This window comes from Rhizobium sp. ZPR4 (assembly GCF_040215725.1).
Classification (GTDB): Bacteria; Pseudomonadota; Alphaproteobacteria; order Rhizobiales; family Rhizobiaceae; genus Rhizobium; species Rhizobium rhizogenes_D.
The window spans coordinates 57,672-115,210 of record NZ_CP157972.1 but is presented as its reverse complement, the minus strand read 5'-3'; the positions used below and the strand labels follow the sequence as shown (position 1 = coordinate 115,210).

Sequence of the window (57,539 nt, the reverse complement as noted above, 5' to 3'; positions counted from 1 at the left end):
AATCTGTGAATGGCTTGTAAACCCTGCGAGATTGGCCCGCCATAGTTCGACGATCGAGTTGGCAAGATCCGCGAAAATATTCTGCCGTTGCACAGGGGAGGGGACTTTGCCTGATGCGCATAGATCGACCATAGGGGCCGTCCGGCGCCCATTTGAAAACACTTCTGATGCCACGTGAGTCTCCGGAATGAGGGGCGCGAAAATCCGTGGCGCGAAAGCGCAAAAGTCTTGCAATAGCGAGAGAGTTAGCTATAGTCCGAGTAAGCGTTTCGGATTAAAGGAATTGGCGTTCCTTGGTCACTTAAAGCAACCTCACTTAAGCCAACTAGCCCATTTGAAGACCGGCATCCGCGCCGGTTTTTTATTTGTGCGTAATGAGAACCTCCGACGAATCGTATGATCGAACAAATAACTTAACTCATTGAGTGGAGCTTCGCTAGTTTAGCTTATATAGTTGAATCAGGAAGAGAGTGGTTGAGCTGTGCTATTTCCACCAGTCGGGGATAGTCCTCGTATGGATCGATCTGTGCTCGATCGAGTGCGAACTATTGCTGTGATAGGGAATGGGGCCGTCGATCGTCGCTACGCCGCGACGATCGAATCGCATGACCTGATCATCCGCTTTAACGACTGCAGGAATTTTGAAGAATGTGCCACGCGCACAGATGTAGTCGCCGTTTGCAACATCGGCCGCGCTGCGAAAAAACTGCTGTCCTCTCCGGATTGGCGTAACCGCCCATGCGTTTTGGAGGCCTCACAAATTTGGAGCACGCGAGATCCTCTAATTCTTCCAGCCATGAAGCGTAGGCTCGCGGAGTCGCATCCCGATCTGTACGATCTATGTGACGATCACACCAATGACTTCGGACTGTTTTGTGCTCAAACAAAAAAGCAGCACGTCGTCATTCCTCAATCTTCCTACGAAGCGGTATTCGAGGAATTGACTGCCTATTGGAGCGGGTCATACGTGACGCCAAGTAGCGGGGTCATCGCTATAAGTGGCGCGCTCGCGCGGTTTCCCAACGCCACAATTACATTAGCTGGTTTTGGGCACGAAGGATGGGAAGGGCATCCGTTTTCGGCCGAAAAATTGCTTGTCGATATCTGGTGCCAGACAACGCGTGTAAGGAGGCTGGAAAACCCTTGAACAATGGTGGAAGCCCAAAAGGAAATACCGATAAGCTGCTGAAGTCCCATTCCGATCGACACCAAAGCCTTCGTCGGGGAGCGCCCACCCTATAAACACTCTGGGAGAGCTTCCGGGGTATCCACCATGTCGGATTAACTTCAACCGCAATGCTTGTGCCACCGTCTCAGTTGGGGATTGGTGGCTGCGTCAATCTGCAACGTTGGAAACTCCCCATCTCTTGACACTATTGGGAGGTATCAGCGCGTAGACGTTTAATATGAGTCATGGGTTCGATCTAAGTCAGAAATAGTGCCGGCGGCCACAAAAACCACAACACGCAATAGTAAAAATTCGTCGCCACACCTATTCAGTGGACATTCATAAACGACGCGTTACGCTCATCTCTGCTTAGGAACACCCTCAAGGAGATCTCATGAGAAACCATGTCCTGTTGGCCACGACCTTCGCGGCCTCACTAGCTTTTGTCGCCCCAGCGCAAGCGGACTTCACCATCGGCATCATCGCGCCCCTGACTGGTCCGGGCGCTGGAGTCGGCAATAAGGTTAAGGGCGCCATGCAAGCGGCTGCGGATGAAATCAACAAGAACGGTGGCATCCTTAGCGACAAGCTTGTCTTGAAATTTGGTGACGATGCCAGCGACCCTCTGAAGAGTTCAGCCGTTGCCAAAGACTTTCTCGACGAGAAGATCAACTTCGTCATCGAGGCTGCGGTTTTCGATCCTCCGTCCCCTATTCAGATACGATCTGAATCACCGTCGGATATTCTCGCTCTCGCAGGGACCTACGTTGCCCGACTGGCGAAGACTTCTCCGCCGCCCGAACTCATCGACGGTGGCCGGACCAGCAATCTCTCCACCGCGTGCTACCGCGCAGATCCCCGACAAGGTGTGATAGCCGCGAATTACGTACTGAAAAACTACAAGGACAAAAAAATCGCCATTGTTGATGAAAGAACGAGTTACAGCACCCCCTTGGCTGATGCCTTCAAGACGACCCTCAACCAAGGCGGCGTGACCGAGGGACTTAAGTTCGCCGTCGACCCTGGCGCCTATGACCATACGCAGGAGGCGGAAAAGCTGAAACAGGCGCGGGTGGAAGTCATTTATTACGCAGGAAGTTATGAAGGCATTGGCAAGCTTGCGCGCGAGCTCGGGAAAAGCTCAATCAAGCCGCAGATCATCGGCAGCGATGCCTTATCCAACGTCAATTACCGGGCCCTTTATAAAACCGAAGCGGATGGTACCATCTTCACCGACGCGCCCCGCGAGACGGTGGCCACCGATCTACAGAGCGCCCGCGCAGCACTCAAGGAGCATGAGATTCCAGCCGAAGATTTGACGCTGGAATCCTACGCCGCCGTCCAACAGCTGGCTGCCGCCATTAAAGACGAATCGTGCTACGGCCATTACCAATTCAGCCTTATCACCGACATCAAGGATGGCAAACCGACGGTCTATCTCGATCCCAGGGCCGTTGCAGTCAGAATAAGCGCAGATGAGATTGTTCCAGCAGAGACTGACAAAGCGACGGGAAATCGAATACTGCCCGCCTATTCATTATACGTCTGGAAGGCCGGCAAGATTGTTCCGGTCAGTGAGACTCGCCAGGGAAACTAAAGTCGAGGTAAAGCTTCAACAGCTGCAGACAACGGTAGTTAATCTCAATAATCCATCGAATTTCGTTGGGCCAGGTATCTCGGCCCGACGGCCTTACTATGTTGTGGCTATCACCCTTACAATGCTAGGGTTTCTACCAAGGCTTTCCGTTGTGAAAATATGAAAGCATATATTTACCTAGAACGTCGGCGCTGCGAGACTCCATCGGAGTGAAGGTCGGACATTGACGCACAAGCATGCACAGCGCTTATCGCCAACCTCGATGTGCATGCAACCGTCGACACCATTTTGCAGGTAGCCCAACAAGTTGCCCACTCAGACATCTAACGCAATAGAACCACGAAGGTCGCCATGTTTAGACTCAAGAATGTATTAAGCGCCGATGAATTGGTCAGTATAGGAAACTTGCTCGATGGCGCAAGTTGGTCCGATGGGCGTCTCACTGCTGGCTGGCAAGCCAAGGATGTCAAAAACAACCTGCAGATTTCTGCGGAGGATGCGAAACTCTCGTCACTGACGGAAATAGTGTCCGCCGCTCTCAACCGCCACACCGTGTTTCAATTTGCGGCTCGCCCCAAGCTGTTCGTTCCGCCGCTCTTCAGCCGGTATGTCCCTGGGATGGCATATGGCGATCACGTCGACGACCCGATCATCAGGGGCATGAGGACGGACCTATCATTGACACTTTTCCTGTCCGAGCCCGAAAGCTACGATGGCGGTGAGTTGGTCATTGAAACACCAAGTGGTTCGGAAGCAATCAAACTACCGCCAGGCGAAGCCATTTTGTATCCATCGACAATGATCCATCGCGTGGAGGCCGTCACGAACGGTGAGCGGCTTGTGGCTGTGACATGGGTCCGAAGTCTGGTCAGGGATTGGCATAAGCGCGAAATTTTGCTTGATCTGGACATGGCTAGGCAAGAAATCATGCATCGGCACGGGAAAAGCCACGAACTGGATCTCATCGCCAAAGCGGCTGCGAACCTTATGCGGGAATGGGCAGACGACTAACGCGGAACAAAGAGAATGAGGCGATGCGCCGGTGCGTTCACCGCCTCAGCTTTCTTGAATATGGCTACCTTCTAGGAGTCGGAACAAGGATGACATTCGCCTTCGATTGACAACAAGTTGCCTAGCAAAACCTACGCAGAACGTAACGATGTGCGGGTCTTCGTTCGGTCATCGATGGACTCTTGAACAAGAGGGTATCGCTGGAGGTGGGAGGAGCCAAGATCGTCGAACTTGCTCACCTCCTTCAATAGAAAGAAGCGCTCACTGGTTGCTATTCTTGGGATACCGAACCGCAAATTCCAGAAAGCTTCAAGTCACTGCGGGTTCCCGGGAAAATCCCCGAGTTGCAAGACGTTCGGTCTTAGCCTTTCTGCGAGAGCCGTTCTTGCCCTGAGCCCTTCTACGAGTTTCCGCTACGAGGCTTTAAAGCTGCCTATCTCAATGCGGCGTCCGGCCATCGCAATCGTAGAAGGACGGTGTGCAACCATAACCCGGGTAATCTTAAGAGCTGAAACGGCCGCGTTGATCTTAGCTTCGTTGTTCTCATCCAAATCGCTGGTCGCTTCGTCTAGGAACAATATTTTCGGTCGTCTGTAAAGTGCTCGGGCAAGGAACAGCCGCTGGACCTGTCCGCTTGATAGCGCGCTGCCCATATCGCCGACCATCGACTCGTAGGCCATCGGCATTGCCTCAATCTCGTCGCCGATTGCGGCCAGTCGTGCACATTCACGTACCCACGAGACATCAGCTCCCGGATCGAAAGCTGCAATATTTTCGGCAATCGAGCCTGCGAACAGGCGGTCCTCCTGTAGCACAGTTCCCGTCAGGCTCCTGTAGTTGCCATAGCCTAGACGCCGGATCTCCATGTCACCGAAGACTACCGCTCCCTCACGCGGCTGGATGAGCCCCGACATGACTTTTAGAAGTGTCGTCTTACCGCTTCCAGAAGGACCAACGATTGCGACACTTTCACCTTCTCCAATTTCAAGGCTCACCGAGCGAAGAACCTCCGGCAAGCCTTCTCCATAGCTAAACGCAATGTTGCGCAACGTGAGACTACTGTCTCGAGAAAGCACCGCCGGATGGGTAAGCTGGGATAGATCCTCTTCAGGTTCAGTCAACGCAATATCTCCGATGCGTTCGGCGTGCAGACTAAGCATACGGAACCGGATGCCAGTGTCGATCAGAGCCCCAACCCGGCCAATGAATTGATCCTTATAGGCGAGGAAGGCCATAAGCATCCCAATTGTCATGTCGCCACGCATCACGGCTTGGGACCCGAGAACCAACATGATGATACCGTCTATTCCCGATAGCACCGCATTGCTGGTTCCAAACAGAAAATCGAGTTTTTGGATGTGAAGGCGGGCATTGACGGAATCAATCAGCAGATTAAGCCAAATACCTCGTCGACGCTGATGGATATCCAGAGACTTAACACTAGCAATCCCACGGATCGTTTCCATGAAGTGCGAATTTTCCTTCGCCCCATGAACAATCGACGCTTCATTGGCTCTGCGGTAGGGCAAGTAAGCAGCGATTCGTATAACAAGATGAAGGACCATGGTGACAAGCACGACAATCGCCAGCCACCCACCATACAGGATCAACATCGACAATGCTCCGATGGCCATGATGCCATCAAGGACAACGCCGACAAGATCACTCGTCAAAGCCTGCTGTACAGCTCCCAGAGACCCGAAACGTGATACAACGTCACCCATATGCCGCATCTCGAAGTAGGAGAGAGGCAGGCGTAAAAGGTGATCATACAGGGCCGTTGTCCACTGGACGCTGAGTCTTGTGCTCAAGATCAGTGACGCCCACGAGCGAGCAAGAGTAATGCTCGTCTGAAGAACAAGCAGGACAGCCAAACAGATAGCTACCAGTTTTAACAAATCGTAATCGGTCGAGACGAGGACTTGGTCCAGAATGACCTGCGTTCCGATCGGGAATAAAATCGCAAAGACCTCCAGACAGGCCGACATTGCGAATATTTGCAGCAGCGCCGGCTTGAGTCCGGTGATATTGTGAAAAAGATCCGCCATGCGGATCTTTTGAGTCTCAGCCTTCTGCGAAAAGCCATTGGTGGGCCAGAGCTCGAGCACTACTCCCGAGAAGGAGTCTGACAATTCCTTTTGGGAAACATGAACCGATCCCCGCGCGGGATCATGAATAATCGCTCCACTCTTCGTGACACGCTTCAGGACCACATAATGCTGCATTTTCCAATGCAAGATCGTGGGGAGCTTCAATAATGACAATTCGTCCAGTTCGACCCGAAGAGCCCGGCTTGCCATCGCGACTGTCGAGGCGATACGTGAAAGATCGATTAGGGAAGTACCGGCGAGCGAAACTGAAAACCGCCGCCGCAAGGTTCCGAGATCAATCAGGTGGCCGTGATAACTAGCAACCATCGCTAAACAAGCCAGGCCGCACTCGGTCACCTGACTCTGCAGGATAACGGGAAGGCGGGGATTGAATCCGAAATGAAGCTTTTTGGTTGTACTCACTGAAAATTACCGCCCTTATGTGTGTCAGGGAACCCGCGAAGACTATAGAGGGGTTCCAGAATCCATTGGTAAAGCGGGCGGGTGTCCAGCATCAATTCGGCTTCCACCGCCATACCTGCGCGCAGCGGCTCCCGCTTGCCGTATGCGATAACATTCTGGCTGTCAGGACGAACGGAAATTCGATAAGATGCTGTTCTCTGAGCCTGCGCGGCAGCATCGCCTTGTTCCGTTCCGTCTTGGGACTTTATCGTCACACGCGAAATTTTAGTAACGACACCAGTGTATTGGCCAAATTTCTGATAAGGGAACGCGGCATATCGCATTAGGACCTTGTTGCCTTCTTTAACAAAGCCGACGGCGCTGCTAGGCGCCCAGAGTTGTACTTCAAGTGTGCTGTCGGCCGGCAGAATGGAAACAAGAGGCGCCCCGGCTATGATCATCTGGCCCGGTTTGGCAATAACCGCCGTCAAAGTGCCGTCACGCGGTGCAACAATGTCTATGGAGTGGCGGGCCGCACCTTCAGCAAGTTGCTGTTCTATAACCGCAATCCTCTGCCGAAGCTCGCCTATTGCCAAGGCAGCGTTGGTATCGAAGCCCAATAGCTTTGTTTGAACTTCCGAGCGTTGTGCGAGCAGTTGCACTTCCTGGCGCCTCAGGCTCTGCAATTGTCGTTGGTTATCTTTGTACGTTTCCTCACGCGCTTCGAACTCACGTTCTGCCGTTACGCCTCGATCAGTAAGAGAGCGGTATTTTGAAGCGAGCCCTTTCAGTAGTTCAACATACTCGGAAGTTGTCGCTATCTGCTCGTGCAGTCTGTCAAGCTCCTGTCCAAGCTGGCTTTCCTGAGTACCCAATCCATCCTTGTCAATTGCGTCCAGTCGCGCGCGCTCGGTCAAAGCGGTGATGAGCGTCTCTCTTTGGATTCGGAGTTGCTTCTCCACCAACGATGCTGTTTCGCCCATCGAGCTAACGTCGTCCAGACTGACGGTGTAGAGAACGTCGCCCTGCTTTACGGTGGTCCCTTCTTCACCGATGCCGCTAATGATGTGACCTGGCTGGCGAGAAAAAACCTCTGTCACTCCCGCGCCCGGCACGATTGTGCCGCTGACCCTGACCCGGTTGGTGTATCGGCCGAATACAATCACGCCGACTACGAGAGCGACGATAATGATGCTGATAACGGCCACTACTGTTACGGATACCGGCTGCACCAATAGTGGCCGGCCCATCCATTGGTGGCGTCGCGCATCAATGGCTTCACGGCGGAAAAGCAAAAGTGAATCCATGCCGTTCTATCCGAATACGCGAACTTGTCGCATTTTCCGCTCAGCACCGCCGGATCGTGAACGAAAAGCGCTATGGAATTGAACCGACATTAAGAAAACTCAGCATTTTCCAGGGAAAACGAAACGGATACTTTTCATCGCTCAGCGCGCCAACAATGCATGTGGTTGATTTCCGACGCGCCAGCGGGCTTTCTTTGCACAAATCGCCTACGACAATCCCCCAGATGCTGCATTCTCAGGAAAGAGCATCTGAGGGACCAGTTCAACAATAGAGGTGGTTGTCGCCGCCGTTATCGGCCGCCGCTCGTTCCCCGGCCGCTGCCATTGCTCGAGGGCTGACCATCATGGTTCCATTCCGTGCTGAACACCGGATCTTTTGCAGCGATTGCTTGGGCTTGGGCATAGGTCAATCCCTTAAACACAGTCGACCAGGTGCTTTGCTGTATCTGGCCTGTTTGTGGATTGACAACGAGCGGTACACCGAGCGGAGTTGTGCCTGCATATTGCGTACCCCCGCTACCATTCCCGCCGCCGCTGCTACCATTGTTGCTGCCGCCGCCGCGATCGCTACCGCTTGAGCTGCCACCCCCACTACCACTCGCGGCGCCGCCACCTCCCATTTCGCCGCCAAAGATTGAACCCATTTCGCGCATTGAAAGCTCACGCATTGATATCTCCACATATTATCAAGCAACTAGGAAAATCTAACGTTGTAGGTTGAGGCGCCTACCAACCCACAACCAGCGCATTGGTACAAGCATTGCGTTCAAAGTCAACCCTTGACTTGACTACACTTTAGCGCATTTAGCTTATTAGAGCGGATATAGCGTGGATTGATTGCGGCCTTGCAGCCAAAACGATCGCTTAGTGCGAGAATAGAAGCGTTGTCATAAGAGGTGGAAATTGTCCGAAATTCGGGAACTGCTTAGCGCCAAACGGTCTCAAATCGTGGCAGATATCGGCTGCTTTGGCTGGAATCTCGCTAAACTTTGCCACGAGCATCAGCATAGCTATATCGGCATAGACCGAGTCGAGCCGCCAGGGCGTCCGACTGGGGCATCTTTTCACACAATGGACGGCCATAAAATTCATCTCGAAGACGATAGTGCTGACCTAACCATCGCCTCTCACGTGATCGAACATCTCCTCGACCCAGTGGGCTTCGCTGTCGAGCTCGCGCGCATTACTCGTCCAGGAGGCCGCATTTACATCGAGGCACCGAGTGAGCTTTCGGCTTTTAAGAAGTCTGATGACGATGTCGAAGCACATGGCTTCGACTCATTCTGGGACGATCCCACGCACATCCGTCCATTTCCGCCAGGGGCCTTGTACCGCCTCGCTATCTCCATTGGGGCTGTGCCTGAGATCCTTCGGCGCGATATCGCCGGGACCATTCCTGTCGTTTGTCTTCTAGCTCGAGTTCCATTCTCCGGAAGCATCGGTAGCCGATATGTCAGCTTCAAGGATGTCGCTCCAGGACTTGTAAATGCCTATAAGGCGATTTGGCCAGAACGGCCCCTATCGAAGGACGACACAGGGTATTTGCAAATCCAGCCAAGCTTGTCATAGTTTTTCGCACAGGAACAGGGGAGCTGAATGCTGAGCCGGCCGGTAATTCTCTTAGCAGCGATAATAGGCATACTCAGCGCCTCGAATGCGACAGCATCGTCTATCACCGGCGATGCTCAATGCAAGAAAGGCGGGTTTTTGACAATTGCTGGAAACATCAGCGTAACAAACACCTCGGATCATACATACGAAATGTCCGAGCAAGAGTTTCGGACATTGCCGGCTACGAGCATATTGACGAGAACACCTTGGACTATGAGTGCGCAGTTCGCAGGACCAACTTTGAAGAGTGTGCTGGAGAGGGTCGGAGCGCAGGGGGCGAGTTTGGAATTAAGCGCCCTAGACGAATTTACGATTGCAGTCGACCGCGGCTTTGCCGAAAAATACGGCATGATCTTAGCAACTAGCCGAAACGGACAAGATTTAACGCGACGAGACTTCGGACCGATCTTCTCTGTCTATCCAGTCGACTCGCACCCGGAAGTGCTCAGTGTGTCAACACCGGTGTCGCAGATGGTCTGGCAACTATGCAGGATCACCGTCGAGTGAAACTCTCGTACTTGGCCTGGGTCGGCATACCCGTGAGCATCATCGTTGTTGCGTGGGCAATGATAATGGCGTGGAGCGCCTTCGAACTTCGCTATCTGCCCGCGACGGGCATGGGCAACAACGACCCATTTTATTCATATTGGCCGCTGTCTCAAGCCCAACGCGGTGCACTTATTCTCGAAACCGATATGAGGTTAATCGCCGCGGGTGCGCAGGTCGATCGCGAGACGGTGTCCTTGGATATTGATGTTCTCATCTCGAGCTTGAATATTGTTGTGCAGCCTTCGGAACTGAACGGATTGTATATGCGCATTCCTGAGATCGCAGGTGTAATGCCGTCCTTGCGAGACCTTGCAAACGAGGTGCTGCCGCCACTAAACGGGAATCTGTCGCGCGAGACCGCTCAAAATTTGTCGGCAAGGTTGGCGGAAGCAAACGACACGCTGCTGAGACTGTCAAACATGATCCGAAGTCGGGATGGTTTACAGAAAGAGAAAGCAGCGAGAGAGATTGCAGGCGCAGCCAAGATCATCACTGTCGTCGTCGCACTGTTGGTTTGCGCGTTGGTTTCGCTGATCGTACTCGCACTGCGGTATCGCGCGCGTGCGTTAAGGGAAGCCCAGGCGGTCGCCGCCGAGGAAGCTGCGGTAAAGGAAAAAATCGAATTCCTGGCCATGATCAGCCACGAGCTTAGGACTCCGCTCCAATCGATTGTTTCGGCCCTGGAACTCTTGGAACACCCACAAGAGGTCGCAAGTAGAGGTCAACTGACTAACCGCATTCGGAGGGCAGCAAACAGCCTGACCGTACAATTGCGCGATATTCTCACGCTGGCCCGCAGTAAGAACGGCTATATCGAGACCCAACCGAAAATTTTTGACGCCGTTGAGCTCGTGAAAGAAGTCGTAACGGATTATCGGATGATGGGGGAATCAAAGGGGCTCACCCTCGATTTGATCGTCCAGGATGAAGCTATTTTCGTCTCGGCGGACGGTGAACGGCTCGCGCAAATCTTGCATAATCTAATTTCTAACGCGGTAAAATATACACAAGACGGAATGGTGTTGGTTGAACTCGGCCGGTACCGGCCGGAGAGTAAGCAAATCACTATCTTGATATCCGATACGGGACCGGGTTTGCCGCAGAGGACCCTCGAAGGCGACGGTCAGGTAAGAGGGCTTTATAGTCTCGGGAACGGACGTGGGATTGGCCTGTCAGTGGTTCAGACGTTGTTGGTGCAACTGGGCGCTCGGATGACGATCAGCCCGAACCAACCGAAGGGTAGCCTTTTCGAGCTGACGGTTCCGGTAGTTTCCGTTGACGATCTGCAGAGACAGAATCCCCGTATGACATCACGCCGCGTACTGCTAGTTGGTGGCCAATTGGGATCGCTTGAGACTTTTGCATCCGTCTTCAGGAGCGACGGATATTTACCGGATATAGCAGAATCCGGGATAATGGCGCTCAACTTTGCCGCAGCACATTCCTACGCGGCAATATTCATTGATCTCGACATACCCATAATAACTGCTTCCGGGCTCGCTGCACAGATCAGGAAATTGTATCCCGACAGAAGAATGAAAGTGATCGGCTTGTCGATGACAAGCGATCGAGGCGAAAACGGCGACGCAAACTTTGATAAGATACTGGCGAAGCCAACCAATCATCAACTTATGGCCGTCATGCGGCCTTGAAGCTGGAATTGAGTGCTGAAATCAAAATGGGTATGCTCAGAGGCTTCTGAAAGTATTTGAGATTATAGGTCGTCATCGCCGAGGCGATATGCTGTTCGTCGGCGCCTCCATTAGCGATCTGTCCGGTTAACACAAAGATCGGGCAGAACGCGTTTCTCGCCCTGATATTCTGGATGAGTTCAAACGCCGTTTGACGCCGGGAATCAGCTTCAATGATCCAATCGAGCACGTAGGCGTCATAGTCCGTATCCTCCAGGTTTTTTAGCCGGGAGAAGGTAACGGCCTCAAAGCCTGCGATCTGAATATGACGTGCAATAGATTGGGCAGTGTCGTCATGATCGTCCAGAACAGCAACCCGGCGGGAAGGCGTCACCGGCTCAGCCACCATTCGAGTGACCGCGAGAGCGTGGCTCACTGACTTTCCGTCTGCTGGAATCACTCGCCAAGCACCCTCGACTTCGATCGCTATAAGTGTGCCAACGGCAGCTTGAGCGACAGGGCCACCAAGTCGAATCTTGCAGGCAATGATATGATTGTTCATCACGGCGGTCGCATCCACCATCGAATCTGCTTTTGCAAGCGATACCAATTCGGGCAGGGTTTCGTTGAAGTGCTCGGCGACGCGCTTGAGCTCCTCTAAAGACCAGGAGGCGTTCATCGTGAGACGCCGATTACCGGCAGAGTAAGAGAGACCCAACACCTCCGATACAGTGACCGCGTGGCGATATTTGGGAATGCCGTGTCGCAAGAGAAGTGCCGCGATACATTGGGCTGCCAAAGTGCCTTCATCATCTGCTGGCTGATTGCGCGCCTCATGAGTGTTTGCCTGTTGATCAATGGTTTCCCGTGTAACCACGTTTAAGTTCCCTCGGCTGGACAAGTTCAGACATATGAGTTAAACCTTATCGCGCATCCCGAACATATTCGCGTGATATGCAATTTTCAGGACTAGGCGATAAGTCTTTATAAGCGTCGAACGAAAAGATAACAAGGAAAACTGAGCGCATCATGATGTATGACACATGATAGCGCTGAAGCTTTTAGAAACTAACCAAAATGAGAGGCTCATGTTGGGTAAGGTTATTGAGCGCGAATTGGAATATAGGGGCCGCAGCCAACTTAGCCACATAGGCTTCCTGCTGGACGAATTCGCTCGCGAGCTGGGTAGATACGCAACATTTGCAGAATATGCGGCTGAGTGCTTCATGGAAGGCAAGCAGATTACGGGCGTGATTGATGAAGTTGATGAGCTGAAGAGGCCAGGCGGATACGGCTGGGGCTATGCGATCAGAGTTGAGAAAACGTCGTTGGGAGACGACGATGGTCTCGAATTTCAGAATGAGAGCGGAACGGCAAAAAAGCTGTAGGCTACTCGGCCTCTTGCACCTCAACGGGAGAGTTGGTCTCCGCAATATGAACCTTCTTCAGATTTTCAGCAGCATCGGACCTGATGTACAGTACCTTTCCAAAGTGTACACCTGGTCGGATTGAAGGCGTATGAACACGATCGAGAACACCACGTTTTTCGAGCAGACGCGTCATCAAGTCGATCTGGGATGAGTGGGAGTCAACAATGCGCGCGATGCTTGATGCTGTCGGCTTTTTGCCGCGCTCCTGCTCACGAGCAATCGTTGTCAGCAGAGCAACCTGGCGGAAACGATGGGCGCCTGTTTCACCAGGGAAGCGCGACCATAGAATAAGGTCACAGAGTTCTGTAAGGCTGGTTGTCTCGAGCGCAGGCCTAAATGTGGGAGTTGGTAGCGTTATTTGGTTTTGGCCGTTTTCGACAGCATCAAAATAATCGGCAATGAGCTTTCCGAGCACTATGGGTATGCGCTCTTCCAAATCGGTCGCGATTCGGGCGATTCTTTGATACTGCTCGGTCGATATGAAAATACGAGTTTCGGTAAGATTGGCGTCATGTTCGCGCTCCCACCAGCGACTCGGTTCCTTTTTATCTTCTGACGTCATTTTCCCAGTACACCGACAGCTCTATTGCATTGACATTGCGACCGATGAAACTGGCACGATCCCGCGCTCGTTGTTGCAATGGCACGATGCATTAGTAGGCAAGATTCCTTCATTTTGCCAAGCTGAACATTTCAGAAACGCTCGTGGCAATCCGTTATAAAGCTAAATTTGACGATTAGTCCACCAACCAACAGAGTTCAACTCATGGTGGATCCCTTGAGCGCCAGTTAGTACAACTACCTTATGGCCGTCGAGGGCCGAAAACTATTCAGGCTCTCGAACGTCGATGGGAGCGCCCGCCGACAGAATATGGGCGTTGTTGAGCGCTTCAATGGCATCGGACTTGATGTACAGCACCTTTCCAAAAACACCTGGACGGATCGACGGCGTGTGAACACGGTCGATTACGCCTCGCCTTTCCAGGAGTCGCGCCATGAGATCAATCTGGGATGTGTGGAAGTCAACAATGCGCGCGATACCTGACGCCGTCGGCTTGCTGCCACGCTCACCCGCTCGAGCAAGCGTCGTCAGCAGAGCAATTTGGCGAAACCGGTGCGCGCCCGCTTCGCCTGGAACGCGTGATCACGACACGACCTCACATAGCCTCGCGAGCTCAGTCGGCTCCAGTGGCGGCCGAACCGGCGGTGTCGGCAGCCCGATTTCCATTAGGCCACTGTCAACGGCCTCGAAATAGTCAACCACTAGCCTCCCAAGCAGGATGGGGATGCGCTCCTCCAAGTCTTGCGCCATGCGCGATCTTTCGAAATTGCATCTTCGGAATAAAGACAGCTGGTTCGACCAAATCTTCTCCTGGCGCTTGTGCCCACCATTGATGAAGCTCATGGACTTCCATCTGGCTATCCACGATCTCGAAATAATCGGCGATGAGTAGACCTAGCAGGATTGGGAAGCGCTGCTCGTGATCCGCCGCAATCCGTATTACTCTCTCGTAATGTTCTTTGAAGAGAAAGACGCGAGAATCGGCCCCATTGTCGCTTGGGCTCTGTACACGTTTGCGCTGATGCTGGTTAGAATTTCTTGGGGTTGTCTTGGTTTTGAGCATATTTAAACGGGCTCAATATAGTGAGTCGTGACAGGGCACTACGACGCCTTTCCTCCTCCAATTAGCACCACGAGCGGTGCCTCGGCTCCCACGGCCATACGACGCGATCACGCGAGAGCATGTGGCCGAGATCCCATCTGTTGGCCGAGACAAATGCGATGGTTCCGGAGCGATCCGTATAAAGCCGCGCCATAGTGAAGGTCGCCTGATAAAGGTATTGGGCGAGCCGGTCGATCGCGAGCTGCGCGCTTGCCTGCTCACGGATACATTTTGCATTGATCAGAGGCGCGTCGATGTTGGCGATGCGAACCGGCTCGCGATGATCGCCCCATCGGTACATGATGAAGCTGTCGCCGGTTGGAATGCGCAAGGAGACGGGCTCGCAAGCGCTGTTCTCACAGAAGGTCGCGCTGACGCTTCGTGAGACGACGTCGATGTGGGACGTTGTCTGCTTGGGTCGAGGTTTCGCGCTGGCAGCGATGTCAGGCGTGATGCAGAGCAGGGCGACAAGGCCCAGACGGGCGGAGATTGCAACCATGTCGATCAATCCCAGGGGATGACGGCCATGAGGTCTTCGTCGTCCTGGCCAGGGTATCTACCAAGGTTGGCATTGAGCTTGCCGTAACCGGTGTTGACGGTGAGCGTATAGTAATCGGCGTTATCCCGGTTCTGCTTCTTCCAGATCCCACCGATCTCGACTTGCTTGCCCTTCGGACTTTTGGCGAACAGGCGATAGGCCGGCGCCTTGGGATTGGCGCTCGCAAAGGCTTCGCCCGAAACGTCGAAGTCATAGGCGACGGAAGCAATATTGCCTCTGAGACGGGCGCCGTCGTCGACGAACTGGATGAAGTTGGTCAGTTCAGATGTGCTCTTTGACACGTGGTCCTCCTTCGGTTTGATTGTGACATGGCGTCTATCTGGCGCCGACTGATCCGGTGAGAAGCGTCCGGTTGGGGTGTGGCGTGTCGGGAAACGCCCACAAGCCGACGCGCGCATTCTGCGCGATCGATTCCTCGGCCGCGTAGGCGGGATAGACCGGTGACCCTGAGCTGGTGAGCGCCGCGAAGGCAAATCCTTGCGTGATCAGAATGGTGCCGAGATCCAGGACATGGCCGCCGACATGGGCGGAGCAGATGACGAGGATCGTCGAATCTCCTGGTAATTCCTGAAGCGATCGTGATGACGAAGCGCGCGAGGATAGCTGGACGACCGGCGCGCATGTCGGTGCAGTATCGCGAATAATGGCGGCAAGTATCGCAAGCGAGACCGCCCCACAATCCTGCCTTTGACCGGCCTTATCGGTATAGGTGCTACCGCGCAGACAGGCCTGAACCCCATAGAGCCGCATGGTTTGCCCGGATTGCTGCCAGCTATCGCCGGTGAGGAAAGTCAGACCGGTTACCGGCACCGCAAACGTGCGGGAGGTCTGTTGCGTCGATTGCGCGAAGGAGGGGACCGCCAGCGTCAACATGCCGAAGACCGAGATAGCCGCGATGACGAACCCAGATATCGCCGCAGTCCGAGGTCCGGCGTTCATTGCGGCGCCTTGTCCGCAGCAACCGGGCTGCAATCGATGCCATCGTTGGAGTTGGTGATGCAACCGACATTATAGCCAGCACCGGAGATCAGATAGGAACACACACTGGTGCCAGCGCCATCACGCGTTCCGGCAGCGTTGCAATCGAGGCCAGCTTTGGCGAGATTGTCGAGTTTGCCACCGGCGCCACAGCCAAATTGGCAGGCCTTCAGGATAGACGACTGGGTGATGGTGGCGCATGTGCCCTGATAGCAGACCTGTTGGCCGATCATGTTTGTCAGCCCGTTTTTTTGAGCCGCGGCCCATTCACTCCGTTCATAGCCCTGCCAGGCGGTCACCTGTGCTGATGGGCTGGCCAGGAAATCAGCACGACTGCCGCTCCAATAGCGTTGAAGGGTTCCGCTGTCGCAGAACTGAAACGCGCCGTAACAGCGGGTGCCATTGACCGCTGGAGAAATGCTGTCGAAATTGCCTTCACTGTGGCTGACGTTGGACGCATATTCGGCGCAGTCGGCAGGCATTCCGGCATTCAACAGGCTGACAGCGCTTTCGCCGGCGAAGGCAAGCGTCGCCATCATCCCGATAGAAAGCCCGAGGTTGGCGAAGACATCCGCTCGGTTCGGGCGCCAGCGGGAGGGTGCATTGGACAGGGTCATGCAGCTCATTTCAGCGGCTCCACATCGTAGGAGCCGGCGAGCGGCTTGCCGTTCTCGCCGATCTCGGATGTCCTGATCTTTTTGAAGTCCGAGGAAAGCACCGCGGTTCCGCCGAGCGGCATTTGCGGATTGGCCATCAGTTGCGGGGCCTTGCCTGGCTCGATGAGGACCAGCTGAGCCGTACACATGCCCTGCATGTTGCAGTCGCCATTGGTCTGCGACAGTAGCCAGATGCCTTTGGACGTCGTGACCCGGGCGGTATAGATGTCCGGAGGCCCAAAGGTCTGGCGGATATTGTCCAGGTCCCGGTCGCTCCATACGCCATCCGGATCGTGCTTTGCGTCCTTGGCCGTCAGCTTCAGCGAGAGCGCGAGGCCGTCCAGCGCCAAAACGCCATGGCCGGACAGAGCAAGAACAAGCGCGCCTGCAGCAATTTTACCCAACAGTCTATTCATGGAACCCTCTTTCGGTGCATGTGAGTTGTTGCAGCGATCACACGGTAGCCGTTCATGACGAGCCCGACCGGCTGGTTAGCCAAGAAGACGCAAACGCGAAACACGAAGCGCAGCATGCGGAAGGCGACGGAGAGGATACCGATTACGACCGCACAGATGGCGCAAACGTTCAGCACCATCACGATCGCATAGAGGATCAGGATGAGTGCCGTATAACCAATGTTCTCGAAGGGGTGAGCAAGCACCGACTTGAGCTGCATGGAAAGCGCAAAGCCGAGCAAGACATCGACAAGGAGAAGGCCGACGACAACCGGGAGCACCAGCTTCATAGGGTCGAAGGCCACAATCAGCTTCGGATCGTCATGTTCCATTATCACATGTCTCCCCTTGAACACTCCATATCCCACGGATCAAAGCTGTAGATCGAACCAGAATCTCGACTTGTCCCCGCCCGAGCCGGTGATGTCGAAATAGTAGGGCTCTTTTTTCAAGGGGCGAGCAATACGATCGATCGCTTCTCCGTTGTTGCCATGGCCGCCGGCGCTTGCCGCTCGTTTGACACAGGACGATTGCGAACCTCCACCGTGGCCGGACATGTCCTCGGTCGGAGTGTAGCCGGCCGGGCAATCATCATACTGCTGATAACCGGGCGCCCCTGTGCCAGCACCAGGGCAGATGGGCCATGTGAAGCCTGGCAGTTTCATTGCCGCGATCAGCTTCGTCATCGGCGGCACGCAATAGGGAACTCCGTGCCATCCAGGATTCTGTGAGGCCGCGCAAAGCAGGACCTGACAACCCCATGGGGCATCGTCGGCGCGAGCAGCTGCTGGCGGCAGCATTGTTGCCAGCACCGAGGCGATGGCGAGCAGAGTATTCAGCCCAACTGAGCCGACGGATCTGCGAGCAGCCGAGCGAAAAATGCCCATGTGATTTTAGCTCCGTATTATTTAGTCTATTGACATGATATTCCGTTATATAAAATAATCAAGCCGGTTCGATCAGCCAAATCAGGGCATTCGGGGGCACCGACGCGATGTGCATGGGCAATCCAGAGAAGCGGCTTAACCAACAAGCGAGGCGTCTACTTGCGGTCGTCGCGCTGAGCCTCGGCGCTTGCCATTCGGCGATGGGGCAGGAGATCTCGCCCAGCGCAGCGCTCTGCGTGGACGGCGCAATCCCAGCCGACCAGATCAGACAGATGATTGTCGACGAAGCCGCGCGCCAGCAGGCCGACACCAGGCTTGCGCTGGCAGTCGCCGGTGAAGAATCGGGCTTTGGAGCCCGCGTCAATTCAAAGGCCGGTGCTCGCGGCCCGATGCAACTGATGCCGGCGACGGCGTTCCGCTATGGCGTGGCAGATATTTGCGATGCACGAGAAAACATCCGCGGCGGCGTCAGCTATCTCAAAGATCTGATGGCAACATTAGGCGGCAACATCATGCTGGTCGTTGCTGCCTATAATGCCGGCGAACACCGGATCATCGCCACACGCGGCATTCCCTCGATCGGCGAAACCGTCTCCTATACCGCACGCGTTACCAACGCCTACTACGGCTTTGACAACGCGATTGCTGCCCGCAACAGAGCGGCAAAATCAACCGCTTCAACTGAAAGCAGCGAAACAACCGGCGTTGATTTGCTGGCAGCAGCAGCGCCCGCCGGATCGACCTCCGACAAACCAATTCCCATCAACCAGCCACCGGACAAGTCCCGCCAGAATAGCTGGATCGGCGGCTCGGTCCTTTACGTGCAGTAGCCAGAACAGGAGCCCCCATGAAGGCAAAGTTTTACGATCTCGTTCGATCCGCCATCCCCTCGCGGTCGATCGGCACCCATGTTGTCGCTGTGGCCGGGATTGCCGCTGTTGTTGCGGTCGGCAATGCCGATCTTGCCTATGCCGCCGGCGATATTTTCCAGCCGATCAATTCCGTCTTCACGACGCTGCTCAATTTCATGACGGGGACGTTTGCCACAACAGCGGCGACGATCGCATGCGCGGCCGTCGGTTATATGGCGCTGACCAGCCGCATTCCCTGGAGCTGGTGCTTTTCCATCATCGTCGGTATCGCCTTCATCTTTGGCGGCGCCCAGCTCGTGCAATCCATGTCGTCCGGATTGGGCAGCTGATGAGTGAGGGCCAGCCAAAGGCAGAGGTGGCACCGCTGGTTCTCGGTCTGACAAGGCCAAGGATGTTCTGGGGCGTGCCGATCGGTCTCTTCGTCGGCGAGATGATGATCGTCGTCATGACGTTCCTCAATACGAAAAACCTCGCCATGTTCCTGCTGTTCCTGCCTCTGCATGCGCTTTCCTACGTCATCACCGTGCGCGATCCGCACCTGCCGAACGTCGTTCGCGTCCGGATCGCCAAGTGCCCCTGGACGAAGAACCGCCACTTCTGGGGCGGCAATTCCTATCAACCGTAGTGGAGCTTTTCATGCACAGGGCGGTTCGCAAGGATTTCCGATTTGGTACCGAGATCGGCCGGGAAAAGGCGATTTCGGCCCACATCCCCTATCTCAGACACATCGACGAAGACACACTGCGGACCAAGGATGGGATGCTGCTCTCGGTCATCAAGGTCGATGGGTTCTGCCATCAGACCGCCGATCAGGACATCATCGATGTCGAAGCGACGGCCTGCAACACACTCATCCGGGCGCTCGCCGACAGCCGCTTTGCCGTTTACTCCCATATCATCCGCCGCCGTATCCCGCCCGCTATCGAGGGCGAATTCGATATTCCCTTCTGCAGGGAATTGAACGACCGTTACATGCATGGTCTTGCCGACAGCCGGATGTACACAAACGAACTCTACCTGACCGTCATTCGCCGTGGGTTTCAGGGGAGGGTGGGCCTTGCCGATACGCTGCTGGCTCATTTCCGCAAGGCCGCCGGTGTTTCTGAGCAGGCGCTCGATCACGAGGCCCGCCAGGAACTACGTCAGCATGTCGCGAATATCGTCAAGGGAATGGAAGGCTACGGCGCCCGGGTCCTGAAGGCAGTTCTTCGCGAGCACAGCGTGTCATCGCAAGTCCTGGAATTTTTGAGTATGCTTCTCAATGGCGGCCAGCCTGTGAATATGCTGTTGCCGCGCATGCCCCTCGACGAATACCTGCCGACCCGACGCATCACCTTTGGCCGGCGTCTCCTGGAAATGCGTGGGGGTAGCGACAACGAGACCCGCTTCGGCGCGATGTTGTCGATCCGCGAATACCCGCCCTATACAGCAAACGGCATGATCGACGGGTTGCTCAAAATTCCCGGAGAATTCATCGTATCACAGAGTTTTTCGCTCGCCGACCGCGCGCCGGTTCTGTCAGAAATGGATCGCATACAGCGACAGATCAGCGTGTCTGACGAGCGTGGGACCAGTCTGGAAAGCGCGATCTCGATTGCCAGGGACGAATTGGTCAATGGCCGCTCTGTGATGGGATACCATCATCTCTCGGTGATGGCGCTCGGAAACTCCATCAAAGAAACCGAAGCCAGCGCCCAGGCAATCACCAAGGAGCTGCAGCATGCCGGCATGGTGGTGGTGCGCGAGGATCTGAACGCGGAACCGGCCTTCTTTGCCCAGCTTCCCGGCAATTTTGCCTACATTGCCAGACGCGCGCTGATCACGTCGCGAAACTTCTGCGGCCTTGCCTCCTTTCACAACTTTGCTCTCGGAAAGCCCAGTGGCAACCACTGGGGGCCAGCCATCTCATTGCTGCAGTCTACCTCGATGACGCCCTACTTCTTCAACTTCCACAAAGGGGAGGTCGGCAACTTCATCGTCACCGGTCCGACGGGCTCGGGCAAGACGGTTGGCCTGCTGTTCCTGCTGGCACAGGCCATGCGGACACGGCCGCAGCCGCGTTGCGCCTTCTTCGACAAGGACCGCGGCGGCGAGATCTTTATCCGCGCCTGCGGTGGGCAATATGAGATCCTGCAGCCGGGCACACCGACGGGCTTCAATCCACTGCAGCTCGAAGACACCCCGGAGAATAGGACCTTCGTCTATGAGCTGCTGAGCTTTATCGTCCGGCCGAAGGATGAGACGGAAAAGCTTTCTCCCGAACAGGAAAAGATCCTCGCCCGTGCTATCGAGCAGATCTTCAATGTTCCCATCCGTGAGCGATTGTTTTCCGATGTCGTCCATTTGCTGCGCGGCGGTGAAATTGCCGGCCGCGATGATCTTGCCTCTCGTTTCGAAGCCTGGTGCGACACGCGCGGATGGCTGTTCAACAATCCCGTAGATCTCTGGGATGCGGAGCGGGGCGTCTTCGGCTTCGATCTCACTGCCGTGCTCGACGATCCGGAGATCCGGACCGCAGCACTCGGCTATATCTTCTTCCGCATCGGCCAGATGCTCGATGGTGTCAGGCCGATGATGCTGTTTGTCGATGAAGGCTGGAAGCTGCTCGGCGACGACAAGGCCGGCGCCTTCATCAACGACCAGCTCAAGACCATCCGCAAGAAGAACGGCATTGTCGGGATCGGCACGCAGTCGGCCCGCGATATCACCACATCGCGGATAGCCCACACGCTGCTGGAGCAGAGCCCGACGAACATCTTCTTCCCCAATCCCAAAGCAGATCACGACAGCTACGTTCGCGGATTTGGTCTCTCCGAGGTCCAGTTCGAATGGGTCAAAACCACCCCGTCGACATCACGCCAATTCCTGGTCAAGCATGACCATGACAGCGTGATCGCCAGGCTTGATCTGTCGGCCATGCCCGAGTTCGTCAAGGTTTTGTCCGGTCGTGCGGAGACGGTCGCCGAGTGCGCGCGGCTGCGTCAGCGCTATGGCGACGCGCCAGAACAATGGCTCCCCTATTTTTGCGGTTGGCGACAGGAGCCGGCAGGGCCTGCCGGGATGAACCCATGAGGGTGATATCGATGTTGAACCGATCCGGATTGGTCAGTCTGGTGCTCGTGGCCGGCATTTCGATCGCCTTGCCTGCCCAGGCTGAAGTTCCGGTCAATGATGCCGCGCGCACAGCCAAGGAAACGAACACGGCGGCCTGCATGCAGCGAGCGCGGACCTACAAACAGTCGACGGTAGCACCTTCGCGCGGGGTGACGACCAGTTTTTCGACGCAAGGAGATCTCGCCGACGTGGGGCAGGTGAGCGGCGCCAGCGTATCCGGCTCCCCACTATCCGGCACGACGATCGGCAACAGCGATTTGGCGATCCTTTTGGCGGTAGGACAGGGGGTCGCGGCGCTGAAGACGAAGAATGTCGGGCAGGCGGTCAATGCGCTTGCTGCGGTGGCCGCCGCCATCAGCTCCAACAGATCGACGTTGAAGACCCAGCAAAATGCGATCGGCACGGCAAATTCCTTGCAAGGCGCTTTCGATCAGAACTCGACGGTCCGCCTGTCGGGCGCTGAGATCTGGAACCAGGCGATCGGCGCCGTCAATACCACGGTTCAGATGCGCAACCAGCGCCTCATCGATGCGGCGGCCGCCGAAAGCGCCGCCACCAGCGTGATGACCTACGATCCGGCGAAGGCCTCCTTCGTCAATGACGTCAAGGCAAGCGGAGGCAACTGACGATGACGATCCCGACAGGACTGGTGGTCAAGATACTGGGCGTGGCCGCGGCAAGCGCGCTGGTGGTGGTCCTGGTTCGAGCCAACATCTTCATTGGCGAGCAGCAGGCAAGACAGGCCGCAGCCGAAAGAGCTGCAAAGCGCGTCATGGACTACGACCCGAGCAAGCTCTCGTTCACTGATGACGGGCCAGCATCATCAAAGGCCAATGCAGGTGCGGCCAAGCCGTCGGCCAACACATCCGGAGAGGTAAAATGAGCAAGATGATCATGAAGACAGCGCTTGCCGTGGCAACCGCTACCATGGCGATCCCGGTCACAAGCGCCTATGCCGAGGTGCCGGTTCGCGATGACGCGACGCTGTCGCAAGCGACGAAGACGGCCGAAAACACCGCCCAGATCATGTCGTCGAACGGTGACATCCTGCAGACGGTCAACAAGACGCTGGCCGCCGTGACCGGCAATCGTTCCACCGCTGACATCGCAGGTACCGCGCTTGGCAGCGGGTTCTCCATGGGCAACGCACCCGACTTCTCCTCGCTTCTGCAGGGACAGATGGCGTGGGGCAATCTCGGCTCGTTCGGCAATACGGCAGCTACGATCCTCAACGGCCTCAATCTGGTGAAATCCCTCTCGGGCCAGCTAAGCAGCTCCGGAATGACGCGCGGCGACAAGGCCTACCAGGGCCTGGTCAATACGGCGACGGCGCTGACCGCCTCCATCGCCGGCACACAAAGCGCCACACAGCAGCGTTCGACGGCGTTCCAGGGCGTGCAATCGCAGATTGGCACGGCCAGCGACATCAAGGGATCGATCGACCAGAACTCTCAGGTCCAGACCCAGACCGCCCAAACCGTCAACGAGCTCGTCGGCGCCGTCAACGCCGGCAATGCGGCGCTGAACGCCGAACAGATGCGGCAGCTCGCCGCCGAAGCCGCCACGTCGGAGTTCATGACCTACGATCCGGCCAAGGCATCGTTCATTGGCAATTGATCACGAATGAAACGGGACAGGCACATCATGAAGGGCAGATTGCGGGTCATTGTTCTCGGCATGGGCATGGCCGCCTTCGCAGCCTTGCCGGGATGCGCCGGTCACAAAGAGCTGAAGGCGCCGTGTTCGGCTGCGGCCGGGTCGATTTTTTCGTCCTCCGCCTTTGCCACGGATCTCACCGCTTGTGGACCAATGGTGCGCCAGAACGGCGTCACGGTCCTCTAAAGGAATGCTCTTCTCATGAACCCCTTCGACATCCTGTTCGGCAAGATCGATACGATGGGCGTCAGCGCCGTGCAGAGCATGTACACGACGCTTGCGACCAATCTCGGCCCGGTGTTTCTGGCGGGACTTGCCGTCTACGTCGTCTGGTGGGGTTACGAGATGCTGTTCGGACGGGCGCAGATGACCGCGGGCGCCTTCGTCTGGCGGTTCGGCCGCGCCTTCATCTGCTACACTCTCATCACCTCCTGGGCCACCTATCAGCCGCTGATCGTCAATCCGCTCTTGAAGGCGCCCGACGCCATGGCGGCGGTCGTGTGCCAGGCAACGGGCGGCAGCGATTGCGGTGGCGATGGTTCCTCCGGCTCGTCAATCAGCCAGGGTATGACTGATATCTGGAACGGAGGCATGGCTGTCGTCAAAGCCATGGTCGACGCCGCGGGCATTACGGCTGTTGGCATGTACATTCTTGCCATCGTCGTGCTTGCCGTCGTCTGTATCCTCTGTGCGGTGGCCGTCACTTTGCTAATGATCGGCAAGATGACCATGTTCATTCTGCTGGCGATCGGGCCGATCGTGCTGTGCTGCGCGCTCTTCAATCTGACCTCGCGCGTCGTCGATGGCTGGATCGGCAGTTTGGCCGGTTACGCCCTGCTGCCGATCATCGTCTATGTCATCCTCGGCCTGATGCTGACGCTGCTGAAGGGCAGGGTGGATGCGCTGAGCGCTGATGCCAGCGGCGCCAATATGACGACGGTCGCGCCATTCCTGATGATGTCGATCGTCACCATCTACCTGCTTCTGCATTCGATCCCGGTCGCATTGGCTGTTGCCGGCGGTGGCCCCCGGATCGACGGGCAAGCCGGGCTCGCCGGCAGGTTTGCGACGCGCAGCATGTGGATCGCGGCTGTGCTTGGGACGACTGGCATTGCAGGTGCGGCAAGAGGAGCAGTCGACGCCGGCGGCGCGATGGCAACCAGAATGCGGGGACAATCCGGCATGATCAGTGACGGCGATCCGGCTGCTGCCCAGGTGCGCGCGGCCGCCCAGAACGCACGCAGGTAGGTCCCACCACGCCAGATCACATCACACCAGATCCTGGCCCGACAAATCCAGAATGCCGCAGGCAAACAGCATCGCCGGTTGATGCTCAACCATGATTCCAGGAGTAGCAATGGGTACCCATGACAATAGGCCTGAGAAAGCAGGGGCATCAGCCAGAACGGCTGAATTGCTCGATGCCGTCGCCAAGGAGATCGATCCTCGCTACTACAGCGAAGGCGAGCGCTGGGAACGCTCCGTCTATCGATCGGTCACTGTTTCGCGCGGCGCGTGGCGGTCGGTCTCGGTTGCCCTTGGCATGGCGCTTGCCGGCGCTATAGGGCTTCTTTGGGCATTACTCCCCTTAAAGTCCTTCGATGTCGTCGTGCTCGAGGTCGACAAGACCACAGGCTATGTCGAGGCGAGCCGCCCTCTCCAGGAACGTGGTGATCTCACCCAGAATGAGGCGGTGACACGGGCAAACATCGTCCGCTTCATCCGTGCCCGCGAGACCTATGATCCAAAGGGCCTGCGCGACAACTACGATCTGGCTTCGCTCTATTCGACCGGGAAGGCGGCTTCGGATCTCGCCAACACCTATTCCGGCGCCAACCCCAACAATCCCGTCAAGCTGTACGGCCCGAACACTGGCGTTAGTGTCTTCGTCAAGAGCGTCATCTTTCTCAACGACAGTACCGCGGCCGTGCGCTTCTCGACGACGCGCTCCGGTTCGTCAGGCCCAACGGTCACCGACCATTGGGTCGCCAATGTCCGTTTCAAGTACACGTCGGAACCGATGCGCAATGACTGGCGCTTCGACAATCCCCTCGGCTTCCAGGTGACCGAATATCGCCGCGATCAGGAAACGGTCACATCCGGGGAGGAGAACCAGTGAAAATAAGTCTTCTCCTGTCAGCGAGTGCGATCGGCGTAGCTTTGTTGGTGCAGGCGCCATTTGCTTCGGCTGAGGTGCAACCGCAATCGGTCAAGGCGGATGAGCGGATTCGCACCGTTCCCTTCCAGAAGGACAATATCGTCTATCTCGCCGGCATGATGGGCGTCTCGACAATGATCGTCTTCAATGACGACGAGCAGATCGCGACCGTTGCCATGGGCGACACTCTGGCCTGGCAAGCTGTCCCCGATCAGTCAAAACGCTTCCTGTTTATCAAGCCGTTGCAGCCGGACGCACAGACGAACATGAACGTCATCACCTCGAAGCGGGTCTATACCTTCTTCCTCAATGGGGCGAAGCCCGGCAATACCAGGACGGCCGTCGTCAAGCTGCGCTTTTCCTATCCGGAGGATTCAACCGACGCGAACCTGCTCGCCACGGCCCGGCAGAATGCCGCCATGCCAAACGTCAAGGCCGCTTTGGCCAATCCCGGCCGCCTGAACTACGACTATGGCTACAAGGGTGCGGTCGACAACAGACCCACCTCGGCGTTCGACGACGGCACCAAGACATTCTTCCAGTTCGGCGGCGAAGTCCCGGCATTTTTCGCGGTCAAATCCGATGGCAGCGAGTCTCTCGTCAATTACCGGCGCGAAGGCGACTACATCGTCATCGACAAGGTGGCGCGTCAGTGGACGCTGCGCTCGGGCAAAGTCGCCACCTGTGTCTTCAATCTGAAGCCTGCGATGGCGTTGAGCAGGCCGGTCGACAGCAAACTTTTGGAGATCAGCCGTGGCCATTGATTTTGAGGAAGAGGCGCGCATCGTTGAAACGGTCGCTCGACCCGCCGACCGCAGGCGCGGCAAATTGATGCCGATCCTGCTGGCATCGGTCGCGCTCGGAGTTCTCGCCTATGCCGGCTATGTCAGTTTCATCCGCCCGGATGGATCGAAGAAGGCTGGGGAGAAAGAAGAGTTTCGCACGGCAAGCCATGCCGGCAATCTGAACTTCGACCCGCAGAATCCGCCCGCGACGCCAACCGACAACAAGCTTGTGCTGACGCCACCTCAACCGACACCGGTGGTCACGGAGGCGCCTCCGGTTCAAGTACAGGCACCCGTCGTCATTCAGCCTGCCGTCGACGATGACGCCGCTCGCCGAGCAGCTGAAGAGGCGGAACGGGCCAGAAAGGCGGAGGCACTGCGTATCGCGCGACTTCAGTCGAACATGCTGGTCGTCGACCAGGCAACCAGAGGCAACGATTCCGCCTCGATCGTTGGTGGAACATCAGGGCAGGGGACGGGTTCAGCAATGACCGTCGAGGATGATCCCAACCGCAAATTCGTGCAATCGGTGGGATCGCAGGATGTCGAGACGGTCACTGCGTCGCGTAACGACCGTATCGATGCCCTCATTCCACAGGGAACGCTGATCCGCGGCGTGCTGGAGACGGCAATCCAGTCGGATCTGCCGGGCATGGTGCGGGCGGTGATCTCGACCGATATCTATTCCTTCGACGGCCGGCGGGTCCTTTTACCCAAAGGGACCATGCTGACGGGCGAATACAAGAGCGGCATGGCGCGGGGACAAACACGAATCCTGATCGTCTGGACGCGGGCTCTGCGCAGCGACGGCACCTCCGTCGCGCTCGGCTCCTATGGGACCGACGATCTCGGTCGCTCGGGCCTGACCGGTTTCGTCGACAAGCATTATCTCGAGCGATTTGGCGCCGCCGCGGTCCTCAGTCTCGTTGGCGGCGTCTCGTCTTTTGTCGCCGGCCTCAACAGCGATGGATCGAGCAATTCCGCTACGTCGTCAACGAGCTCGAACGCACAAACGCAAGCGCAGCAGACCTTGTCCCAGACCATGGCGGATATGGCGAACATCGCCTTGAAGGATTCAATCAATATTCCGCCGACAATCCATGTCGATCAGGGCACGGAAATCATGGTCTTCGTCCGCAAGGATCTCGATTTCTCCTCGCTCTATCCCGATCCGGTCAAGGAAGCCGTCAATGAACTTCGTCGCGCCAAGGCCAGACATTGAGCTGATCGAACTAACAGCTCCTTCGGTGAAGGAGCCGGCATCCCTGTGGGACAGTCTGCCCATCTATGTCAGGCAGACCGCCCAGCCGATCAGGCGGTGGCTGGAAGATCCCGATGTCATCGAGATCATGTGCAACCGCCCCGGAGAAATCTGGATCGAGAGCATGGCTGTCAGTCATATGATCCGCCATGTCGTGCCTGATCTCGACACTAAGGCGATCATTGCACTTGCCCAGATGATTGCCGGCACCACCCAGCAGAGCGTCAATGAGGAAACACCGCTTCTGTCGGCCGCCATGCCGAACGGCGAGCGTTTCCAGGCGGTCTTGTCGCCGGTTGCTGCATCCGGCGGCGCCTTTGCCATTCGCAAGCAGGTCATTCGCGACATGACCCTCGATGACTATCTCGGCCTCGGTGGTTTGGACAATGTGAGGATCAGCGGTCCGAGGAGTGGTGACGTCGGAGACCTCAGCGAGCTGGATATCGGATTGATCGAGCGGCTGCAGGACACGTCGCCAAAGGCGCGGCGTGAATGGCTGCGCTTTGCAGTCGAAAATCGGGTCACCATGTTGATCTCCGGGGGGACGTCGAGCGGCAAGACAACCTTCTTCAACGGCCTTCTCAAGGATGTTCCGGAGTGGGAGCGGCTGGTGTCGATCGAGGACACCAGAGAGCTTAAGCCGCCGCAGCCGAACTATCTGGCGCTCCTCGCCTCGAAAGGCGGGCAGGGCAGAGCGCGCACCACAATCCAGGAGTGCCTGGAAGCCGCCCTTCGTCTGCGTCCGGATCGCATTTTTATGGGCGAGATCCGCGGCGCTGAAGCCTTCAGCTTCCTGCAGGCGGTCAATACCGGGCATCCTGGTTCGATCTCGACACTACATGCCGACAATCCCCTTGGCGCCTATGAGCGATTGGCGATGACGACCATGCAGGCCGGCCTTGGTCTCACCAAAGCGGAGCTGATGGAATTCGTCCGCTTCGTCGTGCCCGTGGTCATTCAAGTGGCCCGTGATCCGGCGACGATGAAGCGCGGCGTGCGCGAGATCTATTTCAGCAAATGGGGCGGTCGATGAACCGCGTCGAGAAACTGGCGCTGGCAATAGGAGGGCCAATCCTTAGCGCCGGCGCCGCCTTCTACAGCTGGTCCGCGAGCTACGCCGCCGCATCCTTCCTGCTCCTGAAAAGCTCCACGATGTGGAAGAGTTTTGCCGGGGGAGACATATTCATGCCGGCAAAGCAGGCCTGGATCTATTTCGGTAATCCGGCCGTCTCAAAACTGATTTCCGTGGCGACAGTTTCGATGCTGGTGCAGGCGACAATTGTTGCCGGTGGGCTGGCGCTCTTGATCAAACGGCCTTGGCAGGTCCGTCCTCCGGCCGGGGGATCTCGTTTTGCCACGCTCGAGGATCTGGAAAGCGCGGGTCTGCTGGGCGGCATTCCCGGCAAATCCGTCCTGCTCGGCACATTCGGCAAGGGCAGAGCGGCTGTCGATGTGCGCTATAGCGGCGATAGCCACTTCTTCGTCAATGGCCCCTCCCGCTCTGGTAAAGGCCGCGGCTTCGTCATGCCGAACCTTCTCGAATACCAGGGATCGGTCATCGTCCTCGACGTCAAACGGGAGAACTACAAGCTGACGGGGCCAGCACGGATCGCGATGGGACAGCGCTGCTTCGTCTTCGCGCCGGGATCTGCACATTCGCATCAATGGAATCCGCTCGACTTCGTTCGACCGTGGCCTGAACGATCGACGGATCTGATCAATCTGGCGGCGACATTACTGCCGACTAGCGAGAAGGAAGACGGCTATTGGAAAAAGACAGCACGCGGTTTGCTCGCAGGCATCCTCGGCTACGTCCTCGAGTCAAAGACCATGGAGGGGCGGCGCAATTTGCGCTCGGTGCTGCGCATGTTCTCGACCGGTCGATCCTTCTCGGTCGTCCTGACGGACATCATTGCCGCGGAGCCGGACCTTGACCAGTTCATCCTCGGCAGTTTCCGCCAGCATCTTGGCCGCGACGAGGAACAACGTCCGTCCTTCGAAGGGCATGTCACCACAGCGCTTTCCGTCTTCAACAATCTCCTGATATCAGAAGCTTGCGCCGCGAGCGATTTCGACATCCGGGAGCTCCGCCGCAAGCCGCTGTCGCTATTCATCGCCGCTCCCGTCTCGGATTTCGGGACGGTCGAGCCGATCATTCGTCTACTGATCCAGCAAATCCATGACGTGATGCTGCGGTCACTGCCTGGCGCCGACGAGCCGCACAAGATCCTGATGATGCTCGACGAGTTCTATCAATTCGAGCGTCTCCCGGAAATCATCAAGCGGGCGCCGCTGGTCGCCGGCTACGGGTTGACGATCGCACTGGTCGCTCAAAACATTCCGCAGCTCGATGAGCGTTATGGCCAACAAACGCGCAACGCCCTTCTTGGCAACATGGATATCAAACTCAGCATCGCGGTCGGCGATGATTTTACCGCCAAGATCGTCTCCGACAATCTCGGCCGCAAATATGAGGAGCGGGAAGGGTGGGGCAGGCAAAAAGGGCTTCTTGGAAAGCAAGCATCCTCTGGGCGATTTGAGCTCGTGCCATTGATGGATCCGGGCGCCGTCCAGCGCCTGGACGACGACAATACGATCCTGCAGGTGCGCAGTGGCTATGGGGCAGTCCTCAACAAGCTGAGTTTCTATACGGATCCCCGCTTCGTCGCGCGCCGGCGGGACGCCGATGTATGGAAAGGCGAGCTTACCGTCCCAGAACTCCAGATCCGGGCTGAATGGCCGCTATTCGAGCCTCAGCCGGCGGAGCGGCGGGTAGGCGTCGTTGCGGAAGCCCCTGCGCAGTCTCGTTCCGGGAGCGTCGACCATGAGAGGGACGTGTTTGAGCAGGCAAAGGCAGTGTTTGCTGATCCTGCCCCTCTCATGCATGCGTTTCGGCTTGCGATGGAGGCGACCGCCGACAAGGTGACGGCCGATTTATTGTTTCGGCTACGGACGGCGCCTGAGACGATTGGGGAGCTGCGGGGAGGAACTATGCCGTTCACCAGGGATTATCAGGTCCGGAAAGCGGCACTCACCTCGGTATGGAGCTTGCGACGGGTGGTTTCGGAAGCGCGTTGGGCTGTGATCGCGTCGCGGCTCGCAGACAAGGAGGAACTCGAGGGGTTGTTTTTCGGGCCGGGTGGTATTGTACCATCCCATATAGGTTTAAGTGCTACCAAGAGTGCGGAAAGAGCTGATCTGGAAGAGGAGGGAACAGATCTGTTGGACTTGGGATTTGCATCGGCTAACGAGATTATAGTGCAGATCCCCAATGTGGCCGATGCTGATATCGGCGAGGGGTCATTGAACGATCCGAGCGCTCTTTCAGGCGCCCTTATTGCCTTGCGGGGGGCCCTGGCAAATTCCATGTCTGAATCTGAAGAAGAGAACCGGCTCGATGTTTCGAGCTAGGGTCTCGTCGCCAACGGCCCCTTACACATTCGCCCGGAACTTTCGTTGAATTGTTGCGCGAACTGGTAGAGATCCAATTTGATAATCCTTGGTCGGAATGCGCCTGAACACTGCGGCGATTGTGCGGCCTAGCCCCGTTGTGATCGAAAGCCATTCCAAACGAACACGAACAACTGGTAGGGCGCTAAAAATCGACCCGGGACATAGTACTTCTTCTTCTGCTCGCCAAATTGGGCCTTAAGCTGCTCGTTTAGGATTCCAGGCAAGCATGCCAAAAGAACTATTGCCAAAAGCTCAATTGTTTCCATCCAAATCATAAGCGCCACCAGGCAAAGCACCACTAGCGATACCCTATAGATTACCAACCTCGTCGAAGTTCCCGGGAAATTCATCTAACGATCCTGCCCTTTTGCCATGTCAGTTCAAGCCGTCCTCAGGAATCTTTCCCATATCGTCAGAGCGCTTCGCTCGATGCCGAACCGCCTGGAAGGCGGATAAGATCAGCGGCGCAAACGCCATAATTCCAAAGTAAGCGGCGTAGTAGATATCCGCGAACGGGCCATGGGCCCCCAGCAGAACTTCGCCATTCGAGCACCTCTGAGCATCTGTCAATATGGTCAGATCCTCGCAGTGCGTATGGTAAAATATAGTCGTCAGACCATCCCATAAAACTAGCACGGGCAGTGTGCCTAGCAGCAACCGGCCGAGTGATTCAAGATTGGTTATCGGTCGAATTTCCGCGTGACGGATCGGGTGGGGGCCGACTTGGAGCATCCGCAAGGGGAGGGCTAAAACGATCGCAAGGATTGCTGCCGAAACCTGTGCAAGCAACAACGTCAACAGCGGCCCCGTTGGAGGGGACAGCAGGAATATCGCGCCGGCGACAATAAAGGCTGCAAGAGCCATGCAGCTAGCCAACGACCCTAGCGTCAGCCCTTTGCGTGTAATCAGTGAGCGCAGGAAAGAGATAACGGCTACGATTGTTGCTAGCCAAGCGACTGGGCCAATTATCCAGGGAAATTGTGCCCAATGTCGAGGAACGAGGAACAATATGATCCCGGCAGCGGCGATTATGATGGCGAAATGTATCCAGGTCAGCCCCGCCTGCTGTGAGGAGCTCTTTTTGCGGGGCTTCTTGGCCGCCTTTGGCGTCTTGAGTGCCGTTCGTTGCGGCTTCTTCATTGCAAACTCCACTGGCGATGAGGATCAAGCGGTCAAGGAAGGATTGTCATGATTAGTATCCGAAGGGCGACCCACACCTCCGCATCGGGACGATGTCTCCGAGTGAGGTTAGCCTTGTTCGCCTCCGGGAGAGCTTTTTGGAAATGGACATGAAAACTTAAACGGGTATCGCTATATCACAGTAGTTGTTTCGAGTGGAACGCACAAATGGACCATAGTCAGGATCCGCGATCTGATATCGTCTTCATCGAAGCTCGGTTGGAGCTCAACGAAAAGCCGCCCACATCTGAAACGCCCTGGTGGCTCCCGTTGACCTTCATCGTGCCTTTGGCAATTGGCGCTGTGCTTGCGGCAATCTTCTGGAACTGGCGCGTGTCGCACTTCCCGCATTCCGTGGCGACAATTACCTCCGTCTGGGAAGTGCACATTGAGACCGGGAAGGCAAATTACACCGCGACATACGGCAAGATTGCTTATCTGCGAAACTATCATGGACAATCTTACAGTTGCGAGGTGACGAAAGAATTGGGACGTCCACAAGACGGTTTCGTTGCTGGCCAAAAACTTGAAGTCGTGCCAGCGGCAAGCACATGTGAGAGAGTCGATATTGTCCGCCGCATATTGGCGCCTGCCGATTCCCAGTAAAAGTGCGGCTATCGTTTCCTTGGTGCTTCATGGCATTGGCGGTGAGGCACCGCTGTCGCGAGGTCGGACATGCCGCGCGTCTTGTATCACAAGCGCAACTTTGCAAACGAACGCTCATGGACCCCAGTTTTCGTTGCGAAGATGGTTCGGCGTTGATTACAAATCTAGACTCGAATTTGCGAGCGACCTCAGTTTTTGCTGCGATCCATAGGTCACACGGCCGGTAGATCATATTGCTCAACGGTGACGGTCCCGTCTGCGGCGACAGAAATTTCCAGGACTTCGTTCCAATGCTCCTGGCCTTCAAGTGTCTGCAGCGCGAGTAGAAGCAGTCGCTGCTGAAGAGCCAGTGACATTAAGCCCGCAGCGGTGTTAAGCGCAATCAAGCCGACATGAACCTCTTCTTGCTGATAGAGCGGCAAGAAATCAGCAGTGTTATGCGTTACGAGGATATAGCCATCGTCGACTGCTCGGCGCGCGACACTATGGTCGGCCTGTCCAGACATACCCAACCAAGGAATACACGTTGATTCTTCAAGTCCACGCTCGCGAGCGATGGTAGCGAGCGTGGGACTGAGGCATTCGTCGATGAGCAGCTTCAAGATACGCTCGGAAGGTCGTCAAGCTTGAGTGTCCGAGTATTCTTCGGCGGTTTCGCCCGCCAGGCAGGCTTTCCCCGCGGCCGCCCTCTCCGAGGGTAAGCAGTGGCGTACTCCGAGGCGAGGCTAATCTGATCGCGGGTTAGGTGTGGGTAGGCAGTCGCAACCGCATCCACGCTTTCACCGGCGTTCAGCATATCGGCGATGTCGTGAACAGCCACTCGAGTGCCGGCCAAAACCGGCTCTCCACCAAGAATAGCCGGATCGGCCTTGACTGCCTGCCGGACCCTTTCCAACCGATCAAGACCGGCCTGGACTTCCAGGATTACAGGCTGCAGGTCGACCGTCAAAGGTGCTTCCTCGACCTTAGTCCTCGTCTGGTCCGACAAAACCTTCTGGAGGATCCGTTGGCGCGTAGAAGGCGTCAGAGCCTCGGCCGTGAGGTAAGCGAGCCTTAGTCCTATAAGGGCAGGCGAAGCAATCAATCGGCTACCCCGTTCCTTCCGCACGAAGCCGCGCATGAGGCCAGCATCGATAATACGATTGACCTGTTTGAGCGGCACACCCGTAACGGATGCCGCTTCGCTTGCGGTCAGCGTGATGTTCATGGCCATATCGGTAATCCTTCCAAATTCCTGGATAGATATAGGCGATCGCGCCGGTAATTTCCAGCTATTTCCAACATGAGCCGCCAGCACGATCCCAATTCTGTAAATTGGCATAAGGGTTCGACGCCGATCTTCACGATAATTCTTTGTAATTCCTGACATTGGCGGGATCATTTTCCAGTGCTGAATTACAAGTAGCAGTGAAATCGTCCGCGAAGCCATGCGTGACTGGTCCGCGAAATGGTCTACCCGGAAGGTCGATATCCAGCATCTGAAATGGCTCTTCAGAAACTGAGCGCTGCTCACAATCTTGGGGGTTAAGCTTGTTTGGTCGCCTCATGCCGAGCGGATTTTGGCACCTCTCGCACCTGACAAGCGTCGCTGGATGCGGCGCACGGTAGTAATGATCGAGAAATCGATCAGGCCGCGGACAGAGCGCGGTCGACCGCCTCGGGTTCCTTGTCGATGACGGTCAACAAAATTCGAGAGGGAGCATCGATGCTGGAACGCTTTTGTTCCCAATCCCTGAGGCGGCCGACTGAAAATCCATATCGCGTCGCGAAGGCCTGCTGCGACAATCCCAGCTTCTGTCGAATGGCCTTGACGTCCACTTCGGCCGGAATATGGATGGCAAAATCCACGGCGTCCGCTTCGCCCTTGGCAAAGGCAAGAGCTTCCCGTGCGCCTTGCAAAATGCGTGATCCTGCTTTGCTCATTTTCGACTCCTGATCTTCTTAACCTGCTCGCTGACGCTCTTTCGCCATGCTTGCGGAAGGGCTGTCAGGATTTCGCGAAGCTCGTTGCGCTCCGCCTGGGACAGATTTGCTTGTGTATCCTTGCTGTAGATATCCAGAAGAAAAACCGGGATATCCTCGTCAGCATAGAAGGTGATGATACGATAACCGCCGCTCTTGCCCTTACCGCGTGCGGCAAAGCGCAGCTTCCTGGCTCCGCCCGTTCCCGACATTATGACGCCAGCGTCCGGGTTGGCTGCGAGATACGACACGATGGCATTGCGCTCATCCTCTGTCACGCTCTCATCTTTGGCTGACGCTAAATAGGCAGGAGTTTCGATCACCGTATGCATGCGTCGACAACTACGGAAATTCCGCACCTTTGTCAAGTAAACATACGGAAATCCCGTATGCCTCGCGCGTTACCTTCCCTGCCTTGAGCGCGGCCGTTCTTTCGTCAATCAGCCAAAGCGCTATTTTCGGTGCTGGGCGCGGCGCGCAACAACTCCAAAGCATCCCGGGAAAGCCATTGGTGGGCCGCAATTGCAGTACGCAGTTCGGGAAGCGTGCGATTTCCCTCTCTGAACAAGGTGACGACGGTGGCGGCCGCGATTTCGTACTCCGGGGCGGCACGGTCGATACCAATTGAAGTTCGCCACTCTTCCAATGCCTGACTGATGATGTTGAGTTCAACTGGCCCGAAGGTCGCATTCACAAAGTCTCTCATTGTCTCTCCCGAAAACAAGCGGCAGAGAGATGGGAGTCGTCGTGGCCAATTTCAAAGGGATCGCCACTACCGAATAGACGTAATCAAATATTTACCATGACTTGCGAGCTTTACGACGCCACGCAGTTGAATACCCGGCAATCGGGCAGGTATTGGTTTTGCGTCACCTGCCCGATATCGCACGGTCTGTTTTCATTGATCCCTGATTTTCCAGCACGTCGCCCAAGCGATTCTTGTCGCAATCCCTCTTTGCCCCACATCATGAGTGACGGCGGGTAGCGTATTCGCTGTCCCCGAACGGAGCGTACGATGATCATTCATCTCAATGGATGGCCTGGGGTTGGCAAGTATACCGTCGGCAAGATTGTCGCGGAGCGGTTGGGGGCTCGATTTCTAGATAATCACACCCTGCTAAATATCGCCATCGCACTGACGGATCGGGGCACTCCTGCATATTACGAGCTGGCGACGAAAACGAGAGATTTGGCGTTTGAAGCAATATCCAGGTTGCCTTCAAGTGAACCGGTGGTGATGACCGGTGTTGTGGCTTCAGGCGGCTCTAGCAGCTTCCTGATCGACAACTGGCGGGCCATCCTGTCATTGGCCGAGCGTCGAGGCTGCAGTGTCTATTCCGTTACATTATCGTGTTCGGAGGATGAAAACGCCCGGCGCATGATCAATGGAGATCGTGAAGCACACCGCAAGAAGCGAAATCCGGAGCTGCTGGCTGAACTACTTCGGACACGAAAGCTACTCACAGATGGAGCGACCGCTTCCGTGGAAATCGATAACACCAGCCTTTCGCCGGGTTCTTGTACGGATGCTGTTATCGCTTGGCTCCAGAAGACCACGACGATAAATTTTCCCTCAGCTGATCGAGTTCGGGGCATCTGAAAATCTGAAACAGAGAATGAGGCTTCATTGCCACTCCTGGAAGCTTTTTATAACCGCATGATGGAGCGTCCCGCAGTCAGGAAGACCTTGGAGATTGAGGAAGCCATCGGGTACGAACTGCCATCTTGAACGGAGCTTCGTGGGCTTCCGATCGACGGGCGTGAGTTGCTAACAGCACCGGGACGGCCAAAACAATTAATGTTAAGCCATTGAAATGTATTGAATGCATAACTCGAAAACGGAAAGAATATCATTAGCCGACTAATCACAGATAAGATAGCTTATGGAACTTCCCCGGACTAGTTCGCGACGTGTGAGGTTGCACAGGCTGAGCCACGGATGTTTCAGTAGGCATAGGAATAATAACACCTATATCACCAATTTTACGCCTGCCCTGGTCACAAGCGTTGCTTGATTCCAATGATGGCAGACATTATGTTTTGGTTGTAGAAAATTAGTCGAGCACATCCGGGCGCCATCGATTTTAGGCAATAAGCGTCATACAACGAACTGCGTTGCGTTGGCGTCAAAATTTGAAGGTGAGAGTGAGTGTATCGTCCCAATCACGCGGGACATGGTGAGGATGAATAAGGCACGAATATTTATTAGCATCGCTGGATTTTGCGACCCGATGCTCAATTTCACCGTAAAGAGCGCGATCGAGAAGGCCAGATTTCCGGATCGACTTCGGTTCGGAATTGTGGATCAAAGCATTTCGTCGTCCGAGTCTAGCCTACCGGCCGAAATGGGTCAGGTTGCCTATCTTCACGTCCATCCCCATCACTCACGCGGAGTGAGCTGGGCAAGGGCACTCGCGATGACGCTATATCTGGAGGAGGACTATTTTCTTCAAATCGATTCCCATACTTGCTTTGACAGGAATTGGGATGTCACACTTATAGACACACTTGAAACTATTTCGCGCATCAGCAAAAGCAGCAAGGTCATCGTTTCGACGCGCCCCTTTGGCTTTGAACTTCAACCGGATGGGAACGTCAGGAAAAAACGTTTCACCGCATGCACGTTGAAGTTGGTACCAAAATCGAACGTGATACGTCTATCAGATCCCGTGGTGTTGTTCGCTTGCGAAAATTCGAATGAGATGATCGATATTCCTGGCTTCCAGATATCAGCAGCATTTCTTTTTACCAGGGGATATTTTGTCGAAGAGATCCCTTATGATCCCTATATGTATTTCCACGGTGAGGAACAGAACGTATCAATCCGTGCGTTCACGCATGGCTGGGATATTTGGCATCCGAACAGGCTGCCGTTGTACCACCTTTACAAAAAGCGTTCAGGAGGTGAGCCTCCGCTCCATTGGGACAAGGCTTTTGATGATGAGCGAGTCGAGAAATGGCATTCGATGCGCGTCAGAGCCAATGAGCGCCTCGGCGAACTACTCAACGGATCGCTAGGCAGAGCCTACTCAACGGGCACAACGCGAACGATAAAACAATATCTAGAGCTGGGCTCGTTTACAATACAATCCAGTAGCTGACGTTGATCATGCCCGACGCGCTTGATCTTCTGAACGAGGGCTAGTGGTGAGAGAGAAAGCTGAAAACATGCATGGACCGGAGGTCCAGATAGCAATCGCTTTCACGAAATTGACTACCAATAGTAAGAGAAGCTAACGTAATCCCGCATAGCGATCTATTATCCAAATCAAAGAATACAATTTCAAAATAGGTCTATCGAGTATTTCAATGATTAATGTTGGAACGCGCTTTAATACAGCTTTCGAAATTGTGGATTCCATCAACTCATCGGCGATGATTGATGCAGCACTTCAGGAGCTGCGACTGCTTTATGGCGTTGCTTCCCTCTATTATCAAGCGCTGGACATTGATGGGGTTGATCGTACAGCACTGCCGATCTATGGAATCGATATTTCGGGGTGGGTAGAGCGCTATCTGGAGCAAAGGTATTTTGATATCGATCTCATCGCAAAGCTCGGTCGTGTGAGTAACTTACCGTTCGATTGGGCCACCGCAGGTTCCCAAATGCCCAGTATTGCAACACATTTTTCAGACGCTTTCGGTGCAGGTCTCGGTCAACGGGGAATGACAATTCCGATACACGATGCCGATGGAGACTCCGCGATCTTAAGCTTTATCGTATATATCGACGATGAAATAAAATGGAAGGTCTTTCGGCGTGGCCTGAAGCCCGAGCTCACCTTGCTCGGTCTCTATCTGCATCAGAAAGCTAAAGGCCAGCTAGTTCGCAACAACACCGTTGTGCTCAGCAGGCAAGAAAGCCATTGTCTGCAGCTCTTTGCCGACGGTGACAGGCCAGCAAGGATTGCCGATAGAATGGGGATATCGGTTCATACCGTGAGAATGCATCTTCGCCGGGCACAACATCGTCTGGGAGCACGATCGAAAGCTGACGCCGTCGCAAAAGGCGTCAGTCTGGGTTTTATACGCGCTCGGCTGACCGCGGCGTGTTGCTTTGCAGCCGTTTTCATGTCACGGCTATTACAAGAGGTTGAAATAGCATTCACTTCCGTTTGACGCCCGCGGCTACTGGATTTGGCGGTGGTTTAGGCTCACAAACAATATGCTGGCGAGAAGCCTTTGGGGCCTCACGACGGAAGTACGCTATAATACTGCCTCATGCCAGCGCCGCCGATTTGGCTACGCAAATTACGGAAACTCCCTGTCGCAAAATGTCTTTATGGCCGGGAGGACGTGCCCGTCGCTCGTTGCGAACTTGACCAGGGTGTCAACGTGTTTTTGAAGATGATTGTCCGCCTCATTCTCGCCCTTGCCTAGTGCCGCAAAGGAGTTCTGGGCGTCTTTCGATAGCTTCTCGAATCTAGCGGTGTATCTTTGGGCATTATCGGCCTCCTTTTTTTCCTCAGCTATCTTCATCCAGATGCCATACGCAGCGGCGCATCGGAACAAGTTCTCTTGTCTTTCTCTTTTTTCATTGACTTGGTGATTTGAGAAAGGATTTGCGGACTTGTTATCGCCAGCGACGGCGTTTGAGCAGGTAACGATCGCAGCAATGAGAAAGAGAATTCTGAACATTGAACATCCTGAACTGTTTATTGATTTTAGCCTCCGGCATCCTAAGTTCGCTCATCCGGTTGGCGTTCCGATTTTGATCGTCTCGTATCTCATCATCAAAGCAAAGAAGATTCTCTTTGCAACGTTAACAACCGTTGATTGATGTGGAAGGGTGCCAAGCCAAATGTGTTTCCAATGGATTGGCTCCGCGAACATTATCAAAGCCTGTTCTTAGATAACGTCGTTTCGTCGTGCTCTTCCTTATGACCGTGATCGGAAACTTGGCGCCTACGATTTGGTAGGCAGGCTGCCTAAGCTGGATGGCACTCGCTATACGTCAGTTTTGATATATTGACAACCTTAGCGGACAATGGAAAGCGTCGGAAGTATAGCTGCGACCTTCTGGAGTAACGGGAAATTTCATGGCCGATATTAAGATTCCTTCGAATGTTTTCAGAGAAATGCTCGAAATGATGGGTGAGCAGGTCGGTCATCTGACCCCGGATGAGGCTGAGAAATTCCAGCGGCATGCATATCGGACGTTGGAAAAGTCCGCCAAGACCGACGCGATTGTCGACGAGTTGAAGAAGGACTTTTCGAATAAGCCCTTTAATGAAGGTGCAGTTCGCGATTTTATCTCGGATCAGTACGAGCGCGCCGTTGACGATCAGGATATCGATCATGGGGCAACCCAGAATCCTGATGGATCGATAAACAACGACGGCCTGCCCTGGCCTTTGCGTGACCCCGGCTTTGACCAGCGGCTGTACGATGATCTGCGCGATTCGATTGCAGGCGATGAATATCCGCCGCCGGAGCCGCCGACAGAAGAGCCGACGGAACAGCCCACAGAGCCACCGACTGAACCGCCGACCGAGCCGCCAACGGAACCACCGACTGAGTCGCCGTCCGAGGAACCGACAGGATGGCCTCCCGCGCCCCCGGCGCCACCGCGCGATCCACTGGTTCTGGATCTCGACGGTGATGGTGTTGAGCTCATCTCACTTGCGGAATCCCGTGCCCACTTTGATTATCAGAGAGATGGTTTTGCTGAGAAAACGGGCTGGCTAAAACCCGACGACGCATTTCTCATTCATGACGACAACGAAAACGGTGTTGTAGATGGGATCTCGGAGCTTTTTGGAAGTCCTGACGAGGACGGCTTCACTGCCCTCCGTCGTTATGATAGCAATGGGGATGGTAAGGTTGACGCTAGCGACGCTGAGTTTGCGGGGCTAAAGCTTTGGCGGGATCTAAATGGCAACGGTATCTCCGAGGCCGGCGAACTGTTCTCGCTTGCCGATTACGGTGTTGAATCGATCAATGTGAACGCGACTGCCTCCAATCGTGTGACTGCCGGTAATCAGATTGCGTTTGAAGGATCGTTCACACGGACAGATGGTAGCAACGGTCTGGCGGAAGCCGTGCTCTTCAATACGAATCCGGCTGTATCTCGATGGGATATGCCGGCGGGATTTGAGCTCTCGGCAGAAGCTCGGATATTGCCGAATCTGAAGGGCTATGGCCTTCTCCCAGATCTGTCGTATTCGATGACGTTGGATGATAACCTGCGCCAGTTGGCCGAGGCTTTTGTCAAAGATATCTTCACGCTGCCTGCGGAGCAAATTCGTCCGCGATTTGAAGCCCTATTACTTTCCTGGGCTGATGTAAGCGATGTTCCCACGAACGATCGGGGAAATAGCATTGACGGCAGGATCGTTGCCTTTCTCGAGACGTATTTTGGATCCGAGCTAGTTGATGGCACCAGCCAAGTTATTGGCTCGCGCTACGCAGAGGTAATCAGGTCATCATTTGATACGGTCGTTGATGTTTTGTTGACGCGGTTCCTGTCGCAATCGGCGATGTCGGCGCTTGAATTGGGTGCAGATGTCGAAATTGTGCTTGATAGCCCATTTCTCTCTTTGACGTCTCTCGCGTATAGGGTTGAAGGGGATCGGTTTAAGAATGAAATAGGTAACATACCGAGCTATGTACTAGCATTGGCGCCGTCAGACGACCGAGCTAAATTTGATTACTATGCCAAGGCAATGGTCAGCCTTCAGGGGCTGAAATACGAATATTTTGATAATGACACGGCCGCTTTCAAAGCATACCTGCTTTCGAAGGTGGCGGAAGCGGAGCCGGGCCGTTTGGGTCTGGCCGCATTTGTGGCAGCCTTCACCGACGCCGGAAAGCTGACTGGGGGTACAACGGAAGCGGACAATGTGTTTGGCACCTCCGGAAATGACGTCATCCTCGCTGGCCTTGGCAACGATGTCTTGAGTGGTGGTTCGGGCAGCGACACCTACGTCTATGCCCGCGGCGACGGCAATGACACCATCAGCGAGGGAAACTGGAACGGCACCAACGACCAGCTTGTCTTCTCCGACATCAACCCGGCCGATGTCCGGCTGGTTCGCAACGGCGCGGATCTGACCATTGTCATCCCCGAGAGCGCTCCCGGCGCCGGTGATGCAGGCTCGATTCTCGTCAAGGACACGCTCAACGATATTTACGAGCGAGGGATCGAAAAGATCGTCTTCGCCGACGGCACGACCTGGACCCGTGCCCAGATCAGGGTGTTGCTGCTGGAGCAGGCAGCAACAGCCGGCAATGATACCATCGCCGGCTTCAATGTGGCCGACGTTATCGCCGGCGGCGCGGGCGACGATGCCCTCAATGGCGCCAGCGGAGATGACACCTACGTCTATGCCCGTGGTGATGGCAATGACACCATCACCGAGGACAACTGGAACGGCACCAACGACCGGCTCGTCTTTTCCGATATCAACCCGGCCGATGTCCGGCTGGTTCGCAACGGCGCGGATCTGACCATTGTCATCCCCGAGAGCGCTCCCGGCGCCGGTGATGCAGGCTCGATCCTGATCAAGGACACGCTCAACGATATTTACGAGCGAGGGATCGAAAAGGTCGTCTTCGCCGATGGCACGACTTGGACCCGAGCCCAGATCAGGGTGTTGCTGCTGGAGCAGGCCGCGACAGCCGGAAACGATACGATCGCCGGCTTCAACGTGCCCGACGTTATCGCCGGCGGCGCTGGCGACGATGCCCTCAATGGCGCCAGCGGAGATGACACCTATGTCTATACTCGTGGCGATGGCAACGACACCATCACCGAGGATAACTGGAACGGCACCAACGACCGGCTCGTCTTTTCCGACATCAACCCGGCCGATGTCACGATCAGCTTTTCTGGGACCGATCTGCTGATCACGATCGTTGAGAGTGCTCCCGGTGCGGGCGACGTAGGTTCGATTCTGATCAAGAGCACGCTCGGGACTCCCTATGAGCAGGGTGTCGAGCGGATCGTGTTTGCCGACGGCACGACGTGGGATTCAGCGCAAATCCGCGCCCAGGCCATCGCCTCGGCCCGGACCGTCGGCAACGATATCATTACCGGTTTCGGGACCGGCGACACCTATGCGGGCGGCAAAGGCAATGACATCATCGACGGCGGCGCCGGTAACGATACCTACGTCTATGCCCGTGGCGACGGCAATGACACCATCACCGAGGGAAACTGGAGCGGTACCAACGACCAGCTTGTCTTCTCCAACATCAACCCGGCCGACGTCAGATTGGTGCGCAACGGAACGGATCTGACCATTGTTATCGCGGAGAGCGCTCCCGGCGCCGGTGATGCAGGCTCGATCCTGATCAAGGATACCCTCGACGGTACCTATGAACGTGGTGTCGAAAAGATCGTCTTTGCCGACGGGACCATCTGGACCAGAGCGACCTATGTCGGCCTACTGCTGGACCAGTCAGGAACATCCGGTAACGACACGATCAACGGCACCAGCAACGCCGACCTGATTGCGGGTGGGCTCGGCGACGATGCCCTCAATGGCAAGGGTGGAAACGACACCTATGTCTATGCTCGTGGCGATGGCAACGACACCATCACCGAGGACAACTGGAACGGCACGAACGACCAGCTTGTCTTTTCCGATATCAACCCGGCCGACGTCAGGTTGGTTCGCAACGGCGCGGATCTGACCATTGTCATCCCTGAGAGCGCTCCCGGCGCCGGTGATGCAGGCTCGATCCTGGTCAAGGACACGCTCAACGATATTTACGAGCGAGGGATCGAAAAGATCGTCTTCGCCGATGGCACAACGTGGACCCGTGCCCAGATCAGGGTGTTGCTGCTCGAGCAGGCCGCGACAGCCGGCAATGATACGATCGCCGGGTTCAACGTGGCCGACGTTATCTCCGGCGGCGCGGGCGACGATGCCCTGAATGGCGCCAGCGGAGACGACACCTACGTCTATGCTCGTGGCGATGGCAACGACACCATCACCGAGGATAACTGGAACGGCACGAACGACCAGCTTGTCTTTTCCGATATCAACCCGGCCGACGTCAGGCTAACCCGCAACGGCGCGGATCTGACCATTGTCATCCCCGAGAGCGCTCCCGGCGCCGGCGACGCAGGCTCGATCCTGATCAAGGACACGCTCAACGATATTTACGAGCGAGGGATCGAAAAGGTCGTCTTCGCCGATGGCACGACTTGGACCCGAGCCCAGATCAGGGTGTTGCTGCTGGAGCAGGCCGCGACAGCCGGAAACGATACGATCGCCGGCTTCAACGTTGGAGACACGATCTCCGGCGGCGCGGGCGATGATGCCCTGAATGGCGCCAGCGGAGACGACACCTATGTCTATGCTCGCGGCGATGGCAATGACACCATCACCGAGGATAACTGGAACGGCACCAACGACCAGCTTGTCTTCTCCGATATCAACCCGGCCGACGTCCGGCTAACCCGCAACGGCGCGGATCTGACCATTGTCATCCCTGAGAGCGCTCCCGGTGCGGGCGACGCAGGCTCGATCCTGGTCAAGGACACGCTCAACGATATTTACGAGCGAGGGATCGAAAAGATCGTCTTCGCCGATGGCACAACGTGGACCCGTGCCCAGATCAGGGTGTTGCTGCTCGAGCAGGCCGCGACAGCCGGCAACGATACGATCGCCGGCTTCAACGTGGCCGACGTTATCTCCGGCGGCGCGGGCGACGATGCCCTGAATGGCGCCAGCGGAGACGACACCTATGTCTATGCTCGTGGCGATGGCAATGACACCATCACCGAGGACAACTGGAACGGCACCAACGACCGGCTCGTCTTTTCCAACATCAACCCGGCCGATGTCACCCTGGTACGCAATGGGACCGATCTCACCATCCTTATTGCCGAAAGTGCGCCGGGTGCCGGCGACGCAGACTCGATTCTGGTCAAGGATACTCTCGATAGTCCCTATGAGCGGGGTATCGAAAAGATCGTCTTCGCGAACGGCACGACCTGGTCGCGCGCGGATATGATTGCAAATGTCGCCTACATCGCCGGCTCGGATGGCAATGACACCATCACCGGCACGGCAGGGTCGGACAGCCAGATCCGTGCGGGCCTTGGAAACGATGCCCTCAATGGACTGGCCGGCAGCGATACCTATGTCTACCGCTTGGGAGATGGCAACGACGTCATCACCGAGGTCACGTCGGGGACCGACGTCGACACCCTGGCCTTCGCGGATCTGAACCTTGCGGACATCCGGTTCGAACGACCAAGCGGCAACACGAGCGACGTCGTCATCCGCGTTCTGCAGAACGGCGAGACCATTACGCTCAAGAACCAGTTCAACCAGGCCGGTGGGATCGAGCGCATCACCTTTGCGGACGGTACTGTCCTGGGAGGCAATGACTGGAGCCTCGACACCTACCTGCAGGGCAAGGTCGTCATCTACGGCACCAGTGGCAATGACATCCTCGCCGGGACCAATGGCAATGACGTGTTCATCGGCGGCCTCGGCGATGATCGCTTCAACAGCGGAGCTGGCAGCGACACCTACATCTATGCTTCCGGCGACGGTAGCGATTATATCGATGACGAATCCGGTTCCACCACCGACATCGATATTGTGAAGTTGACCGATCTCAATGTGGGAGACGTCACCTTCAGCCGTTCCGGAACCCACGTGAAGATCACGGTCAACAGCACCGGCCACGTCATCACCCTTGATGAACAGCTCTATTCGGCCACCGCCAATTGGGGGGTCGAGCAGATCGAGTTCGCCAACGGGACGACATGGAACCGGGACCAGATCAAGGATGCAGCCTGGATCAGGGGCACGAGCGGAAACGATACCCTGAGTGGCACCAGCGGAAATGATACCTTTGCTGGTGGCTTGGGTGACGATCGCTTCAACAGTGGCGCGGGCAGCGACACCTACATCTACGCTTCCGGCGACGGCAGCGATTATATCGATGACGAATCCGGTTCGACGACCGACGTCGATGTCGTCAGGTTCACGGACCTCAATGTCGGCGATCTGACGTTCAGCCGCTCCGGGGTGCACGCGACGATCAAGGTCAACAGCACCGGCCATGTGATAACTCTCGACGAGCAATTCTACTCGGCCACCGCCAACTGGGGTATCGAGCAGATTCAGTTCGCCGACGGAACGGTCTGGGACCGCGCCCAGATTCAGGCTGCGGCCTGGATCAGAGGCACGACGGGCAATGACACCTTGGGCGGCACCGGCGCTAATGATACCTTGTTCGGTGATGCTGGTAACGACACGATCACGACCGGAGCCGGAAACGACATCATCGTCTTCAAACCCAACTTCGGAATAGACACGATTACCGACTTCCAGGCTGGAGCGGGATCGGTCGATGTGCTCGAATTCGACAATAGTCTCTTTGCCGATTTCGAAGACGTTCTGGCTGCCGCCGCTCAGGTCGGTAATGATACGGTCATCACGCATGATGCAGGAAACACCATCACGTTAAAGAACGTGGCCCTGGCAAACCTGCATCAGGACGACGTCCGGTTCATTGCTTAAGGTCTGAACATTGGTGAAGACCTTGAATAATGAAGCGCGGCGGCCTCTGGTCGCCGCTGCCATACGGGAAACTCGAAAAGCATTTGTGATCGTTGCGGCGCTCAGCGCCGTGACGAATATCCTTATGCTGACCGGCCCGCTGTTCATGATGCAGGTATACGACCGGGTGCTGGCAAGCCGGAGTGTTCCTACCCTCGTCGCTCTTTCTGGCCTGGCGATTGGTCTTTACGTCTTTCTCGGAGTGCTGGAATTAATTCGTTCTCGCATCCTGACGCGGATCGGCCAGCGTATCGAAGAGAAACTGGGCGGACCGACATTCGATGCGGTGATGCTGCTTCCATTGCGCATGTCGAAGAAGGAGGCGATCTCTCAGCCTGTCCGCGATCTCGAGCAGGTGCGACAGTTTATGAGCGGTCCAGGGCCAGTCGCGATCTGCGACATGCCTTGGCTGCCGCTCTATCTTGCGATCCTGTTTCTGTTTCATGCCTATCTCGGTTGGCTGGCGGTAGCCGGCGCGCTCATCCTCGTCGCCTTGACGTTGAGCAGCGAAGCGGTCCTGCGCCAACCCATGAAGCAACTCGCTCAGCTTTCGGGCACCAGATCGGAGTTTCTCGAGGCGGGCCGTCGAAACGCTGAGGCCCTGCATGCCATGGGAATGCGGCGCTCCTATGCGGCCCGATGGCACGAGACCAACACGCGCTATCTGCACGAGCAGCGTCAAACCAACGATGCGACCAGCAGCTTTTCGACGGCATCGAAGATCTTCAGGCTCGCGCTTCAGTCTGCCGTTCTGGCGCTAGGAGCTTGGCTTGCCATCAAACAACTGGCATCGCCCGGTGCGATGATTGCTTCATCCATCCTCACTTCAAGGGCTTTGGCGCCTATCGAGCAGGCCATCGGCCAATGGAAAGGATTTGTGAGCGCCCGTCAGGCTCGGGGTCGCCTCTATCAACTTCTCGAGCAGTTCCGAAGCGATGGGAACCGGATGCCGCTGCCACGGCCGCAAAGTTCATTCAGTGTATCGTCTGTCACTGTCGTTGTGCCCGGAACCCAAACCCCAATTGTCCGCGACGTGTCGTTCGACCTCAAGGCAGGACAGGGGGTCGGTATCATCGGCCCAAGCGGATCGGGCAAATCTACCCTTGCCCGCGCGCTGGTCGGGATCTGGCCATCGGCCCGCGGAACAATCCGTCTCGATGGTGCTGAAACCGATCAATGGGACCCGGAGGCGCTTGGACCTTCAATCGGGTACCTCCCGCAAGGGGTCGAACTGTTCGATGGTACGATCGCGGAAAACATCAGCCGCTTCGATGCCCTCGCCAAGCCGGAAGCAATCATAGAAGCGGCAAAGCTCGCGGGTGCTCACGAGCTGGTTCTGTCCATGCCCGATGGTTACGACACACGCATCGGAGCAAGCGGAGCCATGTTGTCGGCAGGTCAGCGCCAACGTATCGGGCTTGCCCGCGCACTCTATGGCAAACCATTTCTGATCGTTCTCGACGAACCCAATGCCAGTCTTGATGCGGAAGGAGAAACAGCGCTGACAAACGCGATCGTTTCCATTCGAGAGAGCGGCTCGATCGTCGTCGTCATCGCACATCGGCCGAACGCACTGGCGGCCGTTGATCACGTTCTGGTTCTGGCGCAAGGAGCTATGGTTACATTCGGGCCACGTGATGAGGTTCTGCGAAAAACGACGATGCGTGCCGTGCCGGAGAAATTATGACCAGTCATGACGCCAGTCCAGCAACCAGATCGATCAGAAACTATTCTGTTGCGGCCGCAGTCACGATCGCGGCCCTCCTGGCCGGCATGGGGGGCTGGGCCGCGACCGCCAATCTCTCCGGAGCGATCCTCGGCGCCGGCACTGTCGTTGTCGAGGGCAACGTCAAGAGGATACAGCATCGGGAAGGCGGCATCGTCGGCAAGATCCTCGTACGCAACGGGACACGTGTTGAAGCCGGCGATCTCCTGCTCAAGCTTGACGACACGATTACCCGTGCCAATCTTTCGATCATTTCCAATCAGGTCGAGCAGATGACGGCTCGACGTTTGCGGCTTGTCGCCGAGCGCGACAATGCCGAAGACATGACGATGCCTAACGAATTCTCTCGGCGGACCGAAGGAATCGCTTCACTCGAATACCTGAGTGCTGAGCAAACCCTGTTCATAGCGAGAAAGCAGACAATCGAGGGACAAAAGGCGCAGTTGCATCAGCGGATCGACCAGATTGGACAGGAGACCGATGGCCTGATCGTTCGCAAAGACGCAAAAGAAGAAGAGCTATCGTGGACCGAGCAGGAACTTGTCCGCGTCAGGAGCCTCAACAGTCAGCAACTGGTCCAGTTCAATCGGCTCGCCGAGCTGGAACGGCTCAGAGCACAGCTGTCCGGAGAGCGAGGCCAGCTCATCACAGAAATTGCCCGCGCGGCCACGCGCGTCACAGAGACCAAACTACAAATCCTTCAGCTCGATCAGGACCGGCGCGCGGAAGTGGTGACAGAACTACGTGACGTCGATAACAAGCTTGCCGAACTTGCTGAGCAACGGGTGGCTGCCCAGGATGAGCTAAGACGGGTTGATATTGTGTCACCACAGTCTGGCATTGTTCATGAACTTGCTGCCCATACCGTCGGTGGGGTGATCGCCCCTGGTGAGACAATCATGCAGATCGTGCCGATCAATGATACGCTCGTGGTCGAGGCACGAATCCAGCCTGCCGATATCGATCAGTTGCATATAGGGCAAAAGGCGGCCCTACGCTTCACCGCGTTCAACCAGCGGACCACTCCTGAGATACTGGGGGAGGTCAAGACGGTCGCGGCCGATTTGATCGTCAACCAGCAGACCGGCGAATCCTGGTACACAGCGCGAATCCATATTGCGCCAGAAGAATTGGCGCGTCTGGGCAACATGCCGCTTCTGGCGGGCATGCCCGTCGAAGCCTTCGTTCAGACCGGGGAGAGAACAGCCCTCTCTTATCTCGTAAAACCTCTTGCCGATCAAATCGCCCGCGCCATGCGGGAGGAGTGAGGCCCGATTGAGCTGTCAGTCCGATTTCGGCATTCATCTTCGACCCGGTTTTGCTCCCAACAAGACGTCGCGCCCGCGCGCCGAATAAGGACTTAATGAAGCGCAGCCTTCTCAAATAGAAGCAGCTCATTGACGGCAGCATCGACGATGTCCTGCATTTTTCGCCAACTATACCTCCCACCCTATAGCCAGGACTTCAACCCCATTGAGAAGGCTTTCTCGAAGCTGAAGGCCCTCCTGCGTGCGCGAGCCAAGCGCACCGTCGAAGCCCTGTGGGTGTAATTCAGCATTGGAAAATGACCCCACCAATGTTAGGAATTACAAAGAGTTATCGTGAGGATCGGCGTCTTACCCCTATGCCGATTTACACCTTAAAGCAGTAAAGCGACAGCCGCACGTCTTCGGCCAATCCTACTTGCAGACGGCGGCTGCCTGAGATCCAAAGCTGGACTGTTGGCTCCTGAGCATATCGACGAACTGTTCCTTGAGCCCACACTGTCCCTGATGTTTGGCAATCTCGTCCAGCATCGCCCCGCGTGTAGCCGTGGCCGCCTTCAGCAATGCGCACTTGTCATTGCCGAATTTGATCTTCTCGGCGTCCAAGATATTCTCCATTATCGTTATCTTCTGGATGCAATCTTTCGTGCCATCGTCAGCACGTGCTTCCTGCATAAAAAATAATCCGGTAGATAAGGCTATTACCGCTACGTGAATTCTGCATCTCATCGCGCTCTGTCCTGTGCCAAGTCAAATATCTCGATAAGCTCTCCGCGCCGAAGGAATTGGGCGCCCCGCCTGCGAAACCCATCAGCGCTCCTTGATCGACTCGCTGGCATACTCCTTGAGCGGTGACAGCAGATATTGGATGATCCGTCGCGAACCCGTCTTGATTTCGGCGGTGACCGCCATGCCGGGCTTCAAAGGCTCTGACTTGCCTTCCACCTCCATGCTGTCCGCATCGAGCGCAATCCTCGCAACATAAGTAGGGGACGCAGCAGACACCTGGCTTGGCTCGCTACTATTCGAGGAATTGGTCTGCTGGCCGGAATTGTCTGGCGTCCTGCGATCCGCAGTCACCGTATCAGCACTGACTTCGATGACATGACCATGCAGAAGACCATAGCGGGTAAAATTGAATGTCTCGACCTTGACCTCGACATCCTGGCCAGGATGCACGAAGCCGACATCGGCATTAGCGATTGTCGCTTCGAGGATCAAGGAAGATCCTTTGGGGACGACGACGAGTAGCTGTTGAGCGGGGGTCACGACACCGCCCAAGGTATGAATCGCAAGTTGCTGGACAACGCCATCGATGGGAGCGCGCAGCTCGGTCTCGGCGAGCTTGCGTTCAGCCTTGATGAGGTCTTCGGTTTGCTCGTTGACGCTCTGCTGGGCATCGGTCAGATCGCTGAGGAGCTGATGTTCATACTCGGCACGCGTTTGCTCTCGTTGCCGCTCAAGAGCTGAACGTGCCGCGTCAATCTCCACCAATTGGCGGCGGTCCTGGCTAAGGTCGTGCTTGTTCTCGATGACCGCCTGTTCGGCATCCAGCCACTGAAACCGGTTTCCGGCCTGGGTTTCCAGCAATTTCGTCCTGATGGCATCCTTCTCCTCCAGAAGAGGTGTGGTGGCCGCCAGTTTGTCAATACTCTCCTGGATTTCCTGGGTCTGCGCACGCTTCTGGTCGATTTGCCGATCGATCGAAGCAAGCTTTTCAGCCTGTTCGGCGGCCTGTGCCCATACGAAAGCTCTTGCCGCTGTGACCTCCTGGGCCGAGGCGCCCTTCGGTACCACGAAGGCCTTCACCGCGTCGTCCGGATTACCGACCACCATCAGGGCCGTTAATCGCGCAATATCGAGTTCGGAACGGTTCAGGTCATGTGAGACGCGATCCCGGTCAGCGGAGGCTTCCGTATTGTCGAGGATGACAAGTGCATCCCCTGCTCGAACTGTATCGCCATCCTGCACTCGTATGTCGCGCACGATGCCCGAATCGAGTGGCTGGATAACCTTCACACGGCCGGACGGAATGAGCTGGCCCTGGGCGGTGGCGATGATGTCAACATGGCCGAACCAGGACCATGCAAGCGCCAAACAGAAGAAGGCGATGATCGCAAATGCAACGACGCGCCCGACCGGAGAGGCTGGTGTTTCAACGATCTCCAGCGCCGCCGGCAAGAACTCGCGTTCATGGTTGGTCATATCCGACTTGACAGGCCACGGCAGGATACTTGCAGTCTGCCTATGCGACATTGTGAATACCCGTCTGCAAATGGAGGAGCGAGGCGTAGCGCCCTCCTGCCTTGACCAATTCGTCATGGCTGCCATCCTCGACGAGGCGGCCGCGTTCGATCGTCAGAATGCGATCGGCGTGCCGGACTGCCGAAAGACGATGGGCAATGACGAGAACCGTCCGGTTTCTGGCGATCTGGCGCATATTTTCCTGAATGATACGCTCGCTTTCGTAGTCGAGAGCGCTGGTGGCTTCGTCGAAAATGAGAACACGGGGATCCATCACCAGGGCTCGGGCAATCGCAATACGCTGTCGTTGTCCGCCGGACAGGCTTGCACCGCGCTCGCCGACGGCAGAGTCATAGCCGTCAGGTAATTCCAGGATGAAATCGTGGGCGCCCGCCAATTTCGCTGCAGCGATGACCCGCTCGATCGGCATACCCGGATCTGCAAGCGCGATATTGTCCCTGATGGAGCGATTAAAAAGGACATTTTCCTGCAGCACGACGCCGACCTGTCTCCGCAACCACGTCACATCGATGGACGACAGATCGACCCCGTCGACCAGAACTCTGCCACTTTCCGGAAGATAGAGCCTTTGAACCAGCTTGGTCAGTGTCGATTTGCCGGAGCCGGAGGGACCGACGATGCCGACCATCTGGCCGGCGGGAATGGTGAGATTGATGTCGTGGAGAATTTCGGGACCGCCAGGACGATATCGAAAGGTCACATGTTCGAATGAGATGGAGCCCCGCAGCGCCGGAAGGGCAGCCCGTCCGGGTGTAAACATCGGCTCGGGATGGGTATTCAAAATATCCCCTAAACGCTCAATGGATAGCCGCGTCTGATGAAAATCCTGCCAAACCTGCGCGATCCGCAATACTGGCTGAGCAACGCGCCCTGCCAACATATTGAAGGCGACAAGCTGCCCGACGGTCATGTTGCCTTCGATGACGGCCTTGGCGCCGAAGAAGAGCACGGCCGCGGTGACCAGCTTGCTCACCAGTTGGACGAACTGACTTGCCCAATTGCCGAGGCTGAGGACACTGAAGCTGGCGCGCACGTAGCCCGCCAGTTGCTCTTCCCAGCGCCGCTGCATCTGCGGTTCGACCGCCATGGATTTCAGGGTCTGGATGCCTGTGACGGTTTCGACAAGAAAGGCCTGGTTCTCGGCACCACGATTGAACTTCTCCTCCAGTCGACGGCGAAAGACAGGCGTCACCCCCGCCGAGATCGCGATATAGAAGGGAAAGGAGGCGAGCACGATACCGGTCAACAGCAGCGAATAGGATGCCATGACCGCGAGAAAGACGATCGTGAAGAACAGATCCATCACCAGCGTCAGCGAGGAACTGGTGAGAAAATTGCGGATATTCTCCAACTCGCGGACACGGGCGACGCTGTCACCTGCCCGCCGCGCTTCGAAATAGCCGATGGGCAAGGCCATCAGGTGGCGAAAAAGCCGAGCGCCGAGCTCGACATCGATCCGGTTCGTCGTATGCGAGAAGGCGTAGGTTCGAAGCGCCGTCAACAGGCTCTCAAAAATCGAGACCGTGACCAGACCAATGACAAGGACGTCCAGCGTCGTCAGGCCGCGATGAACCAGCACCTTGTCGATGACGACCTGAAAGAACAGAGGCGAGATCAGGGCAAAGAGCTGCAGAAAGAAGGAGACGACTAGCACCTCTCCCAGCAGTCGACGGTATTTCACCATCGCCTGGAAAAACCAGGTGATGTCGAAACGGCGCGCGAGATTGCTGAGCGAAGCCCGGCGCGCCATCAATATGAGGCGGCCGTTCCATTGCGTTTCGAATTCGGCGCGGCTGAGCTCCTGTGGCCGGCCCATGGCCGGATCCTGGATAAGAACCCCGGCATCCGAACACTGAGCCAGGATGAAGAAGCTGCCATCGCGCCTTTGAGCGATCGCCGGCAGCGAGGTCTTCTTCAGGCGATTCCATGTGCTTGAAATCGCCCGGGTCTTCAGTTCGAATTCCTTCGAACAGCGCAGCATTTCGTCGACGCCGAACTCGGCGCCCCCGAAGCGATGCTTGATCTGTTCCGGATCAGCCGCGATCCCATGAAAGCGGAGCAGGATGACGAACGTTCCCAAACCGCCCGTCCCTGCGCTTGCCGCATTAACAACACCCAACATGAACTATCCTCGCGACCTGCCGTCCCCTCCTCGTCTCAATGATGCCAGGCAGCCGCGATAGCATTCTGCAGCGTCGAGTCGGTGGGCATCTGCGTTGCAGACGTCGGATTGAAGCCGCTGTTGTTGGCGGAATAAGTCGCCATTGCCGAGACAAGCTGGGCAACCTGGCTGTCCAGCTTGAGGCCATCCGTGGTCGCAAAGCTCTGAACGTTCTTTGCAGGCGTTCCGCCGAACCAATCGTTGATCGTCAAGCTGTCGGACGAGCCGAGGATGTCGATCTTCAGATTGTTGCCCGACTGGATGAACCAGAGATTTTCGTCGGTCAGGTTTGCCCCGAAGTCGACGACCCCGGTGTTCGTGCCGGTAGACGCACCGATAGTCCCCTGGCCCGCGCCCGAACCGAAACTGTAGGTTTCGCCAGTCCCGGTGGCGGTGACCGTATTGTTGGAAGCCAAAACGATCAGATCGCTATTGCCGGTAATGGTGGCATTGGCGGATGCCTCAAGTTTGACGGTATCCGAGCTTGCACTGATTGCATGAGCGCCGGTGGTGGTCACATCGATGGTGTTCCCCGAGCCGGATACCGTCAAGCTGCCACTGGCTTTGTCGGTTATGGCATCCGACGTCCCCGTAATGGTCGCTGTCGCGCCCGCTTCGATGGTCACAGAACCGTTTGAAACGGTTGCGGTATCGGTCGTACCTTTGACGTCGAGCGTAATCCCAGTGCCGCTGGTCACCACGCCAGAGCTTGCACCCTGTTCGGTAATGGCGAAATTATTCCCGGTCAGCGTGACGGAGCCAGCAACCGTGCTGGTGCCGACTACCACCGTGCCGCCATTCAGCGTCGCGGCATTGCCAGTCCCCGTCACATTTAGCGTGTCGCCCGTGCCCGTCGACGTCACTGTACCCGTGCCGATCTCATTGATGATATCGGAGTTGCCGTTGATGGTTCCCGAGGCGCCAGCTGCGATGTTGAGAGTACCGCTGGCCATGGCGATCGTGTCGCCGGTCCCGCCCAGGCTGAGGCTCGATCCGGTTCCAAGCGCGGTGATCGCGTTGGAATTGCCCTTCACTGTGGCACCTGTGACGCCACTTTCCAGTGTAACCGTACCGCCGGTCGCCGTGGCGGTGTCAGTCACACCCTCGATATCGATACTGATCCCGGCACCACTTGTCGTCACGCTCGAGCTCGTTCCCTGCTCTGTGATTACAAAGTTATCGCCCGTCAGCGTCACCGCGCCGGCAGCCGTGCTGGTGCCAACAATTACAGTCCCGCCGTTCAGCGTTGCCGCATTGCCGGTGCCGGTCACATTCAGCGTGTCACCAGTCCCAGTCGAAGATAAAGTTGCCGTGCCGAACTCGTTGAGTATATTCGAATTTCCAATGATCGTTGCAGAAACGCCGATGCCCGAGCGGATTGTTCCGTTGCTGATCGTGATCGTATCGTTGGTTCCCGTAAATCCAACATTCGCGCCGGTACCCAGGGCCGTTACGTTGTTTGAGTTTCCTCCGACGGCCACCCCGCCCAAGCCACTTTCGACTGTGACGGTCGCGCCTGTAGCGGTTACGGTAGACCCAGATCCGCGGATATCCGCGGTGTTATTGGTGCCGGTCAGCGTGACACTGCTAGATGCATAAACGGCCGCGCTGTTAGAGTTTCCGTTCACCGTCGCGATAATCCCGGTCTCTACTGTTACCGAGCCGTTGCTTAACGTTGCCGTGTCATACATGCCCTTGACGTCGAACGTGATCCCCGTGCCACTGGTCACCACGCTCGAGTTTGAGCCTTGCTCGGTGATCGCGAAATTATTGCCCGTCAGCGTCACCGCGCCGGCAGCCGTGCTGGTGCCAACAATTACAGTCCCGCCGTTCAGCGTTGCCGCATTGCCGGTGCCGGTCACATTCAGCGTGTCACCAGTCCCAGTCGAAGATACAGTTGCCGTGCCGGACTCGGTGATTAAATTGGAATTTCCGGTGATCGTTGCGGAAGCATCAATGCCCGAGCGGATTGTTCCGTTGCTGATCGTGATCGTATCGTTGGTTCCCGTAAATCCAACATTCGCGCCGGTACCCAGGGCCGTTACGTTGTTTGAGTTTCCTCCGACGGCCACCCCGCCCAAGCCACTTTCGACTGTGACGGTCGCGCCTGTAGCGGTTACGGTAGACCCAGATCCGCGGATATCCGCGGTGTTATTGGTGCCGGTCAGCGTGACACTGCTGGATGCATAAACGGCCGCGCTGTTAGAGTTTCCATTCACCGTCGCGATAATCCCGGTCTCTGCTGTTACCGAACCGTTGCTTAACGTTGCCGTGTCATACATGCCCTTGACGTCGAGCGTGATCCCGGTGCCACTGGTTACCACGCTCGAGTTTGAGCCCTGCTCGGTGATCGCGAAATTATTGCCCGTCAGCGTCACCGAACCTGCGGTCGAGCTCGTACCAACGGCAACAACGGTCCCGCTACTGACTGTCGCGGCATTACCTGTTCCCGTCACGTTCAATGTGTCGCCGGTTCCCGTTGACGTCACCGTGCCAGTGCCGCTTTCATTGATGACATCCGAGCCACCATTGATCGTCGCCGACGCGCCGGCACCGACCGTCACCGTCCCGCTGCTTATCCCGATTGTATCGCCCGTTCCGGTCACAGTGAGGCTTGAAGCCGCGCCGAGAGCACTGATCGTGTCGGAATTGCCCCTGATAGTCACGCCTGTCACACCGCTCTCGAGCGTGACTATGCCGCTCGTGGCCGTGGCGGCCGCATTCGATCCCGTCATGTCTATCGAAATTCCAGTGCCGCTCGTTATCACGCCGGCGCCCGCGTGCTCAGTGATTGTATCGGAATTTCCCGTCAATGTTAGCCCAGCACCCGCCTCGAGGGTAACTGCCCCGCCCCCAAGCGTTGCGGTGTCACTTACGCCCTTGACGTCGAGCGTGATCCCAGCGCCGCTCGTCACGACGCCAGAACTTGTACCCTGCTCGGTGATCGCAAAATTATTGCCAGTCAGCGTCACCGAACCTGCGGTCGAGCTCGTACCAACGACAACAACGGTCCCGCTACTGACTGTCGCGGCATTACCTGTTCCCGTCACGTTCAATGTATCGCCGGTTCCCGTCGACGTCACCGTGCCAGTGCCGCTTTCATTGATGACATCCGAGCCACCATTGATCGTCGCCGACGCGCCGGCACCGACCGTCACCGTCCCGCTGCTTATCCCGATTGTATCGCCCGTTCCGGTCACAGTGAGGCTTGAAGCCGCGCCGAGAGCACTGATTGTGTCGGAATTCCCTTTGATCGTCGCGCCTGTCACACCGCTCTCAAGCGTGACTGTGCCACTCGTGGCCGTAGCGATCGCATTCGATCCCGTCATATCGACCGAGATCCCGGTGCCACTCGTGGTCACGGTTGAACTGCCACGCTGCGTGACCGCATCCGAATTGCCGGTCAGCGTCGCCGTCGCGCCGGTTTCGATCGTCACCGTGCCGTTGGAAACGGTCGCAGTGTCGGTTGTACCCTTAACATCGAGCGTGATCCCCGTGCCGCTGGTGATCACGCCAGAGCTGGCACCCTGTTCGGTGATCACAAAATTATCGC

Annotated in this window: 55 protein-coding genes and 1 pseudogene (2 of these 56 cut by a window edge); 30 read left to right on the top strand and 26 right to left on the bottom strand. The window is 56.4% G+C overall.

Annotation, left to right across the window (positions count from 1 at the left end; translation table 11 throughout):
- A protein-coding gene (locus ABOK31_RS35790) for a hypothetical protein (RefSeq protein WP_349963442.1) crosses the window boundary here: on the bottom strand, positions 1-174 show its 5' end (the start). It extends 876 nt beyond the left edge of the window; 174 of the gene's 1,050 nt are visible here — the first part of the coding sequence; the start codon lies at positions 172-174; the stop codon falls past the left edge of the window.
- A gap of 340 nt (positions 175-514) precedes the next feature.
- Here ABOK31_RS35790 and ABOK31_RS35785 point away from each other — a divergent pair, with 340 nt between their 5' ends.
- The 3 genes from ABOK31_RS35785 to ABOK31_RS35775 all read left to right on the top strand — a co-directional run bounded on the left by ABOK31_RS35785 (position 515) and on the right by ABOK31_RS35775 (position 3,776).
- Entirely contained in the window at positions 515-1,147 is a 633-nt protein-coding gene (locus ABOK31_RS35785) for a glycosyltransferase family 29 protein (protein ID WP_349963440.1), read from the top strand.
- 415 nt (positions 1,148-1,562) lie between these two features.
- Entirely contained in the window at positions 1,563-2,765 is a 1,203-nt protein-coding gene (locus tag ABOK31_RS35780; protein ID WP_349963438.1) for a branched-chain amino acid ABC transporter substrate-binding protein, read from the top strand.
- A 351-nt stretch (positions 2,766-3,116) separates the two neighbouring features.
- Positions 3,117-3,776, top strand: a complete 660-nt coding sequence (locus tag ABOK31_RS35775; RefSeq protein WP_349963437.1) for a Fe2+-dependent dioxygenase — start codon at positions 3,117-3,119, stop codon at positions 3,774-3,776.
- Positions 3,777-4,189: 413 nt separating this feature from the next.
- Here the strand turns inward: ABOK31_RS35775 and ABOK31_RS35770 are convergent, their stop codons facing one another.
- The 3 genes from ABOK31_RS35770 to ABOK31_RS35760 form a co-directional block, all read right to left on the bottom strand.
- Positions 4,190-6,289 carry a peptidase domain-containing ABC transporter gene (locus ABOK31_RS35770; RefSeq protein ID WP_349963436.1) on the bottom strand — a complete coding sequence of 700 codons (2,100 nt, stop codon included), beginning with the start codon at positions 6,287-6,289 and terminating at the stop codon, positions 4,190-4,192.
- Positions 6,286-7,575: an HlyD family efflux transporter periplasmic adaptor subunit gene (locus ABOK31_RS35765; protein WP_349963434.1), complete on the bottom strand. Its 1,290-nt coding sequence runs from the start codon at positions 7,573-7,575 to the stop codon at positions 6,286-6,288. Before ABOK31_RS35765 ends, ABOK31_RS35770 begins: the two co-directional genes overlap by 4 nt.
- A gap of 290 nt (positions 7,576-7,865) precedes the next feature.
- Positions 7,866-8,243: a hypothetical protein gene (locus ABOK31_RS35760; protein ID WP_349963433.1), complete on the bottom strand. Its 378-nt coding sequence runs from the start codon at positions 8,241-8,243 to the stop codon at positions 7,866-7,868.
- Between the two features lie 235 nt (positions 8,244-8,478).
- On the opposite strand from ABOK31_RS35760, the gene ABOK31_RS35755 reads away from it, so the two are divergent.
- Genes ABOK31_RS35755 through ABOK31_RS35745 form a run of 3 tightly spaced genes read left to right on the top strand, consistent with a single transcriptional unit; the run spans position 8,479 to position 11,387 of the window.
- Entirely contained in the window at positions 8,479-9,144 is a 666-nt protein-coding gene (locus tag ABOK31_RS35755) for a class I SAM-dependent methyltransferase (RefSeq protein WP_349963431.1), read from the top strand.
- Between the two features lie 27 nt (positions 9,145-9,171).
- Positions 9,172-9,693: a hypothetical protein gene (locus ABOK31_RS35750; protein WP_349963430.1), complete on the top strand. Its 522-nt coding sequence runs from the start codon at positions 9,172-9,174 to the stop codon at positions 9,691-9,693.
- A 32-nt stretch (positions 9,694-9,725) separates the two neighbouring features.
- Complete coding sequence (locus tag ABOK31_RS35745; RefSeq protein ID WP_349963428.1) at positions 9,726-11,387, top strand: hybrid sensor histidine kinase/response regulator; 1,662 nt, start codon at positions 9,726-9,728, stop codon at positions 11,385-11,387.
- On the opposite strand, the gene ABOK31_RS35740 is transcribed toward ABOK31_RS35745, so the two are convergent.
- Entirely contained in the window at positions 11,374-12,243 is an 870-nt protein-coding gene (locus tag ABOK31_RS35740) for a helix-turn-helix domain-containing protein (RefSeq protein ID WP_349963426.1), read from the bottom strand. The two genes, ABOK31_RS35745 and ABOK31_RS35740, sit on opposite strands and share 14 nt — an antisense overlap.
- 166 nt (positions 12,244-12,409) lie before the next feature.
- Here ABOK31_RS35740 and ABOK31_RS35735 point away from each other — a divergent pair, with 166 nt between their 5' ends.
- Positions 12,410-12,754 carry a hypothetical protein gene (locus ABOK31_RS35735; RefSeq protein WP_349963425.1) on the top strand — a complete coding sequence of 115 codons (345 nt, stop codon included), beginning with the start codon at positions 12,410-12,412 and terminating at the stop codon, positions 12,752-12,754.
- Position 12,755: 1 nt separating this feature from the next.
- Here the strand turns inward: ABOK31_RS35735 and ABOK31_RS35730 are convergent, their stop codons facing one another.
- Positions 12,756-13,358 (bottom strand): hypothetical protein, encoded by a 603-nt coding sequence (locus tag ABOK31_RS35730; RefSeq protein ID WP_349963424.1) that lies wholly within the window; start codon positions 13,356-13,358, stop codon positions 12,756-12,758.
- Between the two features lie 243 nt (positions 13,359-13,601).
- On the opposite strand from ABOK31_RS35730, the gene ABOK31_RS35725 reads away from it, so the two are divergent.
- Entirely contained in the window at positions 13,602-13,841 is a 240-nt protein-coding gene (locus ABOK31_RS35725; RefSeq protein ID WP_349963423.1) for a hypothetical protein, read from the top strand.
- 211 nt (positions 13,842-14,052) lie between these two features.
- Here the strand turns inward: ABOK31_RS35725 and ABOK31_RS35720 are convergent, their stop codons facing one another.
- From ABOK31_RS35720 to ABOK31_RS35685, 8 genes are all read right to left on the bottom strand, one after another.
- Complete coding sequence (locus ABOK31_RS35720; protein ID WP_349963421.1) at positions 14,053-14,421, bottom strand: hypothetical protein; 369 nt, start codon at positions 14,419-14,421, stop codon at positions 14,053-14,055.
- A gap of 61 nt (positions 14,422-14,482) precedes the next feature.
- Positions 14,483-14,959 carry a nuclease gene (locus ABOK31_RS35715; RefSeq protein ID WP_349963419.1) on the bottom strand — a complete coding sequence of 159 codons (477 nt, stop codon included), beginning with the start codon at positions 14,957-14,959 and terminating at the stop codon, positions 14,483-14,485.
- Positions 14,960-14,964: 5 nt separating this feature from the next.
- Positions 14,965-15,300 carry a DUF736 family protein gene (locus ABOK31_RS35710; protein WP_349963418.1) on the bottom strand — a complete coding sequence of 112 codons (336 nt, stop codon included), beginning with the start codon at positions 15,298-15,300 and terminating at the stop codon, positions 14,965-14,967.
- Positions 15,301-15,334: 34 nt separating this feature from the next.
- Complete coding sequence (locus ABOK31_RS35705; protein ID WP_349963416.1) at positions 15,335-15,958, bottom strand: thermonuclease family protein; 624 nt, start codon at positions 15,956-15,958, stop codon at positions 15,335-15,337.
- Complete coding sequence (locus tag ABOK31_RS35700; protein ID WP_349963414.1) at positions 15,955-16,623, bottom strand: acyltransferase; 669 nt, start codon at positions 16,621-16,623, stop codon at positions 15,955-15,957. Before ABOK31_RS35700 ends, ABOK31_RS35705 begins: the two co-directional genes overlap by 4 nt.
- Positions 16,620-17,069 carry a hypothetical protein gene (locus ABOK31_RS35695; RefSeq protein WP_349963413.1) on the bottom strand — a complete coding sequence of 150 codons (450 nt, stop codon included), beginning with the start codon at positions 17,067-17,069 and terminating at the stop codon, positions 16,620-16,622. Before ABOK31_RS35695 ends, ABOK31_RS35700 begins: the two co-directional genes overlap by 4 nt.
- Positions 17,066-17,440, bottom strand: coding sequence for a hypothetical protein (locus tag ABOK31_RS35690; protein WP_349963411.1), 375 nt, complete (start codon positions 17,438-17,440; stop codon positions 17,066-17,068). The genes ABOK31_RS35695 and ABOK31_RS35690 overlap by 4 nt, the downstream gene beginning before the upstream one ends.
- A gap of 39 nt (positions 17,441-17,479) precedes the next feature.
- Positions 17,480-17,995, bottom strand: a complete 516-nt coding sequence (locus ABOK31_RS35685; protein WP_349963410.1) for a hypothetical protein — start codon at positions 17,993-17,995, stop codon at positions 17,480-17,482.
- Between the two features lie 113 nt (positions 17,996-18,108).
- Between ABOK31_RS35685 and ABOK31_RS35680 the strand changes: the two genes are divergently transcribed.
- The 14 genes from ABOK31_RS35680 to ABOK31_RS35615 all read left to right on the top strand — a co-directional run bounded on the left by ABOK31_RS35680 (position 18,109) and on the right by ABOK31_RS35615 (position 31,252).
- Positions 18,109-18,825: a lytic transglycosylase domain-containing protein gene (locus ABOK31_RS35680; RefSeq protein WP_349963409.1), complete on the top strand. Its 717-nt coding sequence runs from the start codon at positions 18,109-18,111 to the stop codon at positions 18,823-18,825.
- A 17-nt stretch (positions 18,826-18,842) separates the two neighbouring features.
- Positions 18,843-19,196 carry a TrbC/VirB2 family protein gene (locus tag ABOK31_RS35675; protein WP_349963408.1) on the top strand — a complete coding sequence of 118 codons (354 nt, stop codon included), beginning with the start codon at positions 18,843-18,845 and terminating at the stop codon, positions 19,194-19,196.
- Complete coding sequence (locus tag ABOK31_RS35670) at positions 19,196-19,492, top strand: VirB3 family type IV secretion system protein (RefSeq protein ID WP_349963407.1); 297 nt, start codon at positions 19,196-19,198, stop codon at positions 19,490-19,492. The genes ABOK31_RS35675 and ABOK31_RS35670 overlap by 1 nt, the downstream gene beginning before the upstream one ends.
- 11 nt (positions 19,493-19,503) lie before the next feature.
- Positions 19,504-21,939: a VirB4 family type IV secretion/conjugal transfer ATPase gene (locus ABOK31_RS35665; protein ID WP_349963405.1), complete on the top strand. Its 2,436-nt coding sequence runs from the start codon at positions 19,504-19,506 to the stop codon at positions 21,937-21,939.
- A gap of 11 nt (positions 21,940-21,950) precedes the next feature.
- Positions 21,951-22,607, top strand: a complete 657-nt coding sequence (locus ABOK31_RS35660) for a hypothetical protein (protein ID WP_349963404.1) — start codon at positions 21,951-21,953, stop codon at positions 22,605-22,607.
- 2 nt (positions 22,608-22,609) lie between these two features.
- A complete protein-coding gene (locus ABOK31_RS35655; protein WP_349963403.1) occupies positions 22,610-22,864 on the top strand; it encodes a hypothetical protein in 255 nt (84 codons plus the stop codon).
- Complete coding sequence (locus ABOK31_RS35650) at positions 22,861-23,598, top strand: type IV secretion system protein (RefSeq protein WP_349963402.1); 738 nt, start codon at positions 22,861-22,863, stop codon at positions 23,596-23,598. Before ABOK31_RS35655 ends, ABOK31_RS35650 begins: the two co-directional genes overlap by 4 nt.
- Positions 23,599-23,625: 27 nt before the next feature.
- On the top strand, positions 23,626-23,823 hold the full coding sequence (locus ABOK31_RS35645) for a hypothetical protein (RefSeq protein ID WP_349963400.1): 198 nt from the start codon (positions 23,626-23,628) through the stop codon (positions 23,821-23,823).
- Between the two features lie 15 nt (positions 23,824-23,838).
- Entirely contained in the window at positions 23,839-24,885 is a 1,047-nt protein-coding gene (locus tag ABOK31_RS35640; RefSeq protein WP_349963398.1) for a type IV secretion system protein, read from the top strand.
- Positions 24,886-24,994: 109 nt separating this feature from the next.
- Complete coding sequence (locus ABOK31_RS35635) at positions 24,995-25,756, top strand: type IV secretion system protein (protein WP_349963397.1); 762 nt, start codon at positions 24,995-24,997, stop codon at positions 25,754-25,756.
- Positions 25,753-26,559 (top strand): TrbG/VirB9 family P-type conjugative transfer protein, encoded by an 807-nt coding sequence (locus ABOK31_RS35630; protein ID WP_349963396.1) that lies wholly within the window; start codon positions 25,753-25,755, stop codon positions 26,557-26,559. The genes ABOK31_RS35635 and ABOK31_RS35630 overlap by 4 nt, the downstream gene beginning before the upstream one ends.
- A complete protein-coding gene (virB10, locus tag ABOK31_RS35625) occupies positions 26,549-27,802 on the top strand; it encodes a type IV secretion system protein VirB10 (RefSeq protein ID WP_349963395.1) in 1,254 nt (417 codons plus the stop codon). The genes ABOK31_RS35630 and virB10 overlap by 11 nt, the downstream gene beginning before the upstream one ends.
- Positions 27,771-28,874, top strand: coding sequence for a P-type DNA transfer ATPase VirB11 (virB11, locus tag ABOK31_RS35620; protein ID WP_349963393.1), 1,104 nt, complete (start codon positions 27,771-27,773; stop codon positions 28,872-28,874). Before virB10 ends, virB11 begins: the two co-directional genes overlap by 32 nt.
- The gene (locus ABOK31_RS35615; RefSeq protein WP_349963392.1) at positions 28,871-31,252 is read left to right on the top strand and encodes a type IV secretory system conjugative DNA transfer family protein; all 2,382 of its coding nucleotides are present in this window, start codon (positions 28,871-28,873) and stop codon (positions 31,250-31,252) included. The genes virB11 and ABOK31_RS35615 overlap by 4 nt, the downstream gene beginning before the upstream one ends.
- 417 nt (positions 31,253-31,669) lie before the next feature.
- Here the strand turns inward: ABOK31_RS35615 and ABOK31_RS35610 are convergent, their stop codons facing one another.
- Entirely contained in the window at positions 31,670-32,434 is a 765-nt protein-coding gene (locus ABOK31_RS35610) for a hypothetical protein (RefSeq protein ID WP_349963390.1), read from the bottom strand.
- Positions 32,435-32,641: 207 nt separating this feature from the next.
- Here ABOK31_RS35610 and ABOK31_RS35605 point away from each other — a divergent pair, with 207 nt between their 5' ends.
- The gene (locus tag ABOK31_RS35605; protein WP_349963389.1) at positions 32,642-33,079 is read left to right on the top strand and encodes a hypothetical protein; all 438 of its coding nucleotides are present in this window, start codon (positions 32,642-32,644) and stop codon (positions 33,077-33,079) included.
- Positions 33,080-33,291: 212 nt separating this feature from the next.
- Here ABOK31_RS35605 and ABOK31_RS35600 read toward each other — a convergent pair whose 3' ends face one another.
- The 5 genes from ABOK31_RS35600 to ABOK31_RS35580 form a co-directional block, all read right to left on the bottom strand.
- The gene (locus ABOK31_RS35600) at positions 33,292-33,681 is read right to left on the bottom strand and encodes a DUF5615 family PIN-like protein (protein ID WP_349963387.1); all 390 of its coding nucleotides are present in this window, start codon (positions 33,679-33,681) and stop codon (positions 33,292-33,294) included.
- The gene (locus tag ABOK31_RS35595) at positions 33,678-34,508 is read right to left on the bottom strand and encodes a DUF433 domain-containing protein (RefSeq protein ID WP_349963386.1); all 831 of its coding nucleotides are present in this window, start codon (positions 34,506-34,508) and stop codon (positions 33,678-33,680) included. Before ABOK31_RS35595 ends, ABOK31_RS35600 begins: the two co-directional genes overlap by 4 nt.
- Positions 34,509-34,705: 197 nt before the next feature.
- Entirely contained in the window at positions 34,706-35,002 is a 297-nt protein-coding gene (locus tag ABOK31_RS35590) for a helix-turn-helix domain-containing protein (RefSeq protein WP_349963385.1), read from the bottom strand.
- Positions 34,999-35,373, bottom strand: a complete 375-nt coding sequence (locus ABOK31_RS35585; RefSeq protein ID WP_349963384.1) for a type II toxin-antitoxin system RelE/ParE family toxin — start codon at positions 35,371-35,373, stop codon at positions 34,999-35,001. The genes ABOK31_RS35590 and ABOK31_RS35585 overlap by 4 nt, the downstream gene beginning before the upstream one ends.
- A gap of 104 nt (positions 35,374-35,477) precedes the next feature.
- The gene (locus ABOK31_RS35580) at positions 35,478-35,747 is read right to left on the bottom strand and encodes a hypothetical protein (protein WP_349963382.1); all 270 of its coding nucleotides are present in this window, start codon (positions 35,745-35,747) and stop codon (positions 35,478-35,480) included.
- A 309-nt stretch (positions 35,748-36,056) separates the two neighbouring features.
- On the opposite strand from ABOK31_RS35580, the gene ABOK31_RS35575 reads away from it, so the two are divergent.
- The 3 genes from ABOK31_RS35575 to ABOK31_RS35565 all read left to right on the top strand — a co-directional run bounded on the left by ABOK31_RS35575 (position 36,057) and on the right by ABOK31_RS35565 (position 39,160).
- Positions 36,057-36,641 carry an AAA family ATPase gene (locus ABOK31_RS35575; RefSeq protein ID WP_349963381.1) on the top strand — a complete coding sequence of 195 codons (585 nt, stop codon included), beginning with the start codon at positions 36,057-36,059 and terminating at the stop codon, positions 36,639-36,641.
- A gap of 583 nt (positions 36,642-37,224) precedes the next feature.
- Positions 37,225-38,142, top strand: a complete 918-nt coding sequence (locus tag ABOK31_RS35570) for a GlcNAc-transferase family protein (protein WP_349963380.1) — start codon at positions 37,225-37,227, stop codon at positions 38,140-38,142.
- 208 nt (positions 38,143-38,350) lie between these two features.
- Positions 38,351-39,160, top strand: a complete 810-nt coding sequence (locus ABOK31_RS35565) for an autoinducer binding domain-containing protein (RefSeq protein ID WP_349963378.1) — start codon at positions 38,351-38,353, stop codon at positions 39,158-39,160.
- A gap of 132 nt (positions 39,161-39,292) precedes the next feature.
- On the opposite strand, the gene ABOK31_RS35560 is transcribed toward ABOK31_RS35565, so the two are convergent.
- The gene (locus ABOK31_RS35560) at positions 39,293-39,679 is read right to left on the bottom strand and encodes a hypothetical protein (RefSeq protein WP_349963376.1); all 387 of its coding nucleotides are present in this window, start codon (positions 39,677-39,679) and stop codon (positions 39,293-39,295) included.
- Between the two features lie 290 nt (positions 39,680-39,969).
- Positions 39,970-40,341 (bottom strand): hypothetical protein, encoded by a 372-nt coding sequence (locus ABOK31_RS35555; protein ID WP_349963375.1) that lies wholly within the window; start codon positions 40,339-40,341, stop codon positions 39,970-39,972.
- A gap of 1,365 nt (positions 40,342-41,706) precedes the next feature.
- On the opposite strand from ABOK31_RS35555, the gene ABOK31_RS35550 reads away from it, so the two are divergent.
- From ABOK31_RS35550 to ABOK31_RS35535, 4 genes and pseudogenes are all read left to right on the top strand, one after another.
- Positions 41,707-46,530, top strand: a complete 4,824-nt coding sequence (locus tag ABOK31_RS35550) for a calcium-binding protein (protein ID WP_349963373.1) — start codon at positions 41,707-41,709, stop codon at positions 46,528-46,530.
- 13 nt (positions 46,531-46,543) lie between these two features.
- On the top strand, positions 46,544-48,256 hold the full coding sequence (locus tag ABOK31_RS35545; protein ID WP_349963372.1) for a type I secretion system permease/ATPase: 1,713 nt from the start codon (positions 46,544-46,546) through the stop codon (positions 48,254-48,256).
- Positions 48,253-49,563 carry an HlyD family type I secretion periplasmic adaptor subunit gene (locus ABOK31_RS35540; RefSeq protein WP_349963370.1) on the top strand — a complete coding sequence of 437 codons (1,311 nt, stop codon included), beginning with the start codon at positions 48,253-48,255 and terminating at the stop codon, positions 49,561-49,563. The genes ABOK31_RS35545 and ABOK31_RS35540 overlap by 4 nt, the downstream gene beginning before the upstream one ends.
- Before the next feature lie 162 nt (positions 49,564-49,725).
- Positions 49,726-49,839 (top strand): annotated as a pseudogene (locus ABOK31_RS35535) (transposase); the annotation flags it as partial.
- Positions 49,840-49,974: 135 nt separating this feature from the next.
- Here ABOK31_RS35535 and ABOK31_RS35530 read toward each other — a convergent pair.
- From ABOK31_RS35530 to ABOK31_RS35515, 4 genes are all read right to left on the bottom strand, one after another.
- On the bottom strand, positions 49,975-50,166 hold the full coding sequence (locus tag ABOK31_RS35530) for a hypothetical protein (protein WP_349963369.1): 192 nt from the start codon (positions 50,164-50,166) through the stop codon (positions 49,975-49,977).
- Positions 50,167-50,370: 204 nt separating this feature from the next.
- Positions 50,371-51,765, bottom strand: a complete 1,395-nt coding sequence (locus ABOK31_RS35525) for an HlyD family type I secretion periplasmic adaptor subunit (protein ID WP_349963368.1) — start codon at positions 51,763-51,765, stop codon at positions 50,371-50,373.
- A 40-nt stretch (positions 51,766-51,805) separates the two neighbouring features.
- A complete protein-coding gene (locus tag ABOK31_RS35520; RefSeq protein ID WP_349963367.1) occupies positions 51,806-53,947 on the bottom strand; it encodes a type I secretion system permease/ATPase in 2,142 nt (713 codons plus the stop codon).
- Positions 53,948-53,982: 35 nt separating this feature from the next.
- On the bottom strand, positions 53,983-57,539 hold the 3' end of the coding sequence (locus ABOK31_RS35515; RefSeq protein WP_350019327.1) for a hypothetical protein. Its footprint extends 10,075 nt past the window's final position; only the last 3,557 of its 13,632 coding nucleotides appear in the window; its start codon lies off the right edge, out of view; the stop codon is at positions 53,983-53,985.

Excerpts from the sequence above, each read along its gene's own strand:
- ABOK31_RS35785 (WP_349963440.1), top strand. The coding sequence starts at position 515 with ATGGATCGATCTGTGCTCGATCGAGTGCGAACTATTGCTGTGATAGGG.
- ABOK31_RS35780 (WP_349963438.1), top strand. The coding sequence starts at position 1,563 with ATGAGAAACCATGTCCTGTTGGCCACGACCTTCGCGGCCTCACTAGCT.
- ABOK31_RS35775 (WP_349963437.1), top strand. The coding sequence starts at position 3,117 with ATGTTTAGACTCAAGAATGTATTAAGCGCCGATGAATTGGTCAGTATA.
- ABOK31_RS35765 (WP_349963434.1), bottom strand. The coding sequence starts at position 7,575 with ATGGATTCACTTTTGCTTTTCCGCCGTGAAGCCATTGATGCGCGACGC.
- ABOK31_RS35760 (WP_349963433.1), bottom strand. The coding sequence starts at position 8,243 with ATGCGTGAGCTTTCAATGCGCGAAATGGGTTCAATCTTTGGCGGCGAA.
- ABOK31_RS35750 (WP_349963430.1), top strand. The coding sequence starts at position 9,172 with ATGCTGAGCCGGCCGGTAATTCTCTTAGCAGCGATAATAGGCATACTC.
- ABOK31_RS35735 (WP_349963425.1), top strand. The coding sequence starts at position 12,410 with ATGATAGCGCTGAAGCTTTTAGAAACTAACCAAAATGAGAGGCTCATG.
- ABOK31_RS35730 (WP_349963424.1), bottom strand. The coding sequence starts at position 13,358 with ATGACGTCAGAAGATAAAAAGGAACCGAGTCGCTGGTGGGAGCGCGAA.
- ABOK31_RS35725 (WP_349963423.1), top strand. The coding sequence starts at position 13,602 with ATGGCCGTCGAGGGCCGAAAACTATTCAGGCTCTCGAACGTCGATGGG.
- ABOK31_RS35720 (WP_349963421.1), bottom strand. The coding sequence starts at position 14,421 with ATGCTCAAAACCAAGACAACCCCAAGAAATTCTAACCAGCATCAGCGC.
- ABOK31_RS35715 (WP_349963419.1), bottom strand. The coding sequence starts at position 14,959 with ATGGTTGCAATCTCCGCCCGTCTGGGCCTTGTCGCCCTGCTCTGCATC.
- ABOK31_RS35705 (WP_349963416.1), bottom strand. The coding sequence starts at position 15,958 with ATGAACGCCGGACCTCGGACTGCGGCGATATCTGGGTTCGTCATCGCG.
- ABOK31_RS35700 (WP_349963414.1), bottom strand. The coding sequence starts at position 16,623 with ATGAGCTGCATGACCCTGTCCAATGCACCCTCCCGCTGGCGCCCGAAC.
- ABOK31_RS35695 (WP_349963413.1), bottom strand. The coding sequence starts at position 17,069 with ATGAATAGACTGTTGGGTAAAATTGCTGCAGGCGCGCTTGTTCTTGCT.
- ABOK31_RS35690 (WP_349963411.1), bottom strand. The coding sequence starts at position 17,440 with ATGGAACATGACGATCCGAAGCTGATTGTGGCCTTCGACCCTATGAAG.
- ABOK31_RS35685 (WP_349963410.1), bottom strand. The coding sequence starts at position 17,995 with ATGGGCATTTTTCGCTCGGCTGCTCGCAGATCCGTCGGCTCAGTTGGG.
- ABOK31_RS35680 (WP_349963409.1), top strand. The coding sequence starts at position 18,109 with ATGGGCAATCCAGAGAAGCGGCTTAACCAACAAGCGAGGCGTCTACTT.
- ABOK31_RS35675 (WP_349963408.1), top strand. The coding sequence starts at position 18,843 with ATGAAGGCAAAGTTTTACGATCTCGTTCGATCCGCCATCCCCTCGCGG.
- ABOK31_RS35670 (WP_349963407.1), top strand. The coding sequence starts at position 19,196 with ATGAGTGAGGGCCAGCCAAAGGCAGAGGTGGCACCGCTGGTTCTCGGT.
- ABOK31_RS35665 (WP_349963405.1), top strand. The coding sequence starts at position 19,504 with ATGCACAGGGCGGTTCGCAAGGATTTCCGATTTGGTACCGAGATCGGC.
- ABOK31_RS35660 (WP_349963404.1), top strand. The coding sequence starts at position 21,951 with ATGTTGAACCGATCCGGATTGGTCAGTCTGGTGCTCGTGGCCGGCATT.
- ABOK31_RS35655 (WP_349963403.1), top strand. The coding sequence starts at position 22,610 with ATGACGATCCCGACAGGACTGGTGGTCAAGATACTGGGCGTGGCCGCG.
- ABOK31_RS35650 (WP_349963402.1), top strand. The coding sequence starts at position 22,861 with ATGAGCAAGATGATCATGAAGACAGCGCTTGCCGTGGCAACCGCTACC.
- ABOK31_RS35645 (WP_349963400.1), top strand. The coding sequence starts at position 23,626 with ATGAAGGGCAGATTGCGGGTCATTGTTCTCGGCATGGGCATGGCCGCC.
- ABOK31_RS35640 (WP_349963398.1), top strand. The coding sequence starts at position 23,839 with ATGAACCCCTTCGACATCCTGTTCGGCAAGATCGATACGATGGGCGTC.
- ABOK31_RS35635 (WP_349963397.1), top strand. The coding sequence starts at position 24,995 with ATGGGTACCCATGACAATAGGCCTGAGAAAGCAGGGGCATCAGCCAGA.
- virB11 (WP_349963393.1), top strand. The coding sequence starts at position 27,771 with ATGAACTTCGTCGCGCCAAGGCCAGACATTGAGCTGATCGAACTAACA.
- ABOK31_RS35615 (WP_349963392.1), top strand. The coding sequence starts at position 28,871 with ATGAACCGCGTCGAGAAACTGGCGCTGGCAATAGGAGGGCCAATCCTT.
- ABOK31_RS35610 (WP_349963390.1), bottom strand. The coding sequence starts at position 32,434 with ATGAAGAAGCCGCAACGAACGGCACTCAAGACGCCAAAGGCGGCCAAG.
- ABOK31_RS35605 (WP_349963389.1), top strand. The coding sequence starts at position 32,642 with ATGGACCATAGTCAGGATCCGCGATCTGATATCGTCTTCATCGAAGCT.
- ABOK31_RS35595 (WP_349963386.1), bottom strand. The coding sequence starts at position 34,508 with ATGGCTTCGCGGACGATTTCACTGCTACTTGTAATTCAGCACTGGAAA.
- ABOK31_RS35590 (WP_349963385.1), bottom strand. The coding sequence starts at position 35,002 with ATGAGCAAAGCAGGATCACGCATTTTGCAAGGCGCACGGGAAGCTCTT.
- ABOK31_RS35585 (WP_349963384.1), bottom strand. The coding sequence starts at position 35,373 with ATGCATACGGTGATCGAAACTCCTGCCTATTTAGCGTCAGCCAAAGAT.
- ABOK31_RS35580 (WP_349963382.1), bottom strand. The coding sequence starts at position 35,747 with ATGAGAGACTTTGTGAATGCGACCTTCGGGCCAGTTGAACTCAACATC.
- ABOK31_RS35575 (WP_349963381.1), top strand. The coding sequence starts at position 36,057 with ATGATCATTCATCTCAATGGATGGCCTGGGGTTGGCAAGTATACCGTC.
- ABOK31_RS35570 (WP_349963380.1), top strand. The coding sequence starts at position 37,225 with ATGAATAAGGCACGAATATTTATTAGCATCGCTGGATTTTGCGACCCG.
- ABOK31_RS35565 (WP_349963378.1), top strand. The coding sequence starts at position 38,351 with ATGATTAATGTTGGAACGCGCTTTAATACAGCTTTCGAAATTGTGGAT.
- ABOK31_RS35560 (WP_349963376.1), bottom strand. The coding sequence starts at position 39,679 with ATGTTCAGAATTCTCTTTCTCATTGCTGCGATCGTTACCTGCTCAAAC.
- ABOK31_RS35555 (WP_349963375.1), bottom strand. The coding sequence starts at position 40,341 with ATGATCGATATCCTGATCGTCAACGGCGCGCTCGTACTGATCCGAGAT.
- ABOK31_RS35550 (WP_349963373.1), top strand. The coding sequence starts at position 41,707 with ATGGTCAGCCTTCAGGGGCTGAAATACGAATATTTTGATAATGACACG.
- ABOK31_RS35540 (WP_349963370.1), top strand. The coding sequence starts at position 48,253 with ATGACCAGTCATGACGCCAGTCCAGCAACCAGATCGATCAGAAACTAT.
- ABOK31_RS35525 (WP_349963368.1), bottom strand. The coding sequence starts at position 51,765 with ATGACCAACCATGAACGCGAGTTCTTGCCGGCGGCGCTGGAGATCGTT.
- ABOK31_RS35520 (WP_349963367.1), bottom strand. The coding sequence starts at position 53,947 with ATGTTGGGTGTTGTTAATGCGGCAAGCGCAGGGACGGGCGGTTTGGGA.